This is a genomic window from Herbaspirillum hiltneri N3, assembly GCF_001267925.1.
GTDB classification, from domain to species: domain Bacteria; phylum Pseudomonadota; class Gammaproteobacteria; order Burkholderiales; family Burkholderiaceae_D; genus Herbaspirillum; species Herbaspirillum hiltneri.
In genome coordinates this window covers 4,527,257-4,584,927 of the sequence record NZ_CP011409.1, presented here as the reverse complement: position 1 = coordinate 4,584,927, position 57,671 = coordinate 4,527,257, and the positions used below count along the sequence as shown (strand labels likewise).

General features: G+C 60.7%; 43 protein-coding genes, 1 other RNA gene and 4 pseudogenes (2 of these 48 running past the window's edge). 39 read left to right on the top strand and 9 right to left on the bottom strand.

What is annotated here, in order from left to right; all coding sequences use genetic code 11:
- Positions 1-909 (bottom strand): annotated as a pseudogene (locus F506_RS20685) (efflux RND transporter permease subunit) (its annotated part extends 828 nt beyond the left edge of the window); the annotation flags it as partial.
- Between F506_RS20685 and F506_RS20680 the strand changes: the two are divergent.
- From F506_RS20680 to F506_RS20605, 16 genes and pseudogenes are all read left to right on the top strand, one after another.
- Complete coding sequence (locus F506_RS20680; RefSeq protein ID WP_158443146.1) at positions 822-1,577, top strand: isocitrate lyase/PEP mutase family protein; 756 nt, start codon at positions 822-824, stop codon at positions 1,575-1,577. The pseudogene F506_RS20685 and the gene F506_RS20680 overlap by 88 nt on opposite strands.
- A gap of 17 nt (positions 1,578-1,594) precedes the next feature.
- Positions 1,595-2,857 carry a 3-isopropylmalate dehydratase large subunit gene (locus F506_RS20675; protein WP_235471263.1) on the top strand — a complete coding sequence of 421 codons (1,263 nt, stop codon included), beginning with the start codon at positions 1,595-1,597 and terminating at the stop codon, positions 2,855-2,857.
- Complete coding sequence (locus F506_RS20670; protein WP_053195035.1) at positions 2,854-3,363, top strand: LeuD/DmdB family oxidoreductase small subunit; 510 nt, start codon at positions 2,854-2,856, stop codon at positions 3,361-3,363. Before F506_RS20675 ends, F506_RS20670 begins: the two co-directional genes overlap by 4 nt.
- A 64-nt stretch (positions 3,364-3,427) precedes the next feature.
- Positions 3,428-4,276, top strand: a complete 849-nt coding sequence (locus F506_RS20665) for an ABC transporter ATP-binding protein (protein ID WP_083457516.1) — start codon at positions 3,428-3,430, stop codon at positions 4,274-4,276.
- 176 nt (positions 4,277-4,452) lie between these two features.
- Positions 4,453-5,094, top strand: a complete 642-nt coding sequence (rplA, locus tag F506_RS20660) for a 50S ribosomal protein L1 (protein WP_053201822.1) — start codon at positions 4,453-4,455, stop codon at positions 5,092-5,094.
- 325 nt (positions 5,095-5,419) lie between these two features.
- On the top strand, positions 5,420-5,917 hold the full coding sequence (gene rplJ, locus F506_RS20655; RefSeq protein WP_053201821.1) for a 50S ribosomal protein L10: 498 nt from the start codon (positions 5,420-5,422) through the stop codon (positions 5,915-5,917).
- Between the two features lie 99 nt (positions 5,918-6,016).
- Complete coding sequence (gene rplL, locus F506_RS20650) at positions 6,017-6,394, top strand: 50S ribosomal protein L7/L12 (RefSeq protein ID WP_007875269.1); 378 nt, start codon at positions 6,017-6,019, stop codon at positions 6,392-6,394.
- Between the two features lie 335 nt (positions 6,395-6,729).
- Positions 6,730-10,836: a DNA-directed RNA polymerase subunit beta gene (gene rpoB / locus F506_RS20645; protein WP_053200558.1), complete on the top strand. Its 4,107-nt coding sequence runs from the start codon at positions 6,730-6,732 to the stop codon at positions 10,834-10,836.
- A gap of 288 nt (positions 10,837-11,124) precedes the next feature.
- A complete protein-coding gene (gene rpoC / locus F506_RS20640) occupies positions 11,125-15,363 on the top strand; it encodes a DNA-directed RNA polymerase subunit beta' (protein WP_053200556.1) in 4,239 nt (1,412 codons plus the stop codon).
- Positions 15,364-15,832: 469 nt separating this feature from the next.
- Positions 15,833-18,025, top strand: a complete 2,193-nt coding sequence (locus tag F506_RS20635) for a TonB-dependent hemoglobin/transferrin/lactoferrin family receptor (protein ID WP_407638193.1) — start codon at positions 15,833-15,835, stop codon at positions 18,023-18,025.
- 42 nt (positions 18,026-18,067) lie between these two features.
- Positions 18,068-19,201: a hemin-degrading factor gene (locus F506_RS20630; RefSeq protein ID WP_053200554.1), complete on the top strand. Its 1,134-nt coding sequence runs from the start codon at positions 18,068-18,070 to the stop codon at positions 19,199-19,201.
- 301 nt (positions 19,202-19,502) lie between these two features.
- The gene (gene rpsL, locus F506_RS20625) at positions 19,503-19,886 is read left to right on the top strand and encodes a 30S ribosomal protein S12 (RefSeq protein WP_053200552.1); all 384 of its coding nucleotides are present in this window, start codon (positions 19,503-19,505) and stop codon (positions 19,884-19,886) included.
- A gap of 147 nt (positions 19,887-20,033) precedes the next feature.
- Positions 20,034-20,504 carry a 30S ribosomal protein S7 gene (rpsG, locus tag F506_RS20620; RefSeq protein WP_016836042.1) on the top strand — a complete coding sequence of 157 codons (471 nt, stop codon included), beginning with the start codon at positions 20,034-20,036 and terminating at the stop codon, positions 20,502-20,504.
- Between the two features lie 126 nt (positions 20,505-20,630).
- Positions 20,631-21,473: pseudogene (locus F506_RS20615) on the top strand (GTP-binding protein); the annotation flags it as partial.
- Between the two features lie 214 nt (positions 21,474-21,687).
- Positions 21,688-22,485 (top strand): BPSS1780 family membrane protein, encoded by a 798-nt coding sequence (locus F506_RS20610; RefSeq protein ID WP_053194949.1) that lies wholly within the window; start codon positions 21,688-21,690, stop codon positions 22,483-22,485.
- A gap of 57 nt (positions 22,486-22,542) precedes the next feature.
- Complete coding sequence (locus F506_RS20605) at positions 22,543-24,105, top strand: methyl-accepting chemotaxis protein (protein ID WP_053194948.1); 1,563 nt, start codon at positions 22,543-22,545, stop codon at positions 24,103-24,105.
- An 83-nt stretch (positions 24,106-24,188) separates the two neighbouring features.
- On the opposite strand, the pseudogene F506_RS23360 reads toward F506_RS20605, so the two are convergent.
- A pseudogene (locus tag F506_RS23360) lies at positions 24,189-24,485 on the bottom strand (sugar ABC transporter substrate-binding protein); the annotation flags it as partial.
- Here F506_RS23360 and F506_RS20600 point away from each other — a divergent pair.
- The 17 genes and pseudogenes from F506_RS20600 to F506_RS20525 all read left to right on the top strand — a co-directional run.
- Positions 24,463-25,302 (top strand): annotated as a pseudogene (locus tag F506_RS20600) (amino acid--tRNA ligase-related protein); the annotation flags it as partial. The pseudogenes F506_RS23360 and F506_RS20600 overlap by 23 nt on opposite strands.
- Positions 25,303-25,557: 255 nt before the next feature.
- Positions 25,558-26,859 (top strand): MFS transporter, encoded by a 1,302-nt coding sequence (locus F506_RS20595; protein WP_053200551.1) that lies wholly within the window; start codon positions 25,558-25,560, stop codon positions 26,857-26,859.
- Between the two features lie 32 nt (positions 26,860-26,891).
- Positions 26,892-28,151, top strand: coding sequence for a metal-dependent hydrolase family protein (locus tag F506_RS20590; RefSeq protein WP_053200548.1), 1,260 nt, complete (start codon positions 26,892-26,894; stop codon positions 28,149-28,151).
- A 64-nt stretch (positions 28,152-28,215) separates the two neighbouring features.
- Positions 28,216-29,124 (top strand): LysR substrate-binding domain-containing protein, encoded by a 909-nt coding sequence (locus F506_RS20585; RefSeq protein WP_053200546.1) that lies wholly within the window; start codon positions 28,216-28,218, stop codon positions 29,122-29,124.
- A 60-nt stretch (positions 29,125-29,184) separates the two neighbouring features.
- Entirely contained in the window at positions 29,185-29,673 is a 489-nt protein-coding gene (gene nudB, locus F506_RS20580; protein WP_053200544.1) for a dihydroneopterin triphosphate diphosphatase, read from the top strand.
- A gap of 86 nt (positions 29,674-29,759) precedes the next feature.
- Positions 29,760-30,554 carry an endonuclease/exonuclease/phosphatase family protein gene (locus F506_RS20575; RefSeq protein WP_053200542.1) on the top strand — a complete coding sequence of 265 codons (795 nt, stop codon included), beginning with the start codon at positions 29,760-29,762 and terminating at the stop codon, positions 30,552-30,554.
- A gap of 84 nt (positions 30,555-30,638) precedes the next feature.
- Positions 30,639-31,802 carry a phospholipase D-like domain-containing protein gene (locus F506_RS20570; RefSeq protein WP_053200540.1) on the top strand — a complete coding sequence of 388 codons (1,164 nt, stop codon included), beginning with the start codon at positions 30,639-30,641 and terminating at the stop codon, positions 31,800-31,802.
- Positions 31,803-32,036: 234 nt separating this feature from the next.
- Positions 32,037-33,485: a catalase gene (locus F506_RS20565; RefSeq protein ID WP_053200538.1), complete on the top strand. Its 1,449-nt coding sequence runs from the start codon at positions 32,037-32,039 to the stop codon at positions 33,483-33,485.
- 231 nt (positions 33,486-33,716) lie between these two features.
- Positions 33,717-34,892: an acetyl-CoA C-acetyltransferase gene (locus F506_RS20560; RefSeq protein ID WP_053200537.1), complete on the top strand. Its 1,176-nt coding sequence runs from the start codon at positions 33,717-33,719 to the stop codon at positions 34,890-34,892.
- A 117-nt stretch (positions 34,893-35,009) separates the two neighbouring features.
- The gene (locus tag F506_RS20555; protein WP_053201819.1) at positions 35,010-35,384 is read left to right on the top strand and encodes an RNA-binding S4 domain-containing protein; all 375 of its coding nucleotides are present in this window, start codon (positions 35,010-35,012) and stop codon (positions 35,382-35,384) included.
- A gap of 239 nt (positions 35,385-35,623) precedes the next feature.
- Positions 35,624-36,328 (top strand): TetR/AcrR family transcriptional regulator, encoded by a 705-nt coding sequence (locus F506_RS20550; RefSeq protein WP_083458132.1) that lies wholly within the window; start codon positions 35,624-35,626, stop codon positions 36,326-36,328.
- Positions 36,329-36,370: 42 nt separating this feature from the next.
- Positions 36,371-38,161 (top strand): acyl-CoA dehydrogenase C-terminal domain-containing protein, encoded by a 1,791-nt coding sequence (locus tag F506_RS20545; protein ID WP_053200532.1) that lies wholly within the window; start codon positions 36,371-36,373, stop codon positions 38,159-38,161.
- Between the two features lie 201 nt (positions 38,162-38,362).
- Complete coding sequence (locus tag F506_RS20540) at positions 38,363-40,750, top strand: 3-hydroxyacyl-CoA dehydrogenase/enoyl-CoA hydratase family protein (protein ID WP_053200530.1); 2,388 nt, start codon at positions 38,363-38,365, stop codon at positions 40,748-40,750.
- Positions 40,751-40,801: 51 nt separating this feature from the next.
- Entirely contained in the window at positions 40,802-41,167 is a 366-nt protein-coding gene (locus F506_RS22905; protein ID WP_083458129.1) for an endonuclease domain-containing protein, read from the top strand.
- A 28-nt stretch (positions 41,168-41,195) separates the two neighbouring features.
- Positions 41,196-42,392, top strand: a complete 1,197-nt coding sequence (locus tag F506_RS20530; protein WP_053200527.1) for an acetyl-CoA C-acyltransferase — start codon at positions 41,196-41,198, stop codon at positions 42,390-42,392.
- 62 nt (positions 42,393-42,454) lie between these two features.
- Positions 42,455-42,529, top strand: a non-coding RNA gene (locus F506_RS22900) — sX9 sRNA.
- Between the two features lie 78 nt (positions 42,530-42,607).
- A complete protein-coding gene (locus tag F506_RS20525) occupies positions 42,608-43,372 on the top strand; it encodes an enoyl-CoA hydratase (RefSeq protein ID WP_053200525.1) in 765 nt (254 codons plus the stop codon).
- Positions 43,373-43,399: 27 nt separating this feature from the next.
- On the opposite strand, the gene F506_RS20520 is transcribed toward F506_RS20525, so the two are convergent.
- On the bottom strand, positions 43,400-45,028 hold the full coding sequence (locus F506_RS20520) for a methyl-accepting chemotaxis protein (protein WP_053200523.1): 1,629 nt from the start codon (positions 45,026-45,028) through the stop codon (positions 43,400-43,402).
- Between the two features lie 573 nt (positions 45,029-45,601).
- Between F506_RS20520 and F506_RS20515 the strand changes: the two genes are divergently transcribed.
- Both F506_RS20515 and F506_RS20510 read left to right on the top strand, forming a co-directional pair.
- Positions 45,602-46,066, top strand: a complete 465-nt coding sequence (locus tag F506_RS20515; protein ID WP_053200521.1) for a (2Fe-2S)-binding protein — start codon at positions 45,602-45,604, stop codon at positions 46,064-46,066.
- A 10-nt stretch (positions 46,067-46,076) separates the two neighbouring features.
- A complete protein-coding gene (locus F506_RS20510; protein WP_053200519.1) occupies positions 46,077-48,197 on the top strand; it encodes a xanthine dehydrogenase family protein molybdopterin-binding subunit in 2,121 nt (706 codons plus the stop codon).
- A 66-nt stretch (positions 48,198-48,263) separates the two neighbouring features.
- On the opposite strand, the gene F506_RS20505 is transcribed toward F506_RS20510, so the two are convergent.
- Entirely contained in the window at positions 48,264-48,995 is a 732-nt protein-coding gene (locus F506_RS20505; protein ID WP_053200517.1) for a 2OG-Fe(II) oxygenase, read from the bottom strand.
- A gap of 88 nt (positions 48,996-49,083) precedes the next feature.
- Positions 49,084-49,926 carry an aldo/keto reductase gene (locus F506_RS20500; RefSeq protein WP_053200514.1) on the bottom strand — a complete coding sequence of 281 codons (843 nt, stop codon included), beginning with the start codon at positions 49,924-49,926 and terminating at the stop codon, positions 49,084-49,086.
- A gap of 165 nt (positions 49,927-50,091) precedes the next feature.
- Here F506_RS20500 and F506_RS20495 point away from each other — a divergent pair, with 165 nt between their 5' ends.
- Complete coding sequence (locus F506_RS20495; protein WP_053200512.1) at positions 50,092-50,829, top strand: CDP-diacylglycerol diphosphatase; 738 nt, start codon at positions 50,092-50,094, stop codon at positions 50,827-50,829.
- A 6-nt stretch (positions 50,830-50,835) separates the two neighbouring features.
- On the opposite strand, the gene F506_RS20490 is transcribed toward F506_RS20495, so the two are convergent.
- Complete coding sequence (locus F506_RS20490; protein WP_083458126.1) at positions 50,836-51,900, bottom strand: helix-turn-helix transcriptional regulator; 1,065 nt, start codon at positions 51,898-51,900, stop codon at positions 50,836-50,838.
- Positions 51,901-52,252: 352 nt separating this feature from the next.
- Between F506_RS20490 and pdxR the strand changes: the two genes are divergently transcribed.
- Positions 52,253-53,698 (top strand): MocR-like pyridoxine biosynthesis transcription factor PdxR, encoded by a 1,446-nt coding sequence (gene pdxR, locus F506_RS20485; RefSeq protein WP_053200510.1) that lies wholly within the window; start codon positions 52,253-52,255, stop codon positions 53,696-53,698.
- Positions 53,699-53,826: 128 nt separating this feature from the next.
- Here pdxR and F506_RS20480 read toward each other — a convergent pair whose 3' ends face one another.
- From F506_RS20480 to F506_RS23355, 3 genes are all read right to left on the bottom strand, one after another.
- Complete coding sequence (locus F506_RS20480) at positions 53,827-55,536, bottom strand: thiamine pyrophosphate-binding protein (RefSeq protein ID WP_053200508.1); 1,710 nt, start codon at positions 55,534-55,536, stop codon at positions 53,827-53,829.
- Between the two features lie 178 nt (positions 55,537-55,714).
- Positions 55,715-56,608 carry a helix-turn-helix domain-containing protein gene (locus tag F506_RS20475; RefSeq protein ID WP_053200506.1) on the bottom strand — a complete coding sequence of 298 codons (894 nt, stop codon included), beginning with the start codon at positions 56,606-56,608 and terminating at the stop codon, positions 55,715-55,717.
- A gap of 9 nt (positions 56,609-56,617) precedes the next feature.
- Entirely contained in the window at positions 56,618-56,986 is a 369-nt protein-coding gene (locus tag F506_RS23355; protein ID WP_144424134.1) for a hypothetical protein, read from the bottom strand.
- 96 nt (positions 56,987-57,082) lie between these two features.
- Here F506_RS23355 and F506_RS20470 point away from each other — a divergent pair, with 96 nt between their 5' ends.
- Together F506_RS20470 and F506_RS20465 are read left to right on the top strand one after the other, a co-directional pair.
- Positions 57,083-57,421: an NIPSNAP family protein gene (locus F506_RS20470; RefSeq protein ID WP_053200504.1), complete on the top strand. Its 339-nt coding sequence runs from the start codon at positions 57,083-57,085 to the stop codon at positions 57,419-57,421.
- 114 nt (positions 57,422-57,535) lie between these two features.
- Positions 57,536-57,671, top strand: the 5' portion of a protein-coding gene (locus F506_RS20465; protein ID WP_053200502.1) for an L-lactate permease. It continues 1,478 nt past the right edge of the window; the window shows 136 of its 1,614 coding nt (coding positions 1-136); its start codon is at positions 57,536-57,538; its stop codon lies off the right edge, out of view.

The window sequence follows — 57,671 nt, the reverse complement described above, 5'->3', positions numbered from 1 at the left end:
CAGCGGGATCTGGTTGCCGTTGGAGGCCACCAGGAAAATGCTGTTGAGCGCGTCCGGTCCCTTCTGGAATTCCGGCTTGACCTCCATCACCACCCGGTATTGATTCGATTGCGTATAGATGGTCGAGATCAGGCGCTGGCCGAAGGCGTTGTACAGCGCATTGTCGATGGCGGCCGTGGTGATGCCCATGCGCGAGGCGGCATCGCGGTCGATCTCGACGTAGGCCTGCAAACCCTGGTCCTGGACGTTGCTGGCAACGTCGGCCAGTTCCGGCAATTGGCGCAGGCGTTCGACGATCTTCGGCACCCAGGTGCTGAGTTCGGCGGGATCGGCGTCTTCCAGCGTGAACTGGTATTGCGTGCGGCTGACGCTGTCTTCGATGGTCAGGTCTTGCACCGGTTGCATGTAGAGCGTGATGCCGGGGACTTTTTCGGCGAGCCTCGGTTGCAGGCGGCGGATGATGTCGCTGGCGCTGATTCTCTCTCCCCCATCACGCGATTCGTGCGGCTTCAGGTTGATCAGCATGCGGCCGCTGTTCAGGGTGGCGTTGATGCCGTCGACGCCGATGAAGGACGACAGGCTTTCCACCGCCGGGTCTTCCAGCACCACCTTGGCCAGCGCTTGCTGACGCTCGGCCATGGCGCCGAAGGAGACCGATTGCGTGGCTTCCGAAATGCCCTGGATCACGCCGGTATCCTGCACCGGGAAGAAACCCTTGGGGATGAAGATGTACAGCACCACGGTCAGCGCCAGCGTGCCCAGCGCCACCGCCAGCGTGGCGCGCTGGCGATCGAGCACCCATTCCAGCGCGACGCCGTAGCGTGCGACGACGTGGTCGAAGAACGCGCCGCTCTTGTGATAGAACCAGCCCTGCTTCTCTTCCGGCACGTGGTGCAGCAGGCGGGCGCATCGCCGAAGCGGTCTCCTTTCCCGTACTGGTTGACGCCGACACCGGCTACGGCGGCGCCGCCAACATCGCAGAAACCGTGCGCGCCTTCGAAAAGGCCGGCATCGCCGGCCTGCATCTGGAAGACCAGATCATGCCCAAGAAATGCGGCGCCATGGCCGGCAAGAAACTTGTGCCGGCTGAAGAAATGGCCTTGCGCCTGAAAGCTGCGCGGGCAGGTCGCAAGAGCAGCGAATTCGTCATCATCGGCCGCACCGACGCCATGACCATCTACGGCCTTGACGAAGTCATCGTGCGCGCGCAGGCGATGGAGCGCGCCGGCGCCGATGCCGTCATGGCGCCTTCGCTCAGTACGACCGCCGAGCTGGAAGCGGTGGCGTCGAGCGTCCGGATCCCGGTGATCTACGTCGCCGCCGAAACCGTCCGTCCCAATTACACGCGCCAACAGCTTGCGGCAGCCGGCTTCGCCATGTCGCTGTATCCGCTGTCGCTGATCCAGACCACCTTCAAGGCGCAGCAAGACATGTTGCGCAGCATGTTCGCCAGCGGCGACACCGTACAACTGGTGGACGGCATGGCGCAGTTTGCCGACGTCGGCCGACTGGTCGGCGTGGAACGCGCCGCCGCCTTCGACGCAGAGCTGGCGACACAAGTGAACGAGGGGAGTTAGCGGCAATGGGCGCAACCATGACGCAGAAAATCCTTGCGCGCACCAGCGGCCGCGAAAGCGTGCAGCACGGCGAGATCATCTGGGCAAGTCCGGACCTGGTGACGGCGCCGGAGGTGTCGTTTTCCGCATACATCAAACGCATCCGCGAAATCGGCGTGACCAGGCTGGCGCATCCCGAACGCGTCGCCGTCATCATCGACCACGAAGTGCCGGTGCACAGCATCGCCGGCGCCGAGCGCAACAAGCTCACGCGCCAGTTGGCGCAGGAATGGTCGGTCGGGCATTTCTTCGACGGCGTCGGCATCACGCATCCGCTCATGGTGGAGCAGGGCCTGGTGGCGCCGGGCATGTTCGCCGCCGGCGCCGACAGCCACGCGCCGGGACTGGGCGCAGTCGGCGCCTTGTCGGTGCCGTTCGGTTTTGAAGTGTCCATGGTGCTGGCCACCGGCCAGATCTGGATGAAGGTGCCCGAGACCATTCGCGTGCGGCTGCACGGCGCCTGCCGCCCCGGCGTGGCGGCGCGCGACATCGTGCTGGCGACCATGCAGCAGCTTGACGACGAAGCGACCAGCTATCGCGTCATCGAATACCAGGGCGCGGGCCTGTCGACGCTGTCGGTGCCGGAGCGCATGACGATCTGCGGCCTGTGCGTCGACGCCGGCGCCAAGTCAGGCATCGCCGCCGTCGATCAGCGCTGCATCGATTACCTGCGCGCGCATGGCGTTGCCGATCTGCAGGCGCCGCAGTCGATCAACAGCGACGCCGACGCCGGGTACGCAATGACCATCGACCTCGACCTGTCGACGCTGACGCCGCGCGTGTCGATCCCGCCGTCGCCCAACCACGTGCGCGAAGCGCAGGCGATGTCCGATGTCGTCATCCAGCATGCGTACATCGGATCGTGCGTGTCCGGTTCGATCGAAGACATCCGTTCCGCCGCCGCCATCCTGCGCGGCCGCAAGGTGCATGCGGAAGTGAATCTGCTGGTGATCCCGGCCACGCAGCAGGTTTTCCAGCAGGCCTTGCAAGAGGGATTGCTGACCGAGCTCACCGCCGCCGGCGCGACCATTTCGCCGTCGACCTGCGGCCCTTGTTTCGGCGGCATCGCGCAATTGACGGCCGGCGAACGCCGCATCAGCACCAGCACCCGCAACGACCCGGGCCGCATGGGCAGCAACGAGGCGGAAATTTTCCTTGCCAGCGCCATGACGGTGGCGGCGTCCGCGATCACCGGCCACATCACCGATCCGCGTGCTTATGCCGAAGGAGGGGCGGCATGAGCGCCGCCGGCAAAACCAGCAGCGGGCGCGCCTGGAAATTTTCCGGCGACATCTCCAGCGATCAGTTGATTTCGGCGCGTCACGTGTTCGAGTTCGATCCGCGCATGTTGCGCCATCATTTGCTGGCCGAAGTGCGGCCCGAGTTCGCGCAACAGGCGCAGCCCGGCGACGTCATCGTGGCCGGCCGCAATTTCGCCCACGGTAGCAACCACAGCCATCCCTTCCTGGCGATGAAGGCGCTGGGCGTCGGCCTGCTGGCGCGTTCGCTGTCGCGCGGGCCGTTCCGGCTGGCGATCTTCATGGGCGTGCCGGTGCTGATGGCGGGCAGCGACGTGCTCGACGCCATCGACGACGGCGATCAGCTCGACATCGATTTCAGCCGCGGCGCGATCTTCAACGCGACCAGCGGCAAGCAGATGCAGGTGGAGCCGCTGGCGCCGTTCCTGCAAGATATCGTCAACGCCGGCGGCGGTCTCGAATTCGTGAAGTCGCAATTGACTTCTTAGGGCGGGATTTATCCGAGGCCGTTCTTATTTGCTCTATGATGCTTGCCATTCAGGAGTCAACCGGATGTCAGTTATGTCGATCGTGCGAGACACGTCATTCAGCCAGGAAACGGAAAACGCCGCCGGCGCCACCGCCGCGAGCCGGCCCGCGGCCATCGTCGTCGATGCCCTGGAAAAAACCTACGCCACCCACGACGGCGGCAAGGTGCAGGCGCTCGGCCCGATTTCGGTGACGGTGCCGCAAGGCGGCTTCATGACCATCGTCGGCCCGTCGGGCTGCGGCAAGTCGACCCTGCTCAAGTTGCTGTCGGGCCTGATCCCGCGCTCGGCCGGGTCGATCAGGGTCAACGGCGAAGAAGTGCGTGAACCGCATCGCGATATCGGCATGGTGTTCCAGAGTCCGGTGTTGCTGCCATGGAAAACCGCCATCGAAAATGTCCTGCTGCCGGCGCGGGTGCTCGGCCTTGACATGGCCACCAGCCGCGTGCGCGCGCAGGAGCTGCTGGACATGGTCGGCCTGGCCGATTTCGCCAATCGCTATCCGAATGAATTGTCGGGCGGCATGCAGCAACGCGTCGCCATCGCACGTTCCCTGATCCACGATCCGTCGATCCTGATGATGGATGAGCCGTTCGGCGCACTCGACGCCATGACGCGCGAGGTGATGAACCTCGAGTTGCTGCGTATCTGGCGCAAGGCCGGCAAGACGGTCATCTTCGTGACGCACTCGATTCCTGAAGCGATTTTCCTCGGCACCCACGTGATGGTGCTGTCCAATCGTCCCGGCCGCATCGCCGACCTGGTGACGGTAGACCTGCCGGCCGAACGCAGCCTCGACATCATGTCGACCGACGCTTTCGGCGTGTACAGCAAACGCATCCGCAGCCAGTTCAATACACAGGGATTCATCTGATGGAAAGCGTCCACAACAATCCGGCCGCGCCGAACGTCACCCCGGCGTCCACCTCTTTCAGCCTGCGCCGCACGCTCAGGGCGCGGCCCGAACTGCTGCTGATCCCGACCGTGTTCGTCGCCGTCGTGGCGGTGTGGGAGGCGATCATCCGCTTCTTCGAGATTCCGATCTACATCATGCCGGCGCCGTCCAACATCGCGCTGGCGCTGGTCAAGGAATTCGCAACAGCAAAGTTCAACGAATCGATCGACGTGTCCGTCCAACTGGGCGTTGACGCGAAGAAGTCGGACCAGGTCGTCCGCGGTTCCGTCGTTCTGCCGGCTGGTACAGGCAAGACCGTTCGCGTCGCCGTGTTCGCTTCGGGCGAAAAGGCCGAGCAAGCCAAGGCGGCCGGCGCAGACGTCGTCGGTATGGAAGATCTGGCTGAGCAAGTCAAGGCCGGCAACATGCCTTTCGACATCGTGATCGCTTCGCCGGACACCATGCGTATCGTCGGTACCCTGGGTCAGATCCTGGGCCCACGTGGCCTGATGCCTAACCCGAAGGTCGGCACCGTGACTCCTGACGTCGCCACCGCCGTCAAGAACGCCAAGGCTGGTCAAGTGCAATACCGTACCGACAAGGCCGGCATCATTCACGCCACCATCGGTCGCAAGTCGTTCAGCGACGCAGATCTGAAGTCGAATCTGGTTGCACTGATCGACGCGCTGAACAAGGCAAAGCCAGCCACCAGCAAGGGTGTTTACCTGCGCAAGGTGTCGCTGTCGTCCACTATGGGCGCTGGCGTCCGCGTGGACCAATCGACCCTGTCGGCTTAAGTAAAGAATCAAGTCCTCGTTTCCTTGCGGAGACGGGGCGCATCTTTGGGCTGGAGCATTTTGCAATTGTGAAGTGCTTCAGGCAATCAAAGACCGTTGGGCGGCGTGCAGCAGGCAGGCACAAAGTTAAAACGTCGGAAGCTCCCGTTTCCGATTACCCAGCGCAGATGGTGACCCCGAACAAGTTTTGCAGTCTCACACAGCGTTTCACGGTTCACGAAACGTTGCAATGAACTCCTAACGTCGGACGCCGTGTTCGAACCGATGTAAGGCAAGCAGGTTTTTCGCCTGTGTGGTCGCCAAGCATCATTTTTGGAGGTTGATCTTGAGTCTCAATCTGAATGACAAAAAGGCCGTTGTCGCCGAAGTCGCCGCAAAAGTAGCAGCTGCGCAGACTATCGTCGTGGCCGAATACCGTGGCATCCAGGTTGGTCACTTGACGCAACTGCGCGCCAAAGCGCGTGACCAAGGCGTGTACCTGCGCGTGTTGAAAAACACACTCGCGCGTCGTGCCGTTGAAGGTTCCGCGTTTGCTGACCTCGCTTCTGAAATGACCGGCCCGCTGATCTATTCGATCTCGGAAGATGCCGTTGCTGCAGCTAAAGTCATCTCCGACTTTGCTAAGACCAACGACAAGCTGGTTGTCAAGGCAGGTAACTATGCAGGCAAGCCGCTGGATAAGGCTGCTGTGACTGCATTGGCAAATATCCCGTCCCGCGAAGTTCTGCTGGCCCAATTGCTGGGCATGATGCAGGTTCCGGTCGCTGGTTTTGCGCGTGGTCTGGCTGCTCTGGCAGCCAAGAAAGAAGCCGAAGCAGCTTAAGAACGCCGGCCGCAGCAATGTGGCGGTTGTTCATGAGCGCTTTGACCTCTGCGTCAGTACCGATTAGATGTTATTACCGAAATAAATTAGGAGTTTCAAATGGCAATTAGCAAAGACGATATCTTGGAAGCCGTAGGCGCCTTGACCGTGTTGGAATTGAATGACCTGGTGAAGGCATTCGAAGAGAAGTTCGGCGTTTCCGCAGCAGCAATGGCTGTTGCCGGTCCTGCCGGTGGTGGCGCTGGCGCCGCTGCTGCTGAAGAGCAAACAGAGTTCACCGTTGTTCTGGCCGAAGTCGGCGCGAACAAGGTTGGCGTCATTAAGGCAGTTCGCGAAATCACCGGTCTGGGCTTGAAAGAAGCCAAGGATCTGGTTGACGGCGCACCGAAGCCAGTTAAAGAAGGCATCGCCAAGGCAGACGCCGAAGCAGCCAAGAAGAAGCTGGAAGAAGCTGGCGCGAAAGCTGAACTCAAGTAATTTTTACTTGAGCTGGAATATCGCCGGTTCGCCGGCGCATCGTTCCACCGGAGTCAAAGTGCAGAATCCTTTGAAAGAAGGATTCGGCTTTGGCTCCTTTGTCGTTTCGTAATTTTGTATGTGAATTTGAGTCCGATTCGAATTTGCGTCGAATTCAAGTTCGTTAATGGTCAGCAGTTTCTTGCCAGCTTCGCCGGCGAAGCAAGAGAAGGCGCCAACCAAGACTGAAGGGCTGAGACTTGAGGTTTCGCTGCTAACGGATTGCAGCAACAAGGCGACAAGCAATCCGGGCGAGTCCTGAACTCTCTATCCTTCCTGTCACTCACGGAGTGTCCATGCACTACTCATTTACTGAGAAGAAGCGTATTCGTAAATCCTTTGCGAAACGCGCTAACGTCCACAACGTTCCGTTCCTGCTAGCGACTCAGATCGAGTCATACCAGACATTCTTGCAGACGGACAAAACAACGTCCCAACGCAAGAACGAAGGTCTGCAATCGGCCTTTACATCGATTTTCCCTATCGTTTCGCACAATGGTTTTGCGCGTCTCGAGTTTCTGTCCTATGTGTTGGGCGCGCCGCCGTTCGACGTCAAGGAATGCCAACAACGTGGCCTGACCTTCGCGTCGCCGCTGCGTGCCAAAGTGCGTCTGGTGATCCTGGACAAGGAATCGCCGACCAAGCCGGTCATCAAGGAAATGAAGGAACAGGAAGTCTACATGGGCGAATTGCCGCTCATGACGACCACCGGTTCGTTCGTCATCAACGGCACCGAACGCGTCATCGTGTCGCAGCTGCACCGTTCGCCGGGCGTGTTCTTCGAACATGACCGCGGCAAGACGCATTCGTCCGGCAAGCTGTTGTTCTCCGCACGCATCATTCCTTACCGCGGTTCGTGGCTCGACTTCGAATTCGATCCGAAGGACATCCTGTTCTTCCGCGTCGACCGTCGTCGCAAGATGCCGGTAACGATCCTGCTCAAGGCCATCGGCATGACGTCCGAGCAGATCCTGGCGAACTTCTTCGTGTTCGACAATTTCACCCTGCGCGCTGAAGGCGCCGAGATGGAATTCGTGTCCGAGCGCCTGCGCGGCGAAGTAGCGCGTTTCGACATCCTCGACAAGGCCGGCAAGCCGCTGGTCGCGAAGGACAAGCGCATCAACGCCAAGCACGTGCGCGACATCGAAGCTGCAGGCATCAAGCAGATCTCCGTGCCGGAAGACTACCTGCTGGGTCGCGTCCTGGCGAAGAACATCGTCGACGGCGACACCGGCGAAGTCATCGCTTCGGCCAACGACGAACTGACTGAAGAATTGCTGGCCCGCCTGCGCGAAGCCAACATCGATGCAGTCCAGACGCTGTACACCAACGACCTGGATCAGGGCGGCTACATCTCGCAAACCCTGCGTACCGACGACACAGCGGATCAGACCGCTGCGCGCGTGGCGATCTATCGCATGATGCGTCCTGGCGAACCGCCGACCGAAGACTCGGTGGAAGCCCTGTTCAACGGCCTGTTCTACAGCGAAGACCGTTACGACCTGTCGGCCGTCGGCCGCATGAAGTTCAACCGCCGTATCGGCCGTGATGAACTGACCGGCGCGATGACCTTGTCGAACGAAGACATCCTGGCCGTGATCAAGATTCTGGTTGAACTGCGCAATGGCCGCGGCGAAGTCGATGACATCGATCACTTGGGTAACCGTCGCGTCCGTTGCGTCGGCGAACTGGCGGAGAATCAATTCCGCGCCGGTCTGGTCCGCGTTGAGCGCGCCGTCAAGGAACGTCTCGGCCAGGCCGAAGCGGACAACCTGATGCCGCATGACCTGATCAACTCGAAGCCGATCTCGGCAGCGATCCGCGAATTCTTCGGTTCGTCGCAGTTGTCGCAGTTTATGGATCAAACCAACCCGCTGTCGGAAATCACGCACAAACGCCGTGTTTCCGCCCTGGGACCTGGCGGTCTGACCCGCGAACGTGCCGGCTTTGAAGTCCGCGACGTGCACCCGACCCACTACGGCCGCGTGTGCCCGATCGAAACGCCTGAAGGCCCGAACATCGGCCTGATCAACTCGCTGGCGCTGTATGCCCGCCTGAACGAATACGGCTTCCTGGAAACCCCATACCGCAAGGTTGAGGGCAGCAAGGTCACCAACCAGATCGACTATCTGTCGGCAATCGAAGAAGGCCGCTACATCATCGCCCAGGCGAATGCGACCATCGACGCTTCGCTGAAGCTGTCCGATGAACTGGTTTCGGCGCGTGAAGCCGGCGAAACCATTCTGGTCTCGCCGGAACGCGTGCAGTACATGGACGTGGCCCCAGGCCAGGTCGTGTCGGTGGCGGCGTCGCTGATTCCGTTCCTCGAACACGATGATGCGAACCGCGCATTGATGGGCGCCAACATGCAACGTCAGGCGGTTCCTTGCTTGCGTCCGGAAAAGCCGCTGGTCGGCACCGGCATCGAGCGCACCGTTGCAGTCGACTCCGGCACCACCGTGCAAGCGTTGCGTGGCGGTATCGTCGATTACGTCGATGCAGGCCGTGTGGTGATTCGTGTGAACGATGAAGAAGCGCAGGCTGGCGAAGTCGGCGTCGACATCTACAACCTGATCAAGTACACACGTTCGAACCAGAACACCAACATCAACCAGCGTCCGATCGTCAAGGTTGGCGACCGTGTCGCCAAGCATGACGTGATCGCCGACGGCGCATCGACCGACCTGGGCGAACTGGCTCTGGGTCAGAACATGCTGGTGGCGTTTATGCCATGGAACGGCTACAACTTCGAAGATTCGATTCTGATCTCCGAAAAAGTTGTGGCTGATGACCGCTACACCTCGATTCACATCGAAGAGCTGTCGGTTGTCGCTCGCGACACCAAGCTCGGCGCGGAAGAAATCACCCGCGATATTTCGAACCTGGCGGAAAACCAGCTGGCGCGTCTGGACGAATCCGGCATCACCTACATCGGTGCTGAAGTCGAAGCCGGCGATACGCTGGTCGGTAAAGTGACGCCAAAGGGCGAAACCCAGCTGACACCGGAAGAGAAGCTGCTGCGCGCGATCTTCGGCGAAAAGGCATCCGATGTGAAGGACACCTCGCTGCGCGTGCCTTCGGGCATGGTCGGCACCGTCATCGACGTGCAAGTGTTCACCCGCGAAGGCATCCAGCGCGACAAGCGCGCACAACAGATCATCGACGATGAACTGAAGCGCTATCGCCTGGACCTGAACGACCAGCTGCGTATCGTTGAAGGCGATGCCTTCCAGCGTCTGGAAAAGATGCTGATCGGCAAGGTCGCCAACGGCGGTCCGAAGAAACTGGTCAAGGGCACCAAGCTGGACAAGGCGTACCTGGACGATCTGGACAAGTACCACTGGTTCGACATCCGCCCGGCGGATGACGACATGGCGACAGCATTGGAAGCGATCAAGGAATCGATCGCCGAAAAGCGTCACCAGTTCGATCTGGCGTTTGAAGAAAAGCGCAAGAAGCTGACACAAGGTGACGAACTGCCGCCAGGCGTGCAGAAGATGGTCAAGGTTTACTTGGCCGTGAAGCGCCGCCTGCAACCAGGCGACAAGATGGCGGGTCGTCACGGCAACAAGGGTGTGGTTTCGCGCATCCTGCCGATCGAAGACATGCCGCACATGGCCGACGGTACACCAGCCGACATCGTGCTGAACCCGCTGGGCGTGCCATCGCGCATGAACGTCGGTCAGGTTCTCGAAGTCCATCTGGGCTGGGCAGCCAAGGGTCTGGGCCTGCGCATCGGCGAAATGCTGACTGCACAAGTGAAGATCGCTGAACTGCGCAAGTTCCTGACCACGATCTACAACGAATCGGGCAAGAAGGAAGCGCTCGACGAGTTCAGCGATCAGGAGATTCTGGAACTGGCAGCCAACCTGAAGAAGGGCGTTCCGTTCGCCACGCCGGTGTTTGACGGCGCGCACGAAGACGAAACCCGTCGCATGCTGGATCTGGCATACCCGGATCACATCGCCAAGCAACTGGGCATGACGCCGTCGAAGAATCAGGTCACCATGTATGACGGCCGTACCGGCGAAGCTTTCGAGCGCACCGTGACGGTTGGCTACATGCATTACCTGAAGCTGCATCATCTGGTTGACGACAAGATGCACGCACGTTCGACCGGTCCTTACTCGCTGGTGACTCAGCAGCCTCTGGGCGGTAAGGCGCAGTTCGGCGGCCAACGCTTCGGTGAAATGGAAGTCTGGGCACTGGAAGCCTACGGCGCATCGTATGTGCTGCAGGAAATGCTGACCGTGAAGTCCGATGACGTGAACGGCCGTACCAAGGTTTATGAAAACCTGGTCAAGGGCGACCACGTGATCGACGCCGGCATGCCGGAGTCCTTCAACGTGCTGGTCAAGGAAATCCGTTCGCTCGGTATCGACATCGATCTCGAACGCGACTGATGTTCCCGGGGGCAAGGCGGCGCGGCCGTCTTGCCCTGTTTTATCGTCTGATCCTGCCGCCGGCAGGAACGGCGGCGACGCAGTAAAGTAAAGCAACAAAGCAGTTCAGCAAGCAGCTACAAGCAATTGTAAGCAGTCAAGGACGACCAAGTCTGTCCCGGTACATGCGGAACCCGGCGCAAGCCACGGCTCTCCCGCAGGTGCGAACAGGGTGTGCGCAGATTGTGGTGCGGCCGTCTCGATATACATAGCATTACCTAGCGTTCTCACGCCAACCTGGAGTGATACATGAAAGCACTGCTCGATCTATTCAAGCAAGTTCAGCAAAACGAACAATTCGACGCGATCAAAATTGGTCTGGCGTCCCCCGAAAAAATCCGTTCGTGGTCCTACGGCGAAGTCAAAAAGCCGGAAACCATTAACTACCGTACTTTCAAGCCTGAGCGCGACGGTCTGTTCTGCGCCAAGATCTTTGGCCCGATCAAAGACTACGAATGCCTCTGCGGCAAGTACAAGCGCCTCAAGCACCGCGGCGTCATCTGCGAAAAATGCGGCGTCGAAGTCACGCTGGCCAAGGTGCGCCGTGAGCGCATGGGCCACATCGAACTGGCTTCGCCGACTGCGCACATCTGGTTCCTGAAATCGCTGCCGTCGCGTCTGGGCATGGTCCTCGACATGACCCTGCGCGATATCGAACGCGTGCTGTACTTCGAAGCCTACGTCGTGACCGATCCGGGCATGACGCCGCTGAAGAAGTGCCAGATCATGTCGGAAGACGACTACGCCGCCAAGTACGAAGAGTACGGCGACGACTTCACCGCATTCATGGGCGCCGAAGGCATCCGTGAACTGCTGCGCTCGATCGACATCGACCGCGATGCAGAAACCCTGCGCGTGGAACTGAAGGAATCGAAGTCCGAAGCCAAGATCAAGAAATACGCCAAGCGCCTGAAGGTGCTGGAAGCGTTCCAGCGTTCGGGCATCAAGCCCGACTGGATGATCATGGAAGTGCTGCCGGTGCTGCCGCCGGAACTGCGTCCGCTGGTGCCGCTGGACGGCGGCCGCTTTGCGACCTCCGATCTGAACGATCTGTATCGCCGCGTCATCAACCGTAACAACCGTCTGAAGCGCCTGATGGAATTGCGCGCTCCGGAAATCATCACGCGCAACGAAAAGCGCATGCTGCAAGAAGCGGTTGACTCGCTGCTGGATAACGGCCGTCGCGGCAAGGCGATGACCGGCGCCAACAAGCGTCCGTTGAAGTCGCTGGCCGAAATGATCAAGGGCAAGGGCGGTCGTTTCCGTCAGAACTTGCTGGGTAAGCGCGTCGACTACTCCGGCCGTTCCGTCATCGTGGTGGGTCCGCAGCTCAAGTTGCACCAATGCGGTCTGCCGAAGCTGATGGCCCTCGAGCTGTTTAAACCATTTATCTTCAACAAGCTCGAACTGATGGGGCTGGCAACGACCATCAAGGCAGCCAAGAAACTGGTCGAAATCCAGGAACCGGTGGTCTGGGACATCCTGGAAGACGTGATCCGCGAACATCCGGTCATGCTGAACCGCGCGCCGACATTGCACCGTCTGGGTATCCAGGCGTTCGAGCCGGTCCTGATCGAAGGCAAGGCGATCCAGCTGCATCCGCTGGTTTGCGCCGCGTTCAACGCCGACTTCGACGGCGACCAGATGGCGGTCCACGTTCCACTGTCGATCGAAGCGCAGATGGAAGCGCGCACGCTGATGCTGGCGTCGAACAACATCCTGTTCCCATCGAACGGTGAACCGTCGATCGTGCCGTCCCAGGATATCGTGCTGGGTCTGTACTACGCAACGCGTGAGGCGATCAACGCCAAGAACGAAGGCATGCTGTTCCAGGACGTCTCGGAAGTCATCCGTGCGTACGACAACAAGGAAGTCGAACTGGCTACCCGCGTCACCGTACGTATCGTTGAAAATCCAAAGGACCCGGTCACCGGCGAATTCGTGCGTACCGTCAAGCGTTACGAAACGACTGTCGGCCGCGCCATCCTGTCGGAAATTCTGCCGAAGGGTCTGCCATTCTCGGTGCTGAACCGTGCACTGAAGAAGAAGGAAATTTCGAAGCTGATCAACACGTCATTCCGCAAGTGCGGTCTGCGCGCGACGGTCGTGTTCGCCGATCAACTGATGCAGTCGGGCTTCCGTCTGGCGACACGCGCCGGTATCTCGATCTGCGTGGACGACATGCTGGTGCCGCCGCAAAAGGCGACCATCATTGCGACCGCCGAAAGCGAAGTCAAGCAGATCGAACAGCAATACTCGTCCGGTCTGGTTACCGCCGGCGAACGCTACAACAAGGTTGTGGACATCTGGGGCAAGGCCGGCGACGACGTCGGCAAGGCCATGATGGACCAGCTAAAGGTCGAAGATGTGGTCCGCCGCGACGGCACCAAGGGTACGCAAGAGTCGTTCAACGCGATTTACATGATGGCCGACTCCGGCGCCCGCGGTTCCGCAGCGCAGATTCGTCAGCTGGCAGGTATGCGCGGTCTGATGGCTAAACCGGACGGTTCGATTATCGAAACGCCGATTACCGCGAACTTCCGCGAAGGCCTGAACGTGTTGCAGTACTTCATCTCGACGCACGGCGCCCGTAAGGGTCTGGCCGATACCGCGCTGAAGACCGCGAACTCCGGTTACCTGACACGCCGTCTGGTCGACGTGACCCAGGATCTGGTCGTGATCGAAGATGATTGCGGCACTTCCAACGGCGCCTCGATGAAGGCAATGGTTGAAGGCGGTGAAGTCATTGAAGCGCTGCGCGACCGTATCCTCGGCCGCGTTGCCGCCACCGACATCATCAATCCGGAAACCCAGGCTACGCTGTATGAAGCCGGTACCCTGATGGACGAAGACACCGTTGAAGAAGTCGAACGCCTCGGCATCGACGAAGTCAAGGTTCGCACTCCGCTGACTTGCGACACGCGCTACGGTCTGTGCGCCAAGTGCTACGGCCGCGATCTGGGTCGCGGCGTGCTGGTCAACAGCGGCGAAGCAGTCGGCGTTATCGCTGCGCAGTCGATCGGCGAACCAGGTACTCAGCTGACCATGCGTACGTTCCACATCGGTGGTGCGGCGTCGCGTGCAGCAGTGGCCTCGTCGGTGGAAGCCAAGTCGAACGGCACCATCCGCTTCACGGCGACCATGCGTTACGTCACCAACGGCAAGGGCGAGCTGATCGTCATTTCCCGTTCGGGCGAAGTGCTGATCACCGACGACCTCGGTCGTGAGCGTGAGCGTCATAAAGTGCCGTACGGTGCGACCCTGATCGTCAAGGACGGCATGGTCATCAAGGCCGGTACTGCATTGGCGACATGGGATCCGCTGACACGTCCGATCATCACCGAGTACACCGGTACCGTGAAGTTCGAAAATGTCGAAGAAGGTTCGACCGTCGCCAAGCAGATTGACGAAGTGACCGGTCTGTCGACGCTGGTGGTTATCGATGCCAAGCGCCGCGGTTCGTCCGCTGCCAAGGTGTTGCGTCCACAGGTCAAGCTGTTGAACGAGCAAGGCGAAGAAGTCAAGATCGCCGGCACCGAACATGCAGTGACGATCGGCTTCCAGGTGGGCGCGCTGATTACAGTGAAGGACGGTCAGCAAGTTCACGTTGGTGAAGTGCTGGCGCGTATCCCGACCGAATCGCAAAAGACCCGTGACATTACCGGTGGTCTGCCGCGCGTTGCCGAACTGTTCGAAGCACGTTCGCCGAAGGATGCCGGCATGCTGGCGGAAGTCACCGGTACTGTGGCGTTCGGTAAGGAAACCAAGGGCAAGCAACGTCTGGAAATCACCGACATGGACGGCGCCAAGCACGAGTTCCTGATCACCAAGGACAAGCAAGTGCTGGTGCATGACGGCCAAGTGGTGAACAAGGGCGAAATGATTGTCGACGGTCCTGCCGATCCGCAAGACATCCTGCGCCTGCTGGGTATCGAAGCGCTGGCGCGTTACATCGTCGACGAAGTTCAGGACGTGTACCGCTTGCAAGGCGTGAAGATCAACGACAAGCACATCGAAGTCATCGTGCGTCAGATGCTGCGTCGCGTGCAGGTTGTGGATCCGGGCGATACCAACTACATCACCGGCGAACAGGTCGAACGTTCCGAACTGCTGGACGAAAACGATCGCGTCAATGCAGAGACCAAGATCCCTGCGACGTACGAAAACGTCTTGCTGGGTATCACCAAGGCATCGCTGTCGACCGACTCGTTCATCTCGGCTGCATCGTTCCAGGAGACTACCCGTGTCCTGACCGAAGCTGCGATCATGGGCAAGAAGGACGGCCTGCGCGGTCTGAAGGAAAACGTCATCGTTGGTCGTCTGATCCCGGCTGGTACCGGTCTGGCGTTCCACCGTGCACGCAAGGAAAAAGACGCATGGGAAGCCGACGAGCGCGCAGCGCTGTTGGAATCCGAGCGTCAGGCGCGTGTGACCGAAACCGAAGCGCACTCTGCCGAGACTTTCGGCGGTGCGGACGGCGAAGCGTAATGATGTAATCGCAGTACATCTGCCTTGAGGGGCCGATGTACTGCAAGGAAGAACGGCGTCGGAAGAAATTCCGGCGCCGTTTTTTCATGGGCGGACGCATTGCAGCAGGCTTCGTGTCGCCGCCGGATAGTGAAACGTAAATGTTGACGAATCATCTTGAGCGGATTGAAGTTTTGTCCTACAATTCCTGAATAAGAATTATTCTTATTAAAAATAATCAGCCTCGGGAACGCTCGGCGACAACGCCATCCGGTTTCATCGGAACAGACGCCGCGCAATAAAACAAAATGACTCCGCGCGACCAGCATGTCGCAGCGCAGCCGCGAGGCAGGCAAAACTCTCGTATTCACATCCAGGTAGCCAGCTAGCAGCATGCCAGTAACCGAACTCACTCAGGGGAATGGTTACCATGAAGCTATGCAAGAAAAAACTCGTCCTTGCGACGGCCGTCGTGCTGCAACAATGGGCAATGACACCTGCGACTGCGCAGCAAACTACGCAGCAACTGGCGGCGCTGAATCGCCCGCTCGATGAAATCACCGTCACCGCCACGCGCGGCGTCGACAGCGACCTGAACCGGGTTGCCGCCACCGTCTCGGTGATCACCGCCGAAGAACTCGAACAGCAAAACGCCAAGGACATCAAGGATGCCCTGCGCTATGAGCCAGGTGTGGAAGTGCGCCGCTCGGTCTATCGCGTCGGCGGCGTGACCGGCGCGTCAGCCACCATGGGGCGCGGCGGCAACGAAGGCATCAACATTCGCGGCTTGGAAGGCAATCGCGTCATGTTGCTGGAAGACGGCGTGGCCTTGCCGCGCGCGTTCAGCCAGGGCACGTTGAGCGCCGGCCGTGGCGCCTACACCGACACCGATCTGTACCAGCGCATCGAAATCCTGCGCGGTCCGGCGTCATCGATGTACGGAAGTGACGGCCTGACAGGCGTGGTCAACTTCGTCACCAAGGATCCGCAAGATCTGCTGAACGTATTTGGCAAGAGCAGCTACTTTGCGCTGCGTCCTTCCTACGATTCCAGCGACAGCAGCTATGGTGCGACCGGCACCATGGCCTTCGGCAATGATCACGTGCAAGGCATGCTGGTGCTGAATGCGCGCCATGGCAACGAGACCGAAACCAATGGCAGCGTCGGCGGCACCGGCGCGGCGCGCACCAAAGCCGATCCGCTGACCTACAACAATCGCTCGGCGCTGGGCAAGCTGGTGTTCAAGATCGATCCACGCAACGTCTTCAAGCTGAGTTTCGAAACGGTGGAAAACAAGTTGCGCGGCGACAGCCTCTCCGCCGTGGCGGCGCCGACGATCACGGGCTATCAAAGCGCCAGCGACGTCAAGAGCAACAAGCTGCAGCTGCAATACGAGCATGACGACACGGACAATCCGGTGTTCCAGAAGCTGCGCGCCAATCTCTACTACCGCGATTCGAAGACCAGCCAGTACTCCTTTGAAAACGGCGCTGCGCCGACCCGTCCGCGTTTCCGTGACATCAGCTATCAGGACGACATTTTCGGCGGCGGCGTGCTGGCCGAAAGCGGCTTCAACACCGGTATCATCAAGCACAAGCTGACCTACGGCGTCGACCTCAGCGTGGCGAAGTTGCAGATGGCGGCGTCGGGCACCGGCTGGACCACCTGCACCGGCACGCAATACTGCGAGTACTTCCCGAAAACCGAGTACAGCGTATTCGGCGCCTATCTGCAGGACGACATGCGCATCGGCGCGCTGAGTATCGTGCCGGGCCTGCGTTACGATTCCTACAAGATCAAGCCGGAGGCCAGCGCCAAGTACGATGCGCAAGCCATCGCAAACCGCCAGCCGGCGTCGACCAGCAAGGACAGCGCATTCTCGCCGCGCCTCGCTTTCATCTACGAAGTCGCACCGGCGTTTGCACCCTACATCCAGTACGCACGCGGCTTCCGTTCGCCGTCGCCGCACGAGGTCAATTCCTACTTCAACAATGCGTCGCAAGGGTACTCGCAAATCGCCAACCCGAATCTCAAGCCGGAGACCAGCAATTCCTATGAGATCGGCTTCCGCGGCAAGCTGCCGACATCGGCCGGCCTGTTCAGCTACAGCACGGCCGCTTATGCCGGCGAGTATCGCAACTTCATCGACTCGGTGTCCGTCGCCGGCGCCGGCACCGTGCTCAACCCGACCATCTTCCAGTACGTGAACGCGGCCAAGGCATCAATCCACGGCTTCGAAGGGCGTCTCGACTGGCGCATGGAACGCGGCCTGTCGCTGAAGACCGGTTTCGCCTATACCAAGGGCACGACAACCGACCGGACCGGCAAGAAAACCGGACTGGAATCGGTGGCGCCGCTGTCGGTGGTTGCCGGCGTGCGCTACGAGCCGACGCAGGTCTGGTTCGTGCAAAGCGATGTGATCTACAACGCGTCCAAGAAGAAGGAAGACATCGCGACGCCGACCAACTTCGTCTCGCCGTCGTTCTTCGTCATGGACCTGAGCTCAGGCTATCGCTTCAGCAAGAACGCCGTGCTCTACGCCGGCATTCGCAACCTGTTCGATCGCAAGTACTGGAACTGGACCGATATACGCGGCCTGTCGCTGGCCGACAGCGCCACCAACAAGGACGCGTACACCGAGCCGGGTCGCAGCTTCAACGTCAGCATGAAGTTCGAATACTGATCATCCGTCAACCGAAACCACTTAACCGAAAAGAGGCCTTCAATGAAATACACCAAACTGGGCGCGTTGCTGTTGGCTGCAGGCGTCATCAGCATCGCAGCGTGTTCGACCACGCCTGACAACAACCTGGCCGAACGCTGGTCGGCGTTGCGCGTGGAGCAGCCCAGGCTGCAGCCGCGCGATGCCGCGCAGAAGCTCAACGTCTCGGAAGCCGAACTGGTGGCGACCAACGTCGGCAAGGGCGCGACCCGCCTGCGCGACGGCAGCGCTTCCTACAAGGCGGTGTACGACCGCTTGCATGAGCTCGGTCAGATCAAGGCCATCACGCGCAACGACAGCGCCGTACTGGAACGTGTCGGTACGGTCACCCAGGCAAAGCTCAACCAAGACGGCCGCGTGATTCCGGGTACCGGATTCGCCGGCGGTCCGATCGACCTGCGCTTCGGCACCGACCAATGGCGTTCGGCGTTCGCCGTGGTGCAGCCCGGCCGCGAAGGCAAGATCAGCCGCAGCCTGCAATTTTTCGACGTGCATGGCAACGCGGTCAACAAGGTGTATCTCGACAACGAAGCCGGCGTGGCGGCGTTTGACAAGCTGGTCGCCGATTTCAAGGCGGCCGAGCAAGTGGCCCACCTGAGCGTCGACAAGGCGCCGGTCAAGGTCGTCAAAAAGCCGAACGGCGAAGTCGACCTCAAGGAATTACGCGACACCTGGAGCGAGCTCAGCGACGTGCATGAATTCCCGCGTCTGCTCAAGGACCTAGGCATCACGCGTGAACAGGCGCTGGACCTGATCGGCAAGGACGCCGCCTACCGCATCAGTGCGCAGTCGGTGCAGACCCTGCTCGACAGCGCCGCCAGGCAAGGACAGCCGATCATGGTGTTCGTGAGCAACCCGGGCATGACGCAGATCTTCAGCGGCACGATCAAGAAAGTGAAGCAGACCGATGAGTGGTACAACGTGCTGGATCCGGACTTCAACCTGCATCTGCGCCAGGCCGGCATCGATCGCGGCTGGGTGGTCAAGCGTCCGGCCAAGGACGGCGTGATCACTTCGGTGGAGTTCTATGACGCCAAGGGTGAGCAGGTTGTCAACTTCTTCTCGCGCCGCGATCGCAACAAGGAAGAGACGACGGCCTGGCGCCAGATTGTTGCCAGTCTGGCAAAGGCTTCGTGAGGTTTGGCACCGCTTGATTAAAAAAGTGGCAAAAACGTCGTAAAACAGTCACGGGGGTCAGGGCGCAGGGAGCTGCCCTTGACCCTTTTGCGTTTCAGGCATATACTCGCGAGTTCTCGAATTTGGGCTCTCCTGAGCTTAAGCGTTCTTTGGTCTGCTTCCGGCTTTCTTCGGCGCTTCTCTCGTTTTCTCTAAAATCGGTGTGCACAGGTTTCTTCCGTGCAAGTTTCTTGTTTAATTCCGGGCAACCGTTTCTGGAATTAATGTTATTAACGTCGTAAATTTTGTTGGATATAAAACGATGCCAACCATCAATCAATTGATTCGCAACCCACGTGTCTCCGCGACCGTGAAAAGCAAATCGCCGGCGCTGGAAAACAGCCCGCAAAAACGCGGCGTATGTACCCGTGTTTACACAACGACTCCTAAAAAGCCAAACTCCGCTTTGCGTAAGGTTGCAAAAGTGCGTTTGACCAACGGCTTCGAAGTGATTTCGTACATCGGTGGTGAAGGCCACAACCTGCAAGAACATAGCGTCGTGCTGTTGCGCGGCGGCCGTGTGAAGGATTTGCCGGGTGTGCGTTACCACATGGTTCGCGGTGCTCTGGATACCCAAGGCGTCAAGGATCGTAAGCAAGCTCGCTCGAAGTACGGTGCCAAGCGCGCCAAGGCAGCTAAAAAGTAACATCGAGTAATTTGTTTTTTGTCGGGCGCAAGCCTGGTGAAATGTGTCGGTCCGTAACGGGCCGAGTAAGTGGGTGGCTATGATGGCCGTCCGCGAGTGCGGCAAGAGTTTATCTGCGCGCTCAACTGAAGACTGAAAGGAATTGAAATGCCACGTCGTCGTGAAGTACCCAAGCGGGATATCCTGCCTGATCCAAAGTTCGGCAATGTTGAAGTTGCTAAGTTCGTCAACGTGTTGATGCTGTCCGGCAAGAAGTCGGTCGCTGAAAACATCATCTACGGTGCGTTCGACCATATCCAAACCAAAACCGGTAAAGACCCGCTGGAAGTGTTCTCCGCTGCGCTGAACAACTGCAAGCCGCTGGTCGAAGTGAAGTCCCGCCGCGTCGGCGGCGCCAACTACCAGGTTCCGGTGGAAGTGCGTCCAGTCCGTCGTATGGCGTTGTCGATGCGTTGGTTGCGCGAAGCCGCAAACAAGCGTAGCGAAAAGTCCATGCCGCAACGTCTGGGTGGCGAGTTGATCGAAGCGGCTGAAGGCCGTGGCGGTGCGATGAAGAAGCGTGACGAAGTTCACCGTATGGCTGAAGCGAACAAGGCGTTCTCGCACTTCCGCTTCTAACAAGACTGCGCGGGGCTTTCCGGCTTTTTTGGAAAGACTTCGCTTGTATCTAAATTTGTTCGAGCCGAGCGACTATTTTACAAAAATGGCGCTCGGTTTCGCGCATTAAAGACTTAGGAATAAATCATGGCTCGCAAGACCCCCATTGAGCGCTACCGCAACATCGGTATTTCCGCTCACATTGACGCCGGTAAGACAACGACGACTGAGCGCGTTCTGTTCTACACGGGCGTGAACCACAAGATCGGTGAAGTGCATGATGGCGCCGCCACCATGGACTGGATGGAACAAGAGCAAGAGCGCGGTATCACCATTACCTCGGCTGCGACGACCTGTTTCTGGAAGGGCATGGCGAACAACTTCCCGGCTCACCACATCAACATCATCGACACCCCGGGCCACGTTGACTTCACGATTGAAGTTGAGCGTTCGATGCGCGTGCTCGACGGCGCCTGCATGGTTTACTGCGCAGTCGGCGGCGTTCAGCCACAGTCGGAAACGGTCTGGCGTCAAGCGAACAAGTACAAGGTTCCACGTCTGGCGTTCGTCAACAAGATGGACCGTACCGGCGCGAACTTCTTCAAGGTGTACGACCAGATGCGTGCACGCCTGAAGGCCAACCCGATTCCTATGCAAGTGCCTATCGGCGCCGAAGACAACTTCGAAGGCGTGATCGATCTGGTCAAGATGCGCGCGATCTACTGGGATGACGCTTCCCAGGGCATGAAGTTCGACTACCGTGACATTCCTGAGCATCTGAAGGAAGAAGCTCAAAAATGGCGCGAGAACATGGTCGAAGCGGCTGCTGAAGCATCCGAAGAGCTGATGAACAAGTACCTGGAAGACGGCGACCTGAGCGAAGAAGAAATCAAGGCAGCGATTCGCCAGCGCACCATCGCCAGCGAAATCGTTCCGATGATGTGCGGCACCGCGTTCAAGAACAAGGGCGTGCAAGCCATGCTGGACGCCTATCACGCGGTGCGGCCATTCGGTGCGGCCGAGCAGCAGGCCTGGAGCGCCATGCTGCGCGCCGCCGCGCTGCGCTTCTGGCTGTCGCGCCTGTATGATTTCTACCTGCCGCGCGCCGCCGAAATGCTGACGCCGCACGATCCGACACACTTCGAACGCATCCTGCGGTTGCGCGTGAACGGCGCCGTACCGCCGCTGCCGGGACCGAACTGATATGGAAAAACTGCCTGCAAAAACCGGCTGGCTCTGGGTCAAGGAAGGCCTGGCGCTGTTCCGCAAGCAACCCGCGGAAGTGTCGACGCTGTTCCTGAGCTACATGTTCCTGATGCTGGCACTGGGCATTTTGCCCATCATCGGCCAGCTGCTGCCACTGATCCTGGTGCCGGTGTTCGCCATGTCGTTCATGCAAGCCTGCCGCCAGATCGAGGAAGGCAAACGCGTCTATCCAAGCCTGCTGCTGGTGAGCTTCCGTTCGCCGGCGCTGCGCACGCTGCTGGCGCTGGGCGTACTGTATCTGCTGGCGGCCTTCGCGGCGGTCGCCGTCTCGACGCTGGTCGACGGCGGCGCCTTCTGGAAAGCCATGACCGGCCCCGGCCTGGACCCCAGGGACATCGAAGGCAGCAATCTGCGTCTGGCCATGATCGTGGCCGCGCTGGTATACATCCCGGCGGCCATGGCGTTCTGGTTCGCCGCGCCGCTGATCGCCTGGCACAAGATGCCGCTGGGCAAGGCGCTGTTCTACAGCTTCTTCGCGGTGCGCCGCGCCGCCAAGGCATTCACGGTCTACGGCCTGGCGTGGCTGGTGATCGGCGTGCTGCTGCCGGCCACCATCAGCACCATTGTTGCATTGCTGTTCAACAACATGACGGTGATCGTGTTTATTTTGCTGCCATTGTCGATAATATTGACCGTGGTCATGTATTGCTCTTTTTACCCAACTTACACTGCAGTCTTTGGCAAGCCCCCGCGCGACGAAGCACCTGTTCCAGAGAGCAACGACGGCGCAAGGTAAAGTGCTTGCCGAAAAGCAAGAATAACCACCACAACGCAGCTGTCACGGGGAAATAAGATGCGCATGAACCTGCCGGTCACCAATGCCGAGTATGAATTACAAGACGGCAAATCGATCGTCTCCAAAACTGATCTGAAGGGCAACATTACCTACGTCAATCCCTACTTCATCGAAGTCAGCGGATTCCACGAAGAAGAGCTGATGGGCGCACCGCAAAACATCGTGCGCCACCCCGACATGCCGGCTGAAGCCTTCGCCGACATGTGGAAAACCGTCAAGAAGGGCATCCCCTGGACCGGCCTGGTCAAGAATCGCCGCAAGAGCGGCGATCATTACTGGGTGCTGGCCAACATCACGCCGGTACGCGAAAAAGGCCAGGTCATCGGCTACATGTCGGTGCGTACCAAGCCGTCGCGCCAGGACGTCGCCGGCGCGGAAAAACTGTACGCCGACATGCGCAAGGGCAAGGCCAAGGGCATCGCCATCGAGCAGGGCAACGTCGTCAGAACCGGCTTCAAGGGCTGGATCGCCAAGCTCGGCAAGATCCAGCTGAACACCCGCATCAACCTGTCCATGATCACGCTGCTGGGGCTGCAGCTGGTGGCCGCGAGCGTCAGCTTCCTGACCGATCACAGCATGCTCAACACCGCCATCTGCATCGCCACCATGCTGATCACGCTGACCATCTGGTACGCGCTGCACAGTGCGCTGGTGCGCCCGATCCAGGCGGCGCTGCTGGCTACTTACGCCATCACCGGCGGCGACTTGTCGAACCGCGCCGAATCCGACCGCCACGACGAGATCGGCCGGCTGTTGCGCGCATTGCGCCAGATGAACATCAACCTGACCGCGATCATCGGCGACGTGCGCTCCAACGTCGAGTCGATCAACGGCGCTACGCGCGAGATCGCCACCGGCAACATGGACTTGTCGCACCGCACCGAGTCGCAGGCATCCAATCTGGAAGAGACTGCGTCCAGCATGGAACAGCTGGCCGCCACCGTGCGCCAGAATGCCGACAGCGCATTGCAGGCCAACCAGCTGGCGGCCTCGGCCTCGTCGATTGCGGTCAAAGGCGGCGACGTGGTCGCCAAGACCGGCACCACGATGAGCGAAATCAGCGCATCGTCGAAGAAGATCGTCGACATCATCAGCCTGATCGACAGCATCGCCTTCCAGACCAATATCCTGGCGCTGAACGCCGCCGTCGAAGCAGCGCGCGCCGGTGAACAGGGCCGAGGCTTTGCGGTCGTGGCTTCCGAAGTGCGCAGCCTGGCGCAGCGTTCGGCCGGCGCCGCCAAGGAAATCAAGACGCTGATCGAAGACTCGGTGGAAAAGGTCGATATCGGCAATCGCCTGGTCGACGACGCGCGCAGCACCATGACCGAGATCGTCGAATCGGTCAAACGCGTGACCGGCATCATGAACGAAATCACCGTCGCCACCCAGCAGCAAAGCGCCGGCATCACGCAAGTGCATCAGGCCGTCACCGACATGGATGAAAGCACGCAGCAGAATGCCGCTCTGGTGGAACAAGCCGCCGCTGCCGCAGGCAGTCTGGAAGAACAAACCGGCCGCCTGTTGCAGGCGATTTCGGTATTCAAATTCCAGCATAAATAAGTCTTCCTGCACTGCAGGATCGCAGCAAAAAATGGCAGCCGGAGTTTTCTCCGGCTGCCATTTTTCTTTCCCCCGCAAGCGCTTCAGTATTTGATGTAGCGCCCCTGCTGCATCAGACGCGTCGTGATGGTCTGCGCGGACTTCAACGCGTTTTCCACACTGCTCCTGCCCACCAGCGCGCGCGCGATGGCCTGGCCGGTGACCGTGCCGATGCTGGTAAATTCCGGAATCGTCACAAGCTGGATGCCCACGTAAGGAACCGGCTTGAGGGTGGGACTGTCGGGGTCCGCGCTCTGGATAGCGTCGAGGACGAAATCTGCATACGGCGAGGCCTTCTGGTAGCCAGCCGACGCATAGGTCGACTTGCGCGTGCCGGGCGGCGCGGAAATGCCGCGTTCGGAAATCGACGCCTACACTCAGTTCGTCGCCATCTACGGCGCCAAGGGCCTGGCGTACATCAAGGTCAATGAAAAGGCCAAGGGCCGCGACGGCCTGCAATCGCCGATCGTCAAGAACCTGCATGATGCAGCCCTGGCGGCGATCATCGAGAAGACCGGCGCGCAAGACGGCGACCTGATTTTCTTCGGCGCCGACAAGACCAAGGTGGTCAACGACGCCATCGGCGCGCTGCGCGTGAAGATCGGCCACAGCGATTTCGGCAAGAAGAACGGCCTGTTCGACGACGTCTGGCGCCCGCTGTGGGTGGTCGACTTCCCGATGTTCGAATACGACGAAGACAACCAGCGCTGGGTCGCCCTGCATCACCCGTTCACCTCGCCGAAGGATGGTCACGAAGATTTCATCTCGACCAACCCGGCAGCCGCCATCGCCAAGGCCTACGACCTGGTGCTGAACGGTTGGGAAATGGGCGGTGGTTCGGTCCGTATCCACCGCGCCGAAGTGCAGAGCAAGGTGTTCCGCGCGCTCAAGATCAACGACGAAGAAGCGCGCCTGAAGTTCGGCTTCCTGCTGGATGCGCTGCAATACGGCGCACCGCCGCACGGCGGCATCGCCTTCGGCCTGGATCGTCTGGTCACCATGATGGCCGGTGCCGAGTCGATCCGCGACGTCATCGCTTTCCCGAAGACCCAGCGCGCGCAAGATCTGTTGACGCAAGCGCCGTCGGCGGTCGACGAGAAGCAACTGCGCGAACTGCATATCCGTTTGCGCAATGCGGAGCCGGCGATCAAGGCGTAAGCAGAGCAGAAATATGACGATACCGTCCACGCCTGATCGGCGTGGACGGGCAAGTCGAAAGAAGGCGCATGCAGCAATGCATTGCGCCTTTTTTCATGCCCATTCAATTCATGCCCATGCCTCGCTGCGGCGGCGGATTTGTTATAAATTTTTTCCGCATGCATGCGCTGCAAGCATGGCGACATGCGCAGATATCATTTCCGGCTTGCTTCTTGCTCGTCCTATCATCGGACGAACATATCAAGGGGAGAAACCATGCAAGCCAACACCGCCTACGCCGCGCCGCCGGTTGTCGTCAGCACCGACCAGCGCCGACGCGCCATCATCGCCACCGTCATCGGCAACGGCCTTGAATGGTTCGACTTCACCGTCTACAGTTTTTTCGCAGTCATCATCGCCAAATTGTTTTTCCCCACCGGTAACGAACTGACCTCGTTGCTGTTGGCAGTGGCGACCTTCGGTGTCGGCTTCTTCATGCGTCCGGTCGGCGGCATCCTGCTAGGCATCTATGCCGACCGCGTCGGCCGCAAGGCGGCGCTGTCGCTCACCATCCTGCTGATGGCGGCCGGTACGACGCTGATCGGCATCGCGCCGACGTATGAACAGATCGGCCTGTTCGCGCCGTTGATCATCGTGGTGGCGCGCCTGCTGCAAGGCTTTTCGGCCGGCGGAGAAATGGGCAGCGCCACAGCCTTCCTGACCGAATATGCGCCGGTCAAGGAACGCGCCTTTTATTCCAGCTGGATCCAGGCCAGCATCGGCGTGGCCGTGTTGCTGGGCGCCGCAGTCGGCACCTTCGTGACCAGCAGCCTCAGTCCCGAAGCGCTGGCGAGCTGGGGCTGGCGTCTGCCGTTCCTGTTGGGCATCATCATCGGCCCGGTCGGCTATTACATTCGCCATCACCTCGATGAAACGCCTGCCTTCCTTGAAGCCAAGGACAAGACCGACTCGCCGCTCAAGGAAATCATCCGCAACTATCCGCGCGAAACCACGGCGAGTTTTTCGATGGTGATCCTGTGGACGGTCTGTACTTACGTACTCCTGTTCTACATGCCGACTTATTCCATCAAAGTGCTCAAGCTGCCGCAGTCGACCGGCTTCATCGCCGGCATGGTGGGCGGTTTGTGCATCATGGTGTTCGCACCAGTGGTGGGCCGCCTCGCCGATCGCTACGGCCGTCGCGGCCTGTTGTCGGGTGCCGCACTGCTGATCCTGGTGCTGGCGTATCCGATGTTCGCTTACATCAACCACGCGCCGGGTCTCGGTTCGCTGCTGGTGTTCCAGCTGGTGTTCGGCATCCTGATCGCCACTTACACCGGCCCGATTCTGGCTGCCTTCTCAGAACTGTTCCCGGCCAAGGTGTTGTCGACCGGCCTGTCGGTGGCCTACAACCTGGCGGTGACGATTTTCGGCGGTTTCGCCTCCTTCATCATCACCGGCCTGATCGCCGCCACCGGCAGCACCATGGCGCCGGCATTCTACGTGATGATCGCCGCCGCCATCAGTCTGGCGGGTACACGCTTCGTGCGCGAACCGTCGTATTTGCAACGCGCTTAGCTTCAGATTTCATTTTTCAGATTTGATTTTTCATGACCAAGATTCTCCTGCAGGGCGGTAACGTCCTCGATCCGGCGTATGGCAGCCTGCTGCTTCGCCACGATGTCCTGATTGAAAACGACCGCATCATCGAGGTCTCTTCGACACCCATCGAGGCGCCGGATGCCTCCGATGTGCAACGCATTGATGTGACCGGCAAGACGGTGATGCCGGGACTGATCGACTGCCACGTGCACGTGCTGGCATCGCTGGCGAACCTGGGCGCGAACGCCTTGCAACCGGGTTCGCTGACGTCGATCCGCGCCTTGCCGATTGTCGAAGCGATGCTCAACCGAGGCTTCACTACCGTGCGCGACGCCGGCGGCGCCGACTGGGGACTGGCGCAGGCCATTGCCATCGGGCTGGTACCGGGGCCGAGGATTTTCCCGTCCGGCAAGGCCTTGTCGCAGACTGGTGGGCATGGCGATTTCCGTCCACGTTCGGATGTGCTGGAGCCTTGCTCTTGCGCCTTCCGCGCCGGTGCGATTGCGCGCGTGGCGGACGGCGTCGACGCCGTGCGGCTGGCTGCGCGTGAAGAGATCCAGAAGGGCGCGACGCAGATCAAGATCATGGCCTCCGGCGGCGTCGCATCGCCGACCGACCCGATCGGCAACACGCAATACAGCGAAGACGAAATCCGCGCCATCGTGGCCGAAGCGGAGGCCGCACAGACTTACGTCATGGCGCATGCCTACACCGGCCGCGCGATTTCGCGCGCGGTGCGTTGCGGCGTGCGCACCATCGAGCACGGCAACCTGGTGGATGCCGATGCTGCGCGCGTGATGCGCGAGCATGGCGCATTCGTGGTGCCGACGCTGGTTACCTATGACTCGCTGGCGCGCGACGGTGCCCGCCTGGGCTTGCCGGCCGAGTCGGTGGCCAAGATCGAATCGGTGCGCCAGGCCGGCCGCGATTCATTGAAGATTTATGCCGAGCACGGCGTGCAAATGGGCTTCGGTTCCGATCTGCTGGGCGAAATGCACCAGGACCAGTCGCAGGAATTCGTCATCCGTGCCGAGATCCTCGGCAATCTGGAAGCGATCCGGTCGGCGACTTCAATTGCCGCCGCCATCCTGCAGCGCGAGGGCGAACTCGGCACGGTGCGTGCCGGCGCGCGCGCCGACCTGATCGTGGTCGACGGTAATCCACTGGACGACATCCATCTGCTGGGGGGGCAGGGCGAACACTTCTCGCTGGTGATGCAGGGCGGTTGCGTGCATCGCAATACTTGCAACACGTACAGCACACGCTGAATCCGGGCGGGCATGTTTTTCGCTCTATGATGGAGCTCTGAGTTGTTCAACACGGGCCGCCATCATGCGTATTTCTCCACTGCCTCCTCTGCCGTCGCTGATTGCGTTTGAAGCTGCCATGCGGCACAGCAGCTTCACGCGCGCCGCGGCGGAGCTGCATCTGACGCAAAGCGCCATCAGCCGCCAGATCGCACAGCTGGAGCGTTTCCTCGGCAAGAAGTTGTTCATCCGCGAACCGCGCGCGCTGCGCCTGACCGTCAGCGGGCAACGTTACGCCGAAGAGGTGCAGCGCCTGCTGGTCGGCTGCGCCGAAGTCACCGAAGACATCATGAAGCGCAAGGGCCACAGCGAACTGACGGTAGCCTGTTCTTCCGGCGTCGCGGTGCTGTGGCTGACGCCGCGGCTGGCGCGGTTCCGCGCGCTGCAACCGGAGTGCCATCTGCGTCTGATCGTCAACGACAGCCTCGCCGCCTTGTCGGAAACCGATTTCGACATGGGCATCTATTTCCTGCGCGATGGCCCGCCGTCCGGACTGGCGGCGCGCCGCCTGTATGACGAAGAAGTGTTCCCGGTGTGTTCGCCTGCCTATCTCGCGGGGCGCACGCTGGAACCACGCGATCTGCTGCAGGAAACCTTGTTGATGCAGGAGGACGGCCAGCGCCAGTGGATGTCGTGGCAGAACTGGATGGCGCAGAACGATCTTGGCGATGCGCGCATCGAGCATCAGATCCTGTCCAACCAATATCCGATCCTGTTGCAGCTGGCAATGGAGGGGCATGGCATCGTGCTGGCATGGCGCCACATGATCGACGCCTGCATGCGCGAGGGCTTGCTGGTGCGCGCCTGCGAGGCCAGCGCCAGCCTCGGCGGCGGCTATTATGCGGTGTGGCCGCGCGACCGCATCGAGCACGCGGCGGCGCGCGGTTTCCGCAACTGGCTGGTCGAGGAGAGCGCCGGCGCCGTTGCAGACTGATCGCGCGAGGAACGATACGGATACAATGGACGTTGGCAACTTGTCACATGCTCAAGAGAAATGAACCGTCCCTTTAAAATCCCCGAGTCCGTCCTGGTCGTCATCTACACTGCAGCGCTGGACGTATTGCTGATCGAACGCACCGACAAGGCCGGCTACTGGCAATCGGTCACCGGCTCCAAAGACACGCCCGACGAGCCCCTGATGCTGACCGCGCAACGTGAAGTCGGCGAGGAAACCGGGATTGTGATTAGCGATGAAATCAGTGTTTCGCCGACAGCCGCCAATCGGGTTCCGTGCGATCATCTCAGCGACTGGAAGTTGTCAAACGACTATGAGATCTATCCGGTCTGGCGCCATCGCTATGCGCCCGGCGTGACGCGCAATCTCGAACACGTGTTCGGTTTGCTGGTGCCGGAAGGAATTCCCGTAACGCTGGCGCCGCGCGAGCATACGCGCTACCAGTGGTTGCCGTACCGCGCTGCGGCCGACCTGTGTTTTTCGCCGTCGAACGCCGAAGCGATCCTGCAGCTGCCGCAGTACATTTAAGTTGTCCGCGCGCCTTCGCAACGACGACGGCCGCAGTTCCATTTGCGCAGTTCCATTTGAATTCACCAAGAGGTTTTGCCGATCGTATGAAGTTACGCATAGCCACTTACAACATCCACAAGGGCGTCACCTCGTTCAGTGGACGCCCGCGCATCCACGCGCTCAAGCAGGCGCTGGCGCAGCTCGACGCCGACCTGGTGTTCCTGCAGGAAGTGCAGGGGCGTCACGACCGCATCGCGCTGCGGCATGCCGCGCTGTGGCCGCAGCAGGCCCAGCATGAATACCTGGCCGGTGAATCGCATCACGCCGCTTATGGCGTGAACGCGGTGTACGACCACGGCCATCACGGCAATGCGCTGCTGTCGCGCTTTTCGATCGCCTCGGCGCGCAACCAGGACGTCTCCGATCACGCTTATGAATCGCGCGGCATCCTTCATTGCGTGGTCGATATCGAGGGCGTGTCGGTGCATTGCTACGTGATCCATCTCGGCTTGTTCGCGGGCGGCCGCCGCCGTCAGACCGCGGCGCTGATCGAAGCGGTGCGCGCTTCCTCGCCGCCGGATGCGCCGGTCATCATCGCCGGCGACTTCAATGACTGGGGCAACAAGCTCAGCGAATTCCTGCGCATCCGCCTCGGCGTCAGCGAAGTGTTCGAACAGCACGGTTCCGCGCACGGCCTGATGGGTTACCTGCGCAAGCTCGGCGGCATGCAGCCGGTGATCCAGCCGGCGCGTACCTTCCCGGCTTCGCTGCCGATGCTGCGGCTGGACCGCATCTACCTGCGTGGTTTCGAAGTCGAATCGGCGGAAGTCATGCGCGGAGGCCTGTGGGCGAACTTGTCGGACCATGCGCCCATTGTCAGCACCTTGCGCTTAAAATGACGGCAGTCCAACTTCCGTCAGACGCCACTTGCCCGCTTTCCTTTTCGCTTTCTCTCCCGACTTTCGCTACGGCGCGGATCTGCCATGCGCGTGATCAGCTATAGCGGCGACAACCACGTCGAGTTGCTGCGTTGCGGACTGGAATTCTTCCCGGCGCTGATTGCCGCCATCGACGAGGCACGCGCCGAGATCTATCTCGAAACCTACATCTTCAGCCTCGACGACACCGGCATCCTGGTGCGGGACGCGCTGGTCCGCGCCGCCGGCCGCGGCGTCGTGGTCAGCGTCATCACCGACTGGGTCGGCACCGGCCGCGTGGAGAGCAAGCAGCTCAAGGCCACGCTCACCGCCGCCGGCGTCCAGCATCGCTCGTTCAATCCCTGGTTCAAGCGGGGCGTCGCGCGCAGCCACCGCAAGCTGTGCGTGGCGGATCGCAAGGTGGCGTTCGCGGGCGGACTCAACATCAACGACGATTTCTTTTCGGACGATTCGCGCCGGGCGCCCTTGCCGGCGCCGCGCTGGGATTTCGCGGTGCGCATCAGCGGCCCGCTGGTGGAAGCGATTCATCGCGAGATGCAAGACCAGTGGATACGCATCGGCAAGATGAAGCTGCGCGCACGCTGGGACCGCTTCAAGATGGGGCGCTACACCCAGCACGGCACCGAACCGGGCCAGGCGCTGGCCGGGCTGGTGGTGCGGGACAACCTGCGCAACCGCCGCACCATCCAGCGCGCTTACCTGCAGGCGCTCGGCCGCGCGCGCGAGACGGCATTCCTGACCAATCCGTATTTCGCGCCCGGACGCAAGCTGCGCCGCGCGCTGGAAGAAGCCGCGCTGCGCGGCGTGCGCGTGACGCTGTTGCTCGGCGTCGGCCAGTTCTACCTGCAGGATGCGGTGGCGCATTCCTTCTATCCTAAACTCCTCAAGGCAGGCGTGCGGATCATCGAATACACCAAGACCCAGCTGCACGCCAAGGTCGCGGTGATCGACGACGAATGGGCCACGGTCGGATCGAGCAACTACGACGGCCTCAGCCTGTTCGTGAACCAGGAAGCCAACGTCGTCGTCAGCGACGCCGATTTCGCCGCCACCCTGCGCACCGAGATCGAAATCGGCCTGAGCGAAGGCCGGCTGGTGCAGCTGCAGGATTTCCTGCATTCGCCGTGGTACAAGCGCCTCTGGTACGGCACCGCCTTCCTGATGTACCGCGGCATCATCCGCGTGATCACCCTGGGGCAGGACGCCTGACAGGGGTGTTCGCGGATGTCATTGCCTTTACACAAGGCTGGGTGATAATGCACTTTCCCTTTTACCGGTGCAGGCGGCCAGACGCCACATTGCCGGCATGAACGGAATTCCTATCCCATCAATAAAGACAATCAATTTCTAATTTTTAATAAATTTAATTAAAGTTCATGCAGCACCGCCATCATGCAGGCACAGATGCGGGTCTTCTAACCTAGATTTTTAAAGGGATGTGACATGAGCAATAAGTTAACCACCTCCGCCGGCGCCCCCGTCGCCGACAACAACAACATCCAAACGGCAGGTCCGCGCGGTCCGGCCCTGCTGCAAGACGTCTGGTTCCTCGAAAAGCTGGCCCACTTTGATCGTGAAGTCATTCCGGAACGCCGCATGCACGCCAAGGGTTCCGCCGCCTACGGCACCTTCACCGTCACGCACGACATCACCAAATACACCAAGGCAAAGATATTCTCCGAAGTCGGCAAGAAAACAGACCTGTTCCTGCGTTTCTCGACCGTGGCCGGCGAGCGCGGCGCGGCCGACGCCGAGCGCGACATCCGTGGCTTCGCCATCAAGTTCTACACCGAGCAAGGCAACTGGGACCTGGTCGGCAACAACACGCCGGTGTTCTTCCTGCGCGATCCGCACAAATTCCCCGACCTGAACCGCGCCGTCAAGCGCGATCCGAAGACCAACCTGCGCAGCGCCAACAACAATTGGGATTACTGGACGCTGCTGCCCGAAGCTCTGCATCAGGTCACCATCGTCATGAGCGACCGCGGCCTACCGCGCTCGTATCGCCACATGCACGGCTTCGGCAGCCACACGTTCAGCTTCATCAACGCCGCCAACGAGCGCTTCTGGGTCAAGTTTGCCTTCAAGACGCAGCAAGGCATTAAGAACCTGACCGACGCCGAAGCCGCCGATCTGGTCGGTCGCGACCGCGAAAGCGCGCAGCGCGACTTGTTCGACAGCATCGAAAACAAGGACTTCCCGCGCTGGAAACTGTTCGTGCAAATCATGCCGGAGAAGGAAGCCGGCTCCTACCATCTCAACCCGTTCGACCTGACCAAGGTGTGGCCGCACAAGGACTATCCGGAAATCGAAGTCGGCGTGCTGGAGCTGAACCGCAATCCGGAAAACTACTTCGCCGAAGTCGAGCAAGCTGCCTTCTCGCCAGCCAACGTGGTGCCGGGCGTGGGCTTCTCGCCGGACAAGATGCTGCAAGGGCGCCTGTTCTCGTACGGCGATGCGCACCGCTATCGTCTGGGCGTGAACCACTACCAGATCCCGGTCAACGCGGCGCGCTGCCCGGTCCACACCTCGCACCGCGATGGCGCCATGCGCGTCGACGGCAACCACGGCGCGACCCTGGGCTACGAGCCGAACAGCTACGGCCAATGGCAGGAGCAACCCGACTTCCGCGAGCCGCCGCTGGCCATCGAAGGCGCGGCCGATCACTGGAATCACCGCGTGGACGACGATTACTACTCGCAGCCGCGCGCTTTGTTCCAGCTGATGACGCCGGCCCAGCAGCAGGTCTTGTTCGACAACACCGCACGCGCCATCAACGGCGCCTCGGAACCGGTCGTGCAACGCCATATCGACAACTGCACCAAGGCCGATCCGGCCTACGGCGCAGGCGTTGCGAAGGCAATCGCGGCACTCAAGGTAGGCAGCAAATAAGCTTGGACATACTCGCCGGAAGGTAGTCTTGGCATCGAAAAACGCCGCTGTCCCACAAGGACCGCGGCGTTTTTTATAGACAGAAAAATTTGAATATCTGCGGCATTCATATCGAAAATCCACCGTATCGCCATTGCCCCTGAAATGGACTAAGATGGACGTCCCGGATTTCAACAAGCAAGTCAGTCCACCCCCGGAAAGACTTCGGTAATTCAACAAAAGGAGTGAAACATGGATGACGTCGTTATTGTTGCAGCACAGAGAACAGCGGTCGGTAAATTCGGCGGTTCCTTGTCGAAAATCGCCGCCTCGGATCTCGGCGCGCAAGTCATCAAGGCCTTGCTGGCAAAGACCGGCATCAAGCCGGAAAGCATCAGCGAAGTCATCCTCGGCCAGGTGCTGACAGCTGGCGTCGGCCAGAATCCGGCGCGCCAGGCGGTGATCCGCTCGGGCCTGCCGGACATGGTCCCGGCCTTCGTGGTCGGCAAGGTCTGCGGCAGCGGCCTCAAGGCAGTGCAACTGGCGGCGCAGGCGATCAAGTGCGGCGACGCGCAGATCGTGATTGCCGGCGGCCAGGAAAACATGAGCGCCTCGCCGCACGTGCTGAACAACTCGCGCGACGGTTTCCGCATGGGCGACGCCAAGCTGACCGACACCATGATCGTCGACGGCCTGTGGGACGTCTACAACCAGTACCACATGGGCATCACCGCTGAAAACGTCGCCAAGAAATACGACATCTCCCGCAAGGAGCAGGACGAGTTTGCAGCCGCGTCGCAAAACAAGGCCGAAGCTGCGCAAAAGGCCGGCAAGTTCAAGGATGAAATCGTCCCGATCGAAATCAAGAACAAGAAGGAAACAGTCGTTTTCGACACCGACGAATTCGTCAAGCCGGGTGTCACCGCCGAAGCGCTGGGTGCGCTGCGACCAGCTTTCGACAAGGAAGGCACCGTCACCGCCGGCAACGCCTCCGGCATTAATGACGGCGCCGCCGCCGTGGTCCTGATGTCGGCCAAACTGGCTGCCGAACTCGGCCTGCCGGTGCTGGCCAAGATCAAGTCGTATTCTTCGGCCGGCCTCGATCCAAGCATCATGGGCATGGGCCCGGTGCCGGCCTCGCAGCTGACGCTGAAGAAGGCCGGCTGGACCCCGCAAGACCTCGATCTGATGGAAATCAACGAAGCCTTCGCGGCGCAGGCGATTGCCGTCAACAAGCAAATGGGTTGGGACACCAGCAAGATCAACGTCAACGGCGGCGCGATTGCAATCGGTCACCCGATCGGTGCTTCCGGCTGCCGCGTGCTGGTCACGCTGCTGCACGAAATGGTTCGCCGCGACGCCAAGCGCGGCCTCGCCAGCCTGTGTATCGGCGGCGGCATGGGCGTGGCGCTGGCGGTCGAACGCTGATGCCGCGCGGGGCCGTGCCCCGGCGTGCTGAGTAATATCGCAGCAAAAAGATGCCGGCCTTGCGGAAGCTCCCAAGGCCGGCATTTTCATTTGATCCAAATTGAATTTGAATCCGACATGGATACCACCCGCATCGACAAATGGCTCTGGGCGGCACGCTTCTTCAAGACGCGTTCGCTGGCGGCCGACGCCGTCGAGCGCGGCAAGGTGAAGCTGCGCGGCGAGCGCACCAAGCCTTCGCACAGCCTCAAAACCGGCGATATGCTGCAAATCGACAATGGCGCCACCGAATGGGAAGTCCAGGTCTGCGGCATTTCGGACAAGCGCGGTTCGGCCGCCGTGGCGCAAGGCCTCTACGGTGAAACCGCCGCCAGCGTGGAAAAGCGCCGCCTGCTTGCCGAGCAACACCATTTCTTCAAGGAACCGACGGCCGCGCTCAAGGGCCGTCCGACCAAGCGCGATCGCCGTTTGCTTGATCAATCCTCCTCCTGAATTCCCCCTGTCCGGCCGGAGAATCGCGATCTTTCCCGCGCGCAAGTGCGATCGACGGTGTGGCTACGGTGCATCCCTCGATGCAATTTGATGACGCCGTCACTTTTCGTTTGACATTTGGCAGGCAATGAATAATAGTACGACCGTTCGCATAAAAAATTCCGTGCTGCCCAGGTAGGCCGAAGACAACAATAAACACCGGCGCAGCAGACCCAATTTGGCGTTTTCGAGATACAGCAATGATTGAGACATCATCATCCGTGACACGGCCGAAGTTCATGCGCAAGGGCGAGCTCACGCGCGCCGCCATTCTTGACATGGCGCTGGAACTGTCCAGTCGCGACGGCCTGGAAGGCCTCACCATCGGTTTGCTCGCCGAAAAAATGAAGATGAGCAAATCCGGCGTGTTTGCCCATTTCGGTTCGCGCGAAGACCTGCAGATCGAAGTGGTGCGCCTGTACCACCATCGTTTCGAGCAGGAAGTTTTCTATCCCAGCATCAAGGAGCCGCGCGGCCTGCAGCGCCTGCAAGGCATGTTCGCGCGCTGGGTCAAGCTGGTCAGCGTGGAAATCGCGCTCGGCTGCATCTACATCAGCGGCGCGGTCGAGTACGACGACCGTCCCGGCGCCATCCGCGACCACTTGGTGGCGATGGTGCAGGCGTGGCGCGACGCACTGCACCGCTGCATCAACCAGTCGATGGAAATGGGCCACCTGCGCAGCGACATCAACGTCGAGCAGATGGTCTACGAAATCTACGGCCTGATTCTGGCGCTGCACCACGATGCGCGCTTCCTCAAGATCCCGGGCAGCGTGGAGCGTGCGCAGGCCGGCTTCGACCGCCTCATCGACAGTTACCGCAACCCGCAAGTGCCGCAGATTTCAGCGTCTGCCAAGACCGCCAGCAGCAAAACCACAAAACCGGCTGCCAACAAGGCAGCTTGAATTTAATCAGAATTATTCCAATCAGTTCCGCCGGAGACCACCATGCCCCAATACAACGCCCCCCTTCGCGACATGCAATTCGTTCTGCACGAACTGCTCAAGGTCGAGGACGTCCTCAAGACCTTGCCGGCGCATGCCGACACCAACCGTGAACTGATCGACCAGGTGCTGGAAGAGGGCGGCAAGTTCACGTCGCAGGTGCTGTTTCCGCTGAACCATTCCGGCGACCGCGAAGGCTGCACCTATAACAAGGACACCAAAACCGTCACCCCGCCGAAGGGCTACAAGGAAGCCTACAAGCAATACGTCGAAGCCGGCTGGGCGGCATTGTCCTGTGATCCGGAGTTCGGCGGCCAGGGTCTGCCGCTGGTGATGAACAACTCGTTCTACGAAATGCTGAACTCGTCGAATCAGGCCTGGACGATGTACCCGGGCCTGTCGCACGGCGCCTACGAGTGCATCCACGCGCATGGTTCCGACGAACAAAAAGCGCTGTACCTGCCCAAGCTGATCTCCGGCGAATGGACCGGCACCATGTGCCTGACCGAAGCGCACTGCGGCACCGACCTGGGTTTGCTGCGCTCCAAGGCAGAGCCGCAAGCCGACGGTTCCTACAAGATCACCGGCAGCAAGATTTTCATCTCTGCCGGCGAGCACGACATGTCGGACAACATCGTCCACCTGGTGCTGGCGCGCCTGCCGGATGCTCCGCAGGGCTCCAAGGGCATTTCGCTGTTCATCGTGCCGAAGTTCATGCCGAACGCAGACGGTTCGCTCGGTTCGCGCAACCCGATCACCTGCGGCGCCATCGAAGAAAAGATGGGCATTCACGGCAACGCGACCTGCCAGATGAATCTGGACGGCGCAGTCGGCTGGCTGATCGGCGGACCGCACAAGGGCTTGAACGCGATGTTCGTGTTCATGAACGCCGCGCGCCTGGGCGTCGGCATGCAAGGTCTTGGCCTGACCGAAGTCGCGTATCAAAATGCGCTGGTCTACGCCAAGGACCGCATCCAGATGCGCAGCCTGTCGGGCGTGAAGGCGCCGGACAAGGCCGCCGATCCGATCATCGTCCACCCCGACGTGCGTCGCATGCTGCTGACTGCCAAGGCCTATGCCGAAGGCGGCCGCGCATTCTGCTCCTATGTCGCGCTGCAGCTGGACAAGGAACTGAATCACCCAGACGAAGAAGTGCGCAAGGAAGCCGCCGACCAGGTCGCGTTGCTGACGCCGGTGGTCAAGGCCTTCATCACCGACAACGCCTGGATTGCCACGTCCGAGTGCCTGCAGGTCTACGGCGGTCACGGCTACATCTCCGAATGGGGTATGGAGCAATATGTGCGCGACGCTCGCATCAACATGATCTATGAAGGCACCAACACCATCCAGTCGCTGGATTTGCTGGGCCGCAAGATCCTGATGGACAACGGCGCCAAGTTGAAGAAGTTCGGCGCGCAAGTGCAGGCTTTCATCGAAGACAACGGCACCGACGAAGCGATGTCCGAGTTCATCTCGCCGCTGGCCGACATTGGCGACAAGGTGTCCAAGCTGACCATGGAAATCGGCATGAAGGCCTTCCAGAATCCGGACGAAGTCGGCGCCGCCGCAGTGCCTTACCTGCGCGTCGTGGGTCACCTGGTCTACGCGTACTTTTTCGCGCAAATGGCAAAGATCGCGCTGGAAAAGCAGGATTCCGGCGACAATTTCTACAAGTCGAAACTGGCCACGGCGCGCTTCTACTTCGCGCGCCTGCTGCCTGAAACCGCCACGCTGATCCGCCAGGCGCGTTCGGGCTCGGCCAATCTGATGGCGCTGGACGCGGACCTGTTCTAAGTCGTCGTCGACCGGCAGGCGTGGCGGTCGGGAAAATTTCCCGAACCTCGCCGTCACGCCAGTGTCATCACAGCACAGCATGCTGTAAAAAATGGCAGGAAGGCGTAGAGTGTCGCAAGCCAGTCGGTTTTTTTGCCGGGTTTTGCGAACTGCTTCCTGACTAGTCAGACCTCATTTCTGCATCACTACAAGGAGACACGCGTGTCCAACTTCATCGTCAAAAAAGTAGCCGTTCTCGGCGCGGGTGTGATGGGCGCCCAGATCGCAGCACACTGCATCAACGCCAAAGTGCCGGTCGTGCTGTTCGACCTGCCGGCCAAGGAAGGCCCGAAAAACGGCATCGTCCTGCGCGCCATCGAGAACCTGAAGAAGCTCAGCCCGGCGCCGCTCGGCAACAAGGAAGACGCCGCCCTGATCCAGGTCGCCAACTACGAAGACGACATCGAACTGCTCAAGGGCTGCGACCTGATCATCGAAGCCATCGCCGAGCGCATGGACTGGAAGCACGACCTGTACAAGAAGGTCGCGCCGCACATCGCGCCGAACGCGATCTTTGCCTCCAACACTTCCGGCCTGTCGATCACCGCGCTGTCCGATGGTTTCGACGCCGAACTGAAAGCGCGCTTCTGCGGCGTGCACTTCTTCAACCCGCCGCGCTACATGCACTTGGTCGAACTAATCCCGACCGCGACCACCAATCCGGAAATCCTCAACCAGCTCGAAGCCTTCCTGACCACCACGCTGGGCAAGGGCGTGGTGCGCGCCTTCGATACGCCGAACTTCGTCGCCAACCGCGTCGGCGTGTTCGGCATCCTGGCCACCGCCATCGAAGCCGAGAAATACGGCTTGTCGGTCGATGTCGTCGACGACCTGACCGGCGCCAAGCTGGGTCGCGCCAAGTCGGGCACCTTCCGCACCGCCGATGTGGTCGGCCTCGACACCATGGGCCACGTCATCAAGACCATGCAGGACAACCTGAAGGACGATCCGTTCTTCAGCAGCTACGCCACGCCGCCGCTGCTGGCCAAGCTGGTCGAGCAAGGCGCGCTGGGGCAGAAGAGCGGCGCCGGTTTCTACAAGAAGGTCGGCAAGGACATCCTGCGCATCGATCCGGCCAAGGGTGACTACGTCCCAGGCGGCGGCAAGGCCGACGACATCATCGCGCGCATCCTGAAAGAAAAGGATCCGGTCAAGCGCATGAAGGCGCTGCACGATTCGACCAATCCGCAAGGCCAGTTCCTGTGGGCGATCTTCCGCGACGCCTTCCATTACATCGCCGTGCATCTGGAAACCGTCGCCGACAACGCGCGCGACCTCGACTTCGCCATGCGCTGGGGCTTCGGCTGGACTGTCGGTCCGTTCGAAACATGGCAAGCCTCCGGCTGGCAGCAAGTCGCCACCTGGATCAAGGAAGATATCGAAGCCGGCAAGGCATTGTCGACAGCGCCGCTGCCGGCCTGGGTGTTCGACGGTCGTGACGGCGTGCACAGCGCGCAGGGATCGTATTCGCCATCCAAGAAAGCCAACGTCGCCCGTTCCGAATTGCCGGTGTACCAGCGCCAGGCATTCCGTGCGCCGCTGGTTGGCGAAGGCGCTGCCGATGGCAAGACCGCCGGCACCACTTTCTTCGAAGACGACTCGGTGCGCATCTGGCACCAGAACGACGACGTCCTGATCCTCTCCTTCAAGACCAAGATGCACGTCATCGGCCAGGGCGTCATCGACGGCATGAACAAGGCCATCGACGAAGCCGAGAAGAATTTCAAGGGCCTGGTGATCTGGCACGCGGATGCCGCCGAAGGCGGCGCGTTCTCGGCCGGCGCCGACCTGCAGTCGATGCTGCCGCTGTTCATGTCGGGCGGCGTCAAGGCCATCGAGCCGGTCGTGCATCACCTGCAACAGGCGCATCAACGCCTCAAGTACGCCAACGTCCCGGTCGTCGCCGCAGTCGCTGGCCTGGCGCTGGGCGGCGGTTGCGAACTACTGTTGCATACCGCCAAGCGCGTTGCCTCGATCGAATCCTACATCGGCCTGGTGGAAGTCGGCGTCGGCCTGATCCCGGCCGGCGGCGGCCTGAAGGAAGCAGCCGTGCGCGCCGCCAAGGAAGCCAAGGGCAACGACATCCTGCAATTCCTCAAGGACTACATGCTCGCTGCGGCTACCGCCAACGTCTCCAAGTCGGCGCTGGAAGCACGCGAGCTCGGCTACCTGAAGGCGGATGACGTGATCGTCTTCAATCCATACGAATTGCTGCACGTCGCCAAGGTCGAAGCGCGCGCGATGTTCGACTCCGGCTATCGCCCGGCGCTGGCGCCGCAAGTGCCGGTGGTCGGCCGCTACGGCGTCGGCACCATCATGGCGCAACTGGTCAACATGCGCGATGGCGGCTTCATCTCCGCACATGACTTCAAGCTGGGCCAGATGATCGCCGAGATCGTCAGCGGCGGCGAAGTCGAAGAAGGCAGCGTGGTCAACGAGCAATGGTTGCTGGACCTGGAACGCAAGGCGTTCATGGAACTGCTGAACCATCCGAAGACGCAAGAGCGAATCATGGGAATGATGCAAACAGGCAAACCAGTCCGCAATTAATGAACACTCCCTCCCCTTCAAGGGGAGGGGCGGGGTGGGGATGGGTTACCAATGCAAGGTCAAACCAAGGCTTTTACACAACTCGCAGCAAAGGAGTTGAGAAAGACGATGACCGATGCAGAACGCAGACTCTGGCATCGACTGCGTGGAGAGCAACTTGAAGTCAAGTTCCGCCGCCAACACCCTTTTGAAAATTACGTGCTGGATTTTGTTTGTCTGGAGCAGCGCCTGGTAATTGAAGTAGACGGTTCGCAGCATGTCGGGAATCACCATGACGAAAAGCGGACCGAGAAATTGAACCTGGCGGGCTTCACCGTTCTGCGATTTTGGAATAACGAAGTATTGAATGAGACGGATGCGGTTGTTCAGGCGATCTGGAATGCCCTGAACCCATCCCCACCCCAGCCCTCCCCTTGAAGGGGAGGGAGTACAAGGAGAATTTGACATGACCAAACAACTTCAAGACGCCTACATCGTTGCAGCGACGCGCACCCCGATCGGCAAAGCGCCGCGCGGCATGTTCAAGAACGTGCGTCCGGACGACCTGCTGGTGCGCGCGATTCAATCCGCGATCGCGCAAGTCCCGGGCCTCGACCCGAAACTGATCGAAGACGCCATCATCGGCTGCTCTTTCCCTGAAGGTGCGCAAGGCCTCAACATGGCGCGCAACGCCGTGCTGCTGGCTGGCCTGCCGAACACCATCGGCGGCGTCACCATCAACCGCTACTGCGCATCCGGCGTGACCGCGATTGCGATGGCGGCCGACCGCATCCGCGTCGGCCAGGCCGACGTCATGATCGCCGGCGGCGCCGAGTCGATGTCCATGGTGCCGATGATGGGTTTCCACCCATCGGTCAACATGGGCGCGTTCAAGGACGAGAACATCGGCATGGCCTACGGCATGGGTCTGACCGCAGAAAACGTCGCCAAGCAATGGAAGGTCTCGCGCGAAGCGCAGGATGCTTTCGCGCTGGCCTCGCACCAGAAAGCCATCGCCGCGCAACTGGCTGGCGAGTTCAACGATGAGACCACCTCCGTCGATATCATCGAGCGCTTCCCCAACCTGGCGACCGGCCAGATCGACATCAAGACCCGCACCGTCAACAAAGACGAAGGCGCGCGTGCCGACAGCACCATCGAAGCACTGACCAAGCTCAAGCCGGTGTTTGCCGCCAAGGGCAGCGTCACGGCCGGCAACAGCTCGCAGACATCGGACGGCGCCGGCGCCCTGATTCTGGTCAGCGAAAAGATCCTCAAGCAATTCAACCTGACTCCGCTTGCGCGCTTCGCCTCGTTCGCCGTGCGCGGCGTGCCGCCGGAAATCATGGGCATCGGTCCGAAGGAAGCCATCCCCGTCGCCCTGCGCGCGGCCGGCATCACCCAGGATCAGCTGGACTGGATCGAGCTCAACGAAGCCTTCGCTGCGCAAGCGCTGGCGGTGATCCAGGACCTCGGTCTCGATCCCGCCAAGGTCAACCCGATGGGCGGCGCGATTGCACTCGGCCACCCGCTCGGCGCAACCGGCGCGATCCGTGCTGCGACCACCATCCACGCACTGCGCCGCAAGAACCTGAAGTACGGCATGGTGACGATGTGCGTCGGCACCGGCATGGGCGCAGCTGGCATCTTCGAACGCATGTAAAAATCTGCTCATGATCCTACTTCGAGGCCGTGATCCGGCGTCGGGTGGTGCTCCGAATCCTCATGTACTAAAGTACATTCCGGTTCGTGCGCTCCGGCCGCCACCGGCTGACGGCCTCTCGCTACGGATCATGAACAGGTTTTGAGTGCGGCTCTACCATTAAAAAAACAAGCCGCACGTCGCTCAGGTGATGCGGCTTTTTTTATCGGAGACATATGGAAATCGAACTCACAAAAAGCGGCGGCGTCCTGACTATCGCCTTCAACCGCGAAGAAAAGAAGAACGCCATCACCGCCGCCATGTACCAGCAGCTGGCCGACGCCCTCAAGGACGCCGAAGCCGACAGCGCGGTGCGCGCCATCCTGTTCACGGGCAAGCCGCAAATCTTTACTGCCGGCAACGACCTTGAAGACTTCCTCAAGAATCCACCCAACAGCAAGGACGCGCCGGTGTTCCGGTTCCTGTGGGAGATCAGCCACGCCGGCAAGCCCATCGTCGCTGCCGTGTCGGGCGCAGCGGTCGGCATCGGCACCACCTTGCTGCTGCATTGCGACCTGGTCTACGCGGCCGACAATGCCAAATTCTCGATGCCATTCACGCAACTGGGTTTATGCCCGGAAGCGGCCTCGTCGCTATTGCTGCCGCATATCGCCGGCTACCAGCGTGCGGCCGAAAAGCTGCTGCTGGGCGAAGCCTTCGACGTCGCCGAAGCGCGCGACATGGGCATCGTCAATCGTGTGCTGACGGCGGAAGAATTGCTGCCGTTCGCACAAAAGCAGGCCGCCAAACTGGCCGCGCTGCCCGCCAGCTCGGTACGCGTCACCAAGCAATTGATGAAGAAGAATCGCGTCGCCGCCACCGAAGCGCAGATGGCGGCGGAGATCGAACACTTCGCAAAAATGCTGACGGCGCCGGAAGCCAAGGAAGCCTTTACCGCCTTCTTTGAAAAGCGCAAGCCGGACTTCACCAGGTTCAGCTGACGGCACTGTTGTCGCGCAACCCACCGCTCAGGCAAGCTCCAGCCGGGACGGTGTGATATCGATGCTGTTCTGCAGGATCGGCAAGGTTCCCAGTTTGAAGATGCCGACCAGCGCCGACAATTTGGTCGCCTGTTCCTGCAGGGACTGCGCGGCGGCGGCGGCTTGCTCGACCAGCGCGGCATTTTGCTGGGTGACGTTGTCCATCTGCGCGACGGCGTCGTTGATCTGTTCGATGCCCTCGCTTTGCTGACGGCTGGACTGTGAAATTTCCGCCACCATTCCGTTGACCTTACTGACGCTGCCGACCACCTCGCTCATCGTCGTGCCCGCCTGCTCGACCAGAGAACGTCCGATATCGACCTGGTTCACGGAATCGGTGATCAGCACCTTGATCTCTTTTGCGGCGGTCGCGCTGCGTTGCGCCAGGTTGCGCACTTCCGATGCCACGACCGCGAAACCGCGGCCTTCTTCTCCGGCGCGCGCCGCTTCCACTGCAGCATTCAGGGCGAGAATATTGGTTTGGAACGCAATGCCGTCAATAACCGAAATGATCTCCACGATCTTGTGCGATGAATTGTTGATCATCCCCATCGTATTGATGACTTGCTGAACGACTTCGCCGGCCTTGGTTGCCACATCGGATGCCGACAGCGCAAGCTCGTGCGCCTGGAGGGCGCTGCCGGAGTTCTGTTTCACCGTCGACGCCAGCTCTTCCATCGATGACGCCGTTTCCTCCAGAGAACTTGCCTGCTGCTCCGTCCTCGACGACAAATCCAGGTTGCCTTTGGCAATCTGGCTGGAGGCGGTGGCAATCGTATCGGTGCCGGCGCGCACCTGGCCGACGATTTGCGCCAGGGCATCGCGCATGCTCTTTATCGAGAACAGCAGGCTGTTCTGATCGCTTGGCCTGGTTTCGATATTGACGGTCAGGTCGCCGTGTGCGATCTGATTGGCAATCTGATTCGCATAGGCGGGCTCTCCACCGAGCTGGCTCAGCACGCTGCGCGTGATCAGATAAGCCGCGATGATGCTGGCGACCACCGCCAGCCCGCCGAACAGCAGCATCATGAAACGCGCATTGGCGTAGGCAAGGTCCGCGTTGTCGGAGGCTTGCTCATTCTGTTTGTTCTCCAGCACGATGAAGCTGTTGAGTTGTTCCCACCATTTGCGCTGGACCGGGCGGAACTCATTTCGCATCAGCGAATAGGCCTCGTCTCGCTTGCCGGCCAGGATCAGCGTCGTTACCCGCTTGATATAGCCGTCGGCGACCTTGGCGGTTGCGCTGATGGCGTCAAACAGCTGGCGTTCTTCCGGGTTGGCCGAACCTTCGCTGCTCAGCATCTCTCCCAGTTTTTTCTCGGCGGCGGCATATTTTTGCGCCTGTACATCAACGCGTTTCATTTCGACGCTGATTTCCTGCTGGTTATCTTCAAGCAGGATCATGTTGCGCAAAGCGAGCGCACGTTCGGTAATGGACAGATACATGGAGGAGGCTTCGCTGGCTTCCACGTTGTTGATCTTCGTGATCTCATCCATGCGCTGTTTCTGCTGGGCCATCTGAATGATGCCGAGCAGCGTGATGATGATGAGCAGCGCGCAGACCATCGTGAAGCCGATTGCCAGACGTGTGGAGATTTTCAATTGTGAGAGTTTCATGTTTCCCCCAAACGGTGATGTAAGTGTTGATGACTCGGCAGCCTTTGCTGGAGCCGGGTCGTCTTGGACTGAAACGCCGTCCGTTGCGGCCGGTTTCATGAGGCGACGTGATTGAATTGTTGTACGTCGGGACGTAATTTGCAGTTACGAGATTAGCATTTTTATTTAGCATCAGATGCGTGTTTCGGAGAAAAATAAAGACGTTGATGATTTAACAAGGGAGCGAGAAGAGGGAAGCCCCGGCAACCTGCTGCGTCGACTGCCGGTCGATAAAACCTCTCCGCAGAAAACTCTCCCGCGAGCGGAAGCAGAGGCAGGATCACCGTTTCCTGCGAAGAGGCCATCTTGCCGCCAACGCCATATATGGCGAGGAATAACGGAAAATCTCCCTGCAGATTCCTCCGGATAAGCCTATGATCTGCAAACGCAATCGAGACGGCCTCGCAGCAAGATCGTGAATAGCTTCTCCGCTCCATTCTCCCCGGCATTCCCGGTTGCGCCAGGCACGGACATCCGGACGGATTGACGTCTTCCCCGATGTTCCACCCAACAGGACGTCGGAGGAGTTAAAAGATGACAACCAGCTTCAACCTCAACGGCAAGCAAGTCACAGTCAAAGCGGAACCGGATACGCCGTTGTTGTGGGTGATCCGTGATGAAATCGGTCTGACCGGCACCAAGTTCGGTTGCGGCATGGCGCTCTGCGGCGCCTGTACCGTGCAGCTCGATGGCGCGCCGATCCGCTCCTGCCAGACCCCGGTCTCGGCGGCGGCCGGCAAAAAGGTTGCCACCATCGAATCCTTGTCCAAGGACAATTCCCACCCGCTGCAAAAAGCCTGGATCGCGCACGACGTGCCGCAATGCGGCTATTGCCAGTCGGGTCAGCTCATGAGCGCCGCGGCGCTGCTGCGCACCAACAAGAATCCCAGCGACGCCGACATCGAGAACGCCATGAGCGGCAACATTTGCCGCTGCGGCACCTACAATCGCATCCGCGCCGCCATCAAGAGCGCTGCGGCCGAAATGCGCAAGGCCTGAGGAGATCGCCATGACAACCACACGACGCGATTTCCTCAAGGTAACGGCACTGGCCGGCGGCGGCTTCACGCTCGGCGTCAGCCTGCCGGGCGCGGTCAGCGAATCGCAGGCGGCCGGTACATTGCATACGCCCAACGCCTGGGTGCACATTGCCGACGACAACACCATCACACTGATTTCCGCACGCTCCGAAATGGGCCAGGGCGTCTACACCTCGATGCCGATGCTGATCGCCGAAGAACTCGGCGTCGACATCCGCAAGGTCAAGGTCGAGATCGCGCCGGTCGGCGAGGTCTACACCAACGCCTTGCTTGGCGGCCAGCTCACCGGCGGCTCGACCTCGGTGCGCGACGGCTGGGAAAAGCTGCGCGTGGCCGGCGCCCAGGTGCGCACCATGCTGATCACGGCGGCAGCGCAAAAATGGAACATCGACGCCGCTACGCTCAAGGCCGGCGACGGCAAGGTCACTGGTCCGGGCGGACGCAAGGCGACCTACGGCGAACTGGCCGACGCCGCATCGAAACTGCCGGTGCCGAAGGACGTGGTCTTGAAGGACCCCAAGGACTTCAAGATCATCGGCAAACCGACCAAGCGCCTCGACACGCCGCGCAAGGTCAACGGCACGGCCGTGTTCGGCATCGACGTCAAGTTGCCGGGCATGGTCTACGCCTCGCTGGAGCAGTGTCCGGTCATCGGCGGCAAGGTGGTCAGTTTTGACGCGAGCAAGGCCAAGGCAATGCCTGGCGTGATCGACGTGGTGCAGATCCGCGACGGCGTAGCGGTGGTGGCCGACAGTTACTGGCATGCCAAGAAAGCGCGCGAAGCCGTGACCGTCACCTGGGACGAAGGTGCAGGCGCCGCCATCGACAACGCGTCGATGATGGAGGGCATCCGCAACGCCAAGGACGCGCCGACGCCGATCAAGAAAACCGGCGATGCCGGCGCCGCCATGAAGAGCGCGGCCAAGACCATGCAGGCCGAATACTGGTCGCCGTTGCTGGCGCATGCAACGATGGAGCCGCAGAATTTCACTGCCGACTACAAGGACGGCAAATGCCTGGTGATCGGTCCGGCGCAATTCCAGCAGGGCACGCAAGGCAATGTCGCGGCGGCGGTCGGCCTCAAGCCGGAAGACGTCACGGTGAAGACTACTTTCCTCGGCGGCGGTTTCGGCCGTCGTCTGGAATACGACTTTGCGGTGCAGGCGGCGCAGATTTCCAAAGCGGTCGGCAAACCGGTCAAGCTGCTGTGGAGCCGCGAGGACGACACCACGCATGACTTCTACCGGCCGATGGCGTTCCATCGCATGGCTGCCGGACTCGATGCCTCCGGCAAGCCGGTGGCGCTGACCTTCCAGTTGACTTCGCAGTCGGTGACCCAGCGCGCCTTCGGCCTGCCCAAGGGCGCACTCGACCCCTTCATGGCGGAAGCGGCGGTGGTCGGCTATGACATCCCCAACATGACGCAGGAACTCATCGAACACGACAGCGGCCTGCGCGTCGGCTACTGGCGTTCGGTCAGCCATGCGCTCAACGCTTTCGCCAACGAGAGCTTCATCGACGAGTTGGCCGCCGCCGCAGGGAAGGACCCCTATCAGTACCGGCTGGCGCTGCTGGACAAGCAGCCGCGTTTTGCCAATGTGCTGAAGATCGCGGCGACCAAGGCCGGCTGGGGCAAGCCGCTGGCGAAAGGCCGCAGCCACGGCATCGCCCTGATGGAAGGTTACGACACCTACATGGCGCAGGTGGCGGAGATTTCGGTGAAGGACAACGAGATCACCGTGCACAAGATGTGGGTAGCCGCCGACCTCGGCCGCATGATCAATCCCGACACGGTGGAAGCGCAGATCGAGTCGAGCATCGCCTTCGGCCTGTCGTCGGTGCTGGGTTCGGAGATCACGCTCGACAAGGGCCGCGTGCAGCAGACCAACTTCCATGACTATCCGGTGATCCGCATGTCGCAGATGCCGCGCATCGACGTCACGCTGGTCAAGAGCACCGAGAAGCCGGGCGGCATCGGCGAACCGGCCACGGCGCTGGTGGGGCCGGCGGTGGCGAACGCCCTGTTCGCAGCAACGGGAAAACGCGTGCGCAAGATTCCGCTGTCGCCGGACAATATCAAATCGGCTTGAGCGGCATGTGAAGCACCCGTAGCAACACGGCGCCTCCGCTGAAAAACGGAGGCGCTTTTTTTACGTCTACAGCGCGTCGTGGAAAATCACGCCCATCGTGTAGCGCTCGCCCGAACGCAAGCGGCTTACCCCATGGCGCATCTTGACGCGATAGTAGCCGCGCGTGCCAGACACCGGTCGCTCATTGACCGCGAACAGCAGTGCATCGCCCTGACGCAGCGGCACCACTTCGGCGCGCGACTGCATGCGCGGGCGCTGTTCCGTGATGACAAATTCGCCGCCGCTGAAATCGCGTCCCGGCTCCGACAGCAGGATCGCCATCTGGATCGGGAATACGTGTTCGCCGTACAAGTCCTGGTGCAGGCAGTTGTAGTCGCCGCTCCCATATTTGAGGATCAGCGGCGTCGGCCGCAATTGTCCGGCGGCGTGGCAGCGCGCGATGAAGTCTGCGTGTGCGGCGGGATAGCGGATATCGATGCCCATCGCTTCATTCCAGCGGTTGGCTTGCGGTGCGAGATGAGGATAGAAGGCATCACGCAACGCGCCGATCAGATCCGGCAGCGGGTAACGGTAATACTTGTATTCGCCGCGGCCGAAACCATGACGCGCCATCACCACGCGGCTGCGATAGAGGTCGTCGCGCGCATAGTCTGCAATCAGCGCTTCGCATTCCTGCGCTTGCAGCAAGCCGGGCAGATGCGCACAGCCGTGTTCGTTGAGTTCGGTGCAGATGTCCTGCCAGTCCAGCGCAGCGGCGCGCCGGGCGATGGAATTATTGTGGTCTGCTGCGGTATGCATTGCCTCATCCTCTTGGGTTGCACGATTGCAGACGCAGTGTAAGAGGGCAAGGCGACGACAACACTCCGGCGCTTGCTTTTGAATTCGCCTACAGCATTTCCAGCGGACGGCGCTTCTTCGGCGGTGCAAATGCCTTGTCGAGTCCGGCAAGATCGGCCGCATCAAGCCTGAGGTCAAGACAGGCGCGATTGTCCTGCACGTGCTGCACCGTCGATGCCTTGGGAATCGAGATCACACCCGGATGACGCAGCGTCCACGCCAGCGCGACCTGGGCCGGCGTGACGCCGTGGCGTTTGGCGACGGCGACCAGCGCGGCTTCCTTGAGGATGCGGCCCTGCTCGATAGGCGAGTAGGCCATGATCGCCACGCCCTGTTGCGCACAGTAGGGCTGCAGGTCGAACTCGATGCCACGCCGCGACAGGTTGTACAGCACCTGGTTGACTTGCACATTGGCGCCGTTGTCCAGCGCCAGCAGTTCGTGCATGTCGTCGTTGTCGAGATTGCTGACGCCCCAGGCGCCGATCTTGCCCTGGTCGATCAGGGTTTCCATCGCTTCGATGGTGGCGGAAAACGGATGCGTGCCGCGCCAGTGCAGCAGGTAGAGATCGATGCGTTCGACATGCAGGCGTTTGAGGCTGGCTTCGCAGGCCTTGACCGTGCCGGCGCGCGAAGCGTTGAAAGGCAGCACCTTGCTGACCAGGTAGACGTCGTCGCGGCGGCCGGCGATGGCCTTGCCGACGACCTTTTCGGCGCCGCCGTCGCCGTACATCTCGGCGGTGTCGATCAGTGTCATGCCGAGATCGATGCCATGCTGCAGCGCGCGCACTTCATCGGCGGCGCGCGCGGCCGACTCGCCCATGTTCCAGGTGCCCTGGCCGAGGGCAGGAACGCGGTCGCCGTTCTTGAGGGTAATCGTCGGGATGGCTTGCATGGCGGCTCCGTAGGGCGGGTGGCAAAGCTCCAATGTAGCGCAGGCGGCGCTGTCTTGCAGCAGCGGTTATGATCTTGCATCGCCGGGCGTCGTCGCGAATCGCCCCGGTGTAACGGCGGCGACATATTCACCGCGTAAGCTTAACCGGACCAACCGACATCGATCATGCGCATCTTTCTCCCGCTACTCGCCCTGCTGTTCGCAACGGCCGCACCGGCATGCGCCGCCAATCCCGACGCGCTGTGGCAGATCGCGAGCGCGCAGTGCCTGCCAAATAGCATCAATGCCGGCGATCCGAAGCCATGCGCATTGGTCGATCGCGAACGGGGTTTCGTGATCCTCAAGGACATCGTCGGCGCGGCGCAGTACCTGCTGATCCCGACCATCCGCCTGGCCGGCATCGAAAGCCGCGAGTTGCTGAAAGACGATGCGCCCAATTACTGGCGTTATGCCTGGGAGCAGCGCGGTCGCGTCGGCGCTGCGCTGGGGCGGCCGCTGGAGCCATCGCAACTGGGCCTTGAAGTCAATTCGGCCGCCGCGCGCAGCCAGCTGCAACTGCATATCCACATCGACTGCATGCGGCGCGACGTGCCGGATCTGTTGCGCGCGCATCGGCGCGATCCCTTGGGGAAATGGATGCCGTTCATGATCGAAGGCCATCGTTACTGGGTCATGCGGCTGGAGGCGGACGCCTTGCAGAGCAAGGATCCGTTCAAGCTGGCGGCCCTGCGCAGCGCGCATGCCGCCAACGCGATGGGCGCGCAGTCATTGTTGCTGACGGGCGCGCGTTTCGACGATGGCGCCGAGGGTTTTTACCTGATCAACATGCCGGTCAATTTCGACCGCGCCGAGTTCGGCAGCGCCGAAGTCTTGCTCGATCACGGCTGCGCCATCGCCAGATGAGTTGCGTCAGGCCCGGCGCAGATCAAGCCCGAGTGCGCGAAAATCCAGCGGCGTCATGCCGTAGGCGCGGCGGAACGCACGCGTGAAGTCGGAGGCGCTGCTGAAGCCCAGGCCGTAGGCGATCTCCATGACCGCGGTCTGGCGCATGCCGACCAGTTCTTCGGCGGCTTCGCGCAGGCGGCAATTGCGAATGTAGGTGCCGAGGCCGCCTTCGCTTTCAAACATGCGATACAAGGTCGGGCGCGACAGATCGAAGGCGCGCAGCACGCTTTCCGGTGACAGATCCTTGTGATACAGCCGTGCCTGGACGTAGCGCTGGATCTGGCTGCGCATCGCCGACTGTGCGGCGGCGCGGGCGCTGCTGTCGAGGCGCTGCCGCTTGCCGAACGCAGCCAGCAGCAGATCGACGCAGGCGCGGATGGCTTCTTCCGCCGCCGGCGCCGGCATGCCGCGCAAGTCCCTGCTTAGCGCCATCAGGCGCGCCAGCAAAAGGCGCGTCAGCGGCGACGTGTAGGCCAGCACCTTGCCATGCAGCGAATCGGCGTCGGCGATTTTCGCTTCCACCGTGGCGCGCGGCAGGAAGAAGGCCAGGACGTGCGCATAAGTCGGACGCAGCATGCGCATCGGCTGGCCCATGTCCAGCACCAGGATGCCCGGCACGAATTGCATTGACTTGCGTTCGCGACGGGCCTCGGTCAGGGTTTCCATAACGCCTTCCACCGCCACGTGGAAGACGAAATCGCGCACGTTGTCGCGCGAGATCTTGGCCAGCGTGCGCGACTGCGCCAGCGGGTCGGTGCGGCAGTCCAGATAAATCATGTCCTTGAAGACATACGAATCCATTTCGCCGGCGAAGCTTTGCTGGCGCTGGGTGCGCGACACCGGCGTGTCGAGCAGGCCGCTGACGCGTTCGCTCCAGGCTTGCGCCTGCAGGGCAAGCGGTTGCTGTGCCACGCTGAAATAGTGATGGCTGAAGCCCGTGATGCCCGCAGTTTCAGCCGGCAGAAGCAATGGCATCTTGCCGCGAGCGGCAATCACCCGACTGGCCAGGCCTTGGTGTTCGTGCATCATGGATGTCGTCCGTCATGGGCGCAAGCGGGCGCGGCCTTCACCTTCAAGGAGGCGCGGTGGGCGTGAGCTGCTGCTGCGGGGGACGCTGGAATCATGGCCGGACGGTGAAGAGATCAGATCGGTGGCTGTAATGGAAGGCGATTGGTGCAATGCAGCTACTCTAAACAATCCTGTACATGCTGCAAAGAAAAATGATTGCCGTATCGTAGTTTATTGATCTTTTGCACTACCAGCGGCTTTATTTTTACCTGGAATTTCTCCATCAACGTCGCACTGCCGTGGCTTGTCGGTCTGCAGTATGCGACTATCTTGTCATCCCGCATTGTTTAAAAAATGTAAAAGCGACTGGTCCATGAAAACTGCTCCCGCCTCCTTGGAACTCAGCGTCGATCGCACGCTGCAACTGCCGATCTACCTGCAGATATGTCAACGCTTCAAGACTGCCATCGCCCAGGGCCATCTGCGCGCCGGCCAGCGGGTGCCGGCGGTGCGCGCACTGGCGACAGAGCTCAGCCTCGCACGCGGCACCGTCGAGACCGCGTACCGCATCCTGACCGACGAGGGCTATCTGCAAATGCGCGGTGCAGCCGGCACGGTGGTGTCGCCGGCCTTGCCGGCGCCCGCCGCCACGACCGACTCGCCGGGCCGCTTTGCGGTTGCCGCTGCCGGTGCGCTGGCGCCGACGCCGGGCGAGCACCATGGCCGCGAGCCGGAGCCGCTCAAGCTCGGCCTGCCTGCGCTCGACGCCTTCCCGCGCAAGGTCTGGAACCGCATCGCCGGCCATCGCCTGCGCACCGGCGAGCCGCTCACCATGGCCTACCCGGATCCGGCAGGCTATGGCCCGCTGCGCGAGCGCATCGCCACTTACCTCGGACTATCGCGCGGCGTGACCTGTCTGTCCGAGCAGGTGTTCGTCACGGCCGGCTATCGCGCCACGCTGGAACTGGTGCTGCGCAGCCTGGCCGCACTCGACGATGTGTTCTGGTTCGAGGATCCCGGTTATTTGCAGGCTCAGCTGTTCTTGCGCAATGCCGGCGCACGGCTGGCGCCGGTGCCGGTGGACCGGCATGGTCTGATGGTGGAAGAGGGCGTGCGGCGCGCGCCGGATGCGCGTTTTGCGCTGGTGACGCCGTCCCACCAGAGTCCGCTCGGCGTGACGCTGTCGCTGGAGCGCCGGCTGGCCCTGCTGGAGTGGGCCAGCAAGGCCGGCAGCTGGATCATCGAAGACGATTACGATAGCGAATACCGCTATCAGGGCCGCCCGCTGCCGGCGCTCAAGAGTCTCGACCAGGTGGATCGCGTGATTTACTGCGGTACCTTCAGCAAGGTCATGTTCCCCGGTTTGCGCCTGGCGTATGCGGTCGTCCCGCTCGGGGCGGTGCCACGCTTCCAGGCCGTCTGCGCCAGCCTCAACGCGGGCTGTCCTTACCTGTTCCAGGCCGGCCTCGCCGACTTCATTGTGCAGGGACATTTTTCGCGCCATCTCAAACGCATGCGCCTGCTGTACGCCGAACGCCGCGCCGTCTTCGTGCGCGCGCTGGAGCAGGTCTTCGGCAGCCGCCTGCAGATCGAACTGCAGCCCGGCGGGTTGTCCGTCGTCGCCAAACTGGCCGCGCACGAAGATGATGCCTTGCTGGCCGACCGCGCCCGCGCCGCAGGCTTCGGCATTCAGGCCCTGTCGCGCTGGTATCTCGACGCGCCGCAGCAGCGCGGCCTGTTGCTTGGCTTCGCCAACGTGGCGGATGCGGCCATGGCGAAGCGGCTGGCGTTGCGGCTGAAGAAGGCGATGGAAGGCTGAGGGAGGGTGACCGGTTGCTTGATTGCCTGGTAAGTCAGGTAACCGTGTGGAAGCGGTGATCAAGCGATTTTTCCGCACCACACTCCTTCACATCATTTCCGCAAGGAAAATATCATGGGCATCCCTTTTCAGGACTGGCTTTCCTTGCCGTCGGCGCGTTCCGCCAGCGCGGTTTTTCGCAATCCGGACAGGGTCGCGCGCGGCGTCAGCATTTCCTTGTCCAGGCGGATTTCGATCAGATAAGGCATCGACGTCGAGCTGGTTATGCCGAGTGCTTTCTCCAGCGCCGGCGCAAACTCCGCCGTCTTGTCGATGGCGCAGGCATCAAGCCCGAACGACTTTGCGTACGCTACGAAATCCGGATTATTGAGATCGGTCGCCATCACGCGACCGGGATAATTCTTTTCCTGATGCATGCGGATGGTGGCGTACATGCCATTGTTGAACACCAGGAAGACAATACCCAACCGGTGCGCCACAGCGGTCGTCAGTTCCTGTGAAGTCATCAGGAAGCAGCCGTCGCCGGCCAGGCAAATCACCTGGCGGGCGGGGAAGCACAGCTTGGCCGCGATCGCCGCAGGTACGCCGTAACCCATTGCGCCGCTGGTCGGTGCCAGTTGGCATTTCGGCTGAGAGAATTGATAGTAGCGATGCGCCCAGGCGGTGTAGTTGCCGGCGCCGTTGGTGAGGATGGCATCCTGGTTCAGGATGTCCTGCATCTGGCGGAACGCCAGCGCGGGGTCGAAGTCGGTGACGCGCAACGGCGGTTCGATGTACTCCAGGTAAGCGTCGCGCGCCTGCTTCTGCCAGCTGCGCCAGGCTTGTGCGTCGACCGCAGGCAATTGCGCCGTCATGCGCGCGAACGCATTCAGCGTCGACAGGATCTTGACGTCGGTCTGGTAGACGCGGCCAAGTTCTTCCGCCGCAGGCATCACATGCACCAGCTTCTGCTTGGGACGTGGCACATCGAGCAGCGTATAGCCACTGGTCACCATTTCACCCAGGCGCGAACCGACTGCGATGATCAGGTCCGATTCGGTGATTATTTTCGCCAACGCCGGATTGACACCGATGCCGACTTCACCGACGTAGTTTGGATGGCGATTGTCGAACAGATCCTGGCGGCGGAACGAGGCCGCCACCGGCAGGTTGTTCTGGGAGGCAAAACGTTCCATGTTCCGCACGCCATCCTGGTTCCAGTTGGAGCCGCCCAGGATCAGCATCGGCCGCCTGGCCTGCTGCAGCAGTTTCTGCATTTCTTGCAGCGCGTCAGGATCGGGATAGGCCTGCACCGGCTCCACCTTGCCGATCTCGCGCGGAAAGGTAGATTCGGTCAGCATGTCTTCCGGCAGCGCGATCACCACCGGACCGGGCCGGCCTGATATCGCCACGGAAAATGCCCGCGCCACGTACTCCCCGACGCGTGAAACGTCGTCGAGCTGGGTCACCCATTTGGTGAAGGGGCCGAACATGCGGCGGTAATCGATTTCCTGAAAAGCCTCGCGCTCGCACATGTCGAGTCCGACTTGGCCGACGAACAGGATCATTGGCGTCGAATCCTGGAACGCCGTATGCACGCCAATGCTGGCGTTGGTGGCGCCGGGACCGCGCGTGACGAAGCAGATGCCGGGTTTGCCGGTCAGCTTGCCGTAGGCTTCTGCCATGAATGAGGCCGATCCCTCATGGCGGCACGAGATCACCCGGATTTCTTGCTGATGGTCGTACAGTGCATTGAGGACATCCAGGTAGCTTTCGCCAGGAACGCAGAAAGTGGTATCGACATCTTGTGCCAGCAGCGCATCTACCAGCAACTGGCCGCCGGTTTTCAGTTTTGACATGCTCGTCTCTTGTATGCCGGTGCACCGGCTGTTGTGGTTGACAGGGGAAAGCAAGCGGTCGTGCAAGACCGCTTTTCAGCAGGACGAGAATACAAGCCGGCGATTGGCGGGTGATAGGACTAATCCGTGGATTTGCTGCACTTCTCGGAGAAAGTACCGGGTGCGGCAGGCGGAAAGATCAGGGCAGTGGCGCGGAGAATTTTTTCTTGAACTCACCTGGGGTCATCTGCACATTCTTCTTGAAGAAGCGGCAGAAGTAGGCGAAGTCGTCGAAGTTGAGGCGATATGAAATCTCCGCGATGCTGAGTTCGGATTGCGCCAGCAGCCGTTTTGCTTCCATCAGGATGCGATCGTGGATCAACTGCGTGGCGGTGCGTCCGGTGGTGGTTTTGACCGCTTCATTGAGCTTGCGGTCGGTGACGAACAGGCGCGCCGCATAGTCCTGCACCGAGCCGAACTCGAGGTAGTGCTGTTCGATCAGCAGCTTGAAGCGCTTGGTCAGGCTGTAGCTGCGCGGCAGCACCGATTCGGCGTCGTGCGGCTGGTGCAGGCGACGCAGCTTGGTCAACAGGATCTGCAGGAAGGAGCGCACGATGTCGTAACGCCAGCGCTGGTCGCCGGCATTCTCCTTTTCTATTTCCTTAAGCAGCGGGAACAGTTCGTCATGTTGCTGGGGCGTCAGGTATAGCACCGGATCGGCGTTGGCGATGTGGAAGAAGGGAAACTCCGCCAGTTCTTCGATGCGTGGAAAAATCTGCAGAAAGAATTCAGGACTGAAATTGATCGCATAGCCGCTGGCATCGATCTCCGACGTCCAACCATGAATCTGCCCCGGCGAGATGAAGAACACGGAATGCGGAACGATGCCGTAGTTGTCGAAGTCGAGCACGTGGTTACCCTGTGCGTTGCTCATCCACAGGATGTGATAGTAGCTGTGGCGATGTAGGAAAGGGCGCGGGATTTCGTTGCGGCCTTCCAGCTTGACTAGGTCGAACACGAATTCCGTATGGCCGCCGCTGAAATCGGAGACCTCGAAATTTGGCGTGTCGTCGGGAAAGCGGATGTCTTTCATGGGGTCGCTTCAGTGTTCGTCTTGCAATGTCTCCGCCGTGTTGTTGTGATTGATTTCGGTCGGCTTCCTGCACATCGTGTCGCCGTGATTTCCTCTCCGGAAATCTTCTCGCGCTCGTAGATGCACCGGCACAGGATATACAAGCGCACGTAAAAAGAAAAGCCGCGCAACTGCAGCTGCATCGCGTGCAAGCCTGCACGTTGCGGCGCGTTCCGGCTTTCGGTGGAAAAATCCAATAGAAAAGAAATTAAGTCCTACCGTGCGTTCGGACGGCTTGGTTAGCATCTGACCCACGCTGGTCAATGCCGATTCAATACGCGCATCGGAAACGTCTTCCGGATGTGCTTCATTGATTCCGCCCGGCGGTTCCATCTCCATACGAAGCTTTTTCCGACGCGACCTGAAAAACGGTCGCGGGGGCGCATTCGTCCCTGAAATCTTTACATCTTGTCTGCATCACTCGAAAGGAAGTTTATGTTGCTTGACGTCCGCACCTACACCGCGCGTCCCGGTACCTTGAAAAAACATCTAGCGCTGTACGAAGAACACGGCTTCGACATCCAGCGCAAGCATCTTGGCGAACCGCTGGCCTATCTGGTCGCCGAATCAGGGCGTCTGAATTGCTACACGCACATCTGGGTTTACCAGGACGCCGCCGACCGCAATGCACGTCGCGATCGTCTGCAAGCTGATCCGGCCTGGGCCGCTTATCTCGAGAAGAGCGCCAACGCCGCGTATCTGGTATCGCAGGAAAACCAGCTCATGACGCCGGCCAAATTTGCGCCGCTGCAATGGCCGCTCACGCAGAAATAAATTCAAGCGCATATCCATTTTTCGATCAGGCGAGGACCAGTACAACCATCAGTCAGCAATCCGCCAGCGCTTTGACGCTTACAAAAAAATAATCATCCATATTGGAGGAGAACCATGTTTCAACAAATTTACGATCCCGTCAACGGATCGCTGTTCGCGTCTGCGCTATGCGCGATGCTGCCGTTGCTGTCGATGTTCGTGATGCTCGGCTGGCTGAAGATTTCGCCGCATGTATCGGCTGCGATTTCGT

Excerpts from the sequence above, each read along its gene's own strand:
- F506_RS20675 (WP_235471263.1), top strand. The coding sequence starts at position 1,595 with ATGACGCAGAAAATCCTTGCGCGCACCAGCGGCCGCGAAAGCGTGCAG.
- F506_RS20670 (WP_053195035.1), top strand. The coding sequence starts at position 2,854 with ATGAGCGCCGCCGGCAAAACCAGCAGCGGGCGCGCCTGGAAATTTTCC.
- F506_RS20665 (WP_083457516.1), top strand. The coding sequence starts at position 3,428 with ATGTCAGTTATGTCGATCGTGCGAGACACGTCATTCAGCCAGGAAACG.
- rplA (WP_053201822.1), top strand. The coding sequence starts at position 4,453 with ATGCCGGCGCCGTCCAACATCGCGCTGGCGCTGGTCAAGGAATTCGCA.
- rplL (WP_007875269.1), top strand. The coding sequence starts at position 6,017 with ATGGCAATTAGCAAAGACGATATCTTGGAAGCCGTAGGCGCCTTGACC.
- rpoB (WP_053200558.1), top strand. The coding sequence starts at position 6,730 with ATGCACTACTCATTTACTGAGAAGAAGCGTATTCGTAAATCCTTTGCG.
- rpoC (WP_053200556.1), top strand. The coding sequence starts at position 11,125 with ATGAAAGCACTGCTCGATCTATTCAAGCAAGTTCAGCAAAACGAACAA.
- F506_RS20635 (WP_407638193.1), top strand. The coding sequence starts at position 15,833 with ATGACACCTGCGACTGCGCAGCAAACTACGCAGCAACTGGCGGCGCTG.
- F506_RS20630 (WP_053200554.1), top strand. The coding sequence starts at position 18,068 with ATGAAATACACCAAACTGGGCGCGTTGCTGTTGGCTGCAGGCGTCATC.
- rpsL (WP_053200552.1), top strand. The coding sequence starts at position 19,503 with ATGCCAACCATCAATCAATTGATTCGCAACCCACGTGTCTCCGCGACC.
- rpsG (WP_016836042.1), top strand. The coding sequence starts at position 20,034 with ATGCCACGTCGTCGTGAAGTACCCAAGCGGGATATCCTGCCTGATCCA.
- F506_RS20610 (WP_053194949.1), top strand. The coding sequence starts at position 21,688 with ATGGAAAAACTGCCTGCAAAAACCGGCTGGCTCTGGGTCAAGGAAGGC.
- F506_RS20605 (WP_053194948.1), top strand. The coding sequence starts at position 22,543 with ATGCGCATGAACCTGCCGGTCACCAATGCCGAGTATGAATTACAAGAC.
- F506_RS20595 (WP_053200551.1), top strand. The coding sequence starts at position 25,558 with ATGCAAGCCAACACCGCCTACGCCGCGCCGCCGGTTGTCGTCAGCACC.
- F506_RS20590 (WP_053200548.1), top strand. The coding sequence starts at position 26,892 with ATGACCAAGATTCTCCTGCAGGGCGGTAACGTCCTCGATCCGGCGTAT.
- F506_RS20585 (WP_053200546.1), top strand. The coding sequence starts at position 28,216 with ATGCGTATTTCTCCACTGCCTCCTCTGCCGTCGCTGATTGCGTTTGAA.
- nudB (WP_053200544.1), top strand. The coding sequence starts at position 29,185 with ATGAACCGTCCCTTTAAAATCCCCGAGTCCGTCCTGGTCGTCATCTAC.
- F506_RS20575 (WP_053200542.1), top strand. The coding sequence starts at position 29,760 with ATGAAGTTACGCATAGCCACTTACAACATCCACAAGGGCGTCACCTCG.
- F506_RS20570 (WP_053200540.1), top strand. The coding sequence starts at position 30,639 with ATGCGCGTGATCAGCTATAGCGGCGACAACCACGTCGAGTTGCTGCGT.
- F506_RS20565 (WP_053200538.1), top strand. The coding sequence starts at position 32,037 with ATGAGCAATAAGTTAACCACCTCCGCCGGCGCCCCCGTCGCCGACAAC.
- F506_RS20560 (WP_053200537.1), top strand. The coding sequence starts at position 33,717 with ATGGATGACGTCGTTATTGTTGCAGCACAGAGAACAGCGGTCGGTAAA.
- F506_RS20555 (WP_053201819.1), top strand. The coding sequence starts at position 35,010 with ATGGATACCACCCGCATCGACAAATGGCTCTGGGCGGCACGCTTCTTC.
- F506_RS20550 (WP_083458132.1), top strand. The coding sequence starts at position 35,624 with ATGATTGAGACATCATCATCCGTGACACGGCCGAAGTTCATGCGCAAG.
- F506_RS20545 (WP_053200532.1), top strand. The coding sequence starts at position 36,371 with ATGCCCCAATACAACGCCCCCCTTCGCGACATGCAATTCGTTCTGCAC.
- F506_RS22905 (WP_083458129.1), top strand. The coding sequence starts at position 40,802 with ATGCAAGGTCAAACCAAGGCTTTTACACAACTCGCAGCAAAGGAGTTG.
- F506_RS20530 (WP_053200527.1), top strand. The coding sequence starts at position 41,196 with ATGACCAAACAACTTCAAGACGCCTACATCGTTGCAGCGACGCGCACC.
- F506_RS20525 (WP_053200525.1), top strand. The coding sequence starts at position 42,608 with ATGGAAATCGAACTCACAAAAAGCGGCGGCGTCCTGACTATCGCCTTC.
- F506_RS20520 (WP_053200523.1), bottom strand. The coding sequence starts at position 45,028 with ATGAAACTCTCACAATTGAAAATCTCCACACGTCTGGCAATCGGCTTC.
- F506_RS20515 (WP_053200521.1), top strand. The coding sequence starts at position 45,602 with ATGACAACCAGCTTCAACCTCAACGGCAAGCAAGTCACAGTCAAAGCG.
- F506_RS20510 (WP_053200519.1), top strand. The coding sequence starts at position 46,077 with ATGACAACCACACGACGCGATTTCCTCAAGGTAACGGCACTGGCCGGC.
- F506_RS20505 (WP_053200517.1), bottom strand. The coding sequence starts at position 48,995 with ATGCATACCGCAGCAGACCACAATAATTCCATCGCCCGGCGCGCCGCT.
- F506_RS20500 (WP_053200514.1), bottom strand. The coding sequence starts at position 49,926 with ATGCAAGCCATCCCGACGATTACCCTCAAGAACGGCGACCGCGTTCCT.
- F506_RS20495 (WP_053200512.1), top strand. The coding sequence starts at position 50,092 with ATGCGCATCTTTCTCCCGCTACTCGCCCTGCTGTTCGCAACGGCCGCA.
- F506_RS20490 (WP_083458126.1), bottom strand. The coding sequence starts at position 51,900 with ATGATGCACGAACACCAAGGCCTGGCCAGTCGGGTGATTGCCGCTCGC.
- pdxR (WP_053200510.1), top strand. The coding sequence starts at position 52,253 with ATGAAAACTGCTCCCGCCTCCTTGGAACTCAGCGTCGATCGCACGCTG.
- F506_RS20480 (WP_053200508.1), bottom strand. The coding sequence starts at position 55,536 with ATGTCAAAACTGAAAACCGGCGGCCAGTTGCTGGTAGATGCGCTGCTG.
- F506_RS20475 (WP_053200506.1), bottom strand. The coding sequence starts at position 56,608 with ATGAAAGACATCCGCTTTCCCGACGACACGCCAAATTTCGAGGTCTCC.
- F506_RS23355 (WP_144424134.1), bottom strand. The coding sequence starts at position 56,986 with ATGGAGATGGAACCGCCGGGCGGAATCAATGAAGCACATCCGGAAGAC.
- F506_RS20470 (WP_053200504.1), top strand. The coding sequence starts at position 57,083 with ATGTTGCTTGACGTCCGCACCTACACCGCGCGTCCCGGTACCTTGAAA.